Source organism: Kribbella deserti (assembly GCF_042434725.1).
In the GTDB taxonomy this organism is placed as follows: Bacteria; Actinomycetota; Actinomycetes; order Propionibacteriales; family Kribbellaceae; genus Kribbella; species Kribbella deserti.
Genome location: NZ_JBHLTC010000005.1, coordinates 115,343 through 172,427, shown reverse-complemented (window position 1 = coordinate 172,427; position 57,085 = coordinate 115,343). Strand labels below are relative to the sequence as shown.

Annotated in this window: 49 protein-coding genes and 1 pseudogene (2 of these 50 cut by a window edge); 21 read left to right on the top strand and 29 right to left on the bottom strand. The window is 67.4% G+C overall.

The window, feature by feature from the left end:
• On the top strand, positions 1-1,475 hold the 3' end of the coding sequence (locus tag ACFFGN_RS04865) for an RHS repeat-associated core domain-containing protein (RefSeq protein WP_380044079.1). Its footprint begins 4,129 nt before the window's first position; 1,475 of the gene's 5,604 nt are visible here — the last part of the coding sequence; its start codon lies beyond the left edge, outside the window; it ends in the stop codon at positions 1,473-1,475.
• 4 nt (positions 1,476-1,479) lie between these two features.
• Here the strand turns inward: ACFFGN_RS04865 and ACFFGN_RS04860 are convergent, their stop codons facing one another.
• Entirely contained in the window at positions 1,480-4,269 is a 2,790-nt protein-coding gene (locus tag ACFFGN_RS04860; protein WP_380044078.1) for an AfsR/SARP family transcriptional regulator, read from the bottom strand.
• Between the two features lie 83 nt (positions 4,270-4,352).
• On the bottom strand, positions 4,353-4,751 hold the full coding sequence (locus ACFFGN_RS04855; protein WP_380044077.1) for a nuclear transport factor 2 family protein: 399 nt from the start codon (positions 4,749-4,751) through the stop codon (positions 4,353-4,355).
• Between the two features lie 90 nt (positions 4,752-4,841).
• Here ACFFGN_RS04855 and ACFFGN_RS04850 point away from each other — a divergent pair, with 90 nt between their 5' ends.
• Positions 4,842-5,450, top strand: a complete 609-nt coding sequence (locus ACFFGN_RS04850; RefSeq protein WP_380044076.1) for a TetR family transcriptional regulator — start codon at positions 4,842-4,844, stop codon at positions 5,448-5,450.
• Positions 5,451-5,572: 122 nt separating this feature from the next.
• Complete coding sequence (locus ACFFGN_RS04845; protein WP_380044196.1) at positions 5,573-5,896, top strand: YciI family protein; 324 nt, start codon at positions 5,573-5,575, stop codon at positions 5,894-5,896.
• A gap of 98 nt (positions 5,897-5,994) precedes the next feature.
• On the opposite strand, the gene ACFFGN_RS04840 is transcribed toward ACFFGN_RS04845, so the two are convergent.
• The gene (locus tag ACFFGN_RS04840; RefSeq protein WP_380044075.1) at positions 5,995-6,867 is read right to left on the bottom strand and encodes a LysR family transcriptional regulator; all 873 of its coding nucleotides are present in this window, start codon (positions 6,865-6,867) and stop codon (positions 5,995-5,997) included.
• Positions 6,868-6,949: 82 nt separating this feature from the next.
• On the opposite strand from ACFFGN_RS04840, the gene ACFFGN_RS04835 reads away from it, so the two are divergent.
• Positions 6,950-8,173 carry a nuclear transport factor 2 family protein gene (locus ACFFGN_RS04835; RefSeq protein ID WP_380044074.1) on the top strand — a complete coding sequence of 408 codons (1,224 nt, stop codon included), beginning with the start codon at positions 6,950-6,952 and terminating at the stop codon, positions 8,171-8,173.
• Between the two features lie 254 nt (positions 8,174-8,427).
• On the opposite strand, the gene ACFFGN_RS04830 is transcribed toward ACFFGN_RS04835, so the two are convergent.
• Positions 8,428-11,196 (bottom strand): hypothetical protein, encoded by a 2,769-nt coding sequence (locus ACFFGN_RS04830; protein ID WP_380044073.1) that lies wholly within the window; start codon positions 11,194-11,196, stop codon positions 8,428-8,430.
• Between the two features lie 388 nt (positions 11,197-11,584).
• Here ACFFGN_RS04830 and ACFFGN_RS04825 point away from each other — a divergent pair, with 388 nt between their 5' ends.
• Positions 11,585-13,711 (top strand): hypothetical protein, encoded by a 2,127-nt coding sequence (locus tag ACFFGN_RS04825; protein ID WP_380044072.1) that lies wholly within the window; start codon positions 11,585-11,587, stop codon positions 13,709-13,711.
• 77 nt (positions 13,712-13,788) lie between these two features.
• Here the strand turns inward: ACFFGN_RS04825 and ACFFGN_RS04820 are convergent.
• The 3 genes and pseudogenes from ACFFGN_RS04820 to ACFFGN_RS04810 form a co-directional block, all read right to left on the bottom strand.
• A pseudogene (locus ACFFGN_RS04820) lies at positions 13,789-13,896 on the bottom strand (GNAT family N-acetyltransferase); the annotation flags it as partial.
• Positions 13,847-13,996, bottom strand: coding sequence for a hypothetical protein (locus ACFFGN_RS04815; RefSeq protein ID WP_380044071.1), 150 nt, complete (start codon positions 13,994-13,996; stop codon positions 13,847-13,849). The pseudogene ACFFGN_RS04820 and the gene ACFFGN_RS04815, both read right to left, overlap by 50 nt.
• 82 nt (positions 13,997-14,078) lie before the next feature.
• Positions 14,079-14,417, bottom strand: coding sequence for a hypothetical protein (locus tag ACFFGN_RS04810; RefSeq protein WP_380044070.1), 339 nt, complete (start codon positions 14,415-14,417; stop codon positions 14,079-14,081).
• A 61-nt stretch (positions 14,418-14,478) separates the two neighbouring features.
• On the opposite strand from ACFFGN_RS04810, the gene ACFFGN_RS04805 reads away from it, so the two are divergent.
• Positions 14,479-17,916 carry an error-prone DNA polymerase gene (locus ACFFGN_RS04805; protein WP_380044069.1) on the top strand — a complete coding sequence of 1,146 codons (3,438 nt, stop codon included), beginning with the start codon at positions 14,479-14,481 and terminating at the stop codon, positions 17,914-17,916.
• 129 nt (positions 17,917-18,045) lie between these two features.
• Here ACFFGN_RS04805 and ACFFGN_RS04800 read toward each other — a convergent pair whose 3' ends face one another.
• Together ACFFGN_RS04800 and xynC are read right to left on the bottom strand one after the other, a co-directional pair.
• Positions 18,046-18,504 (bottom strand): hypothetical protein, encoded by a 459-nt coding sequence (locus tag ACFFGN_RS04800; protein WP_380044195.1) that lies wholly within the window; start codon positions 18,502-18,504, stop codon positions 18,046-18,048.
• 102 nt (positions 18,505-18,606) lie between these two features.
• Complete coding sequence (gene xynC / locus ACFFGN_RS04795; RefSeq protein ID WP_380044068.1) at positions 18,607-19,863, bottom strand: glucuronoarabinoxylan endo-1,4-beta-xylanase XynC; 1,257 nt, start codon at positions 19,861-19,863, stop codon at positions 18,607-18,609.
• Positions 19,864-20,444: 581 nt separating this feature from the next.
• Here xynC and ACFFGN_RS04790 point away from each other — a divergent pair.
• The gene (locus tag ACFFGN_RS04790) at positions 20,445-20,789 is read left to right on the top strand and encodes a hypothetical protein (RefSeq protein ID WP_380044067.1); all 345 of its coding nucleotides are present in this window, start codon (positions 20,445-20,447) and stop codon (positions 20,787-20,789) included.
• A 304-nt stretch (positions 20,790-21,093) separates the two neighbouring features.
• Here ACFFGN_RS04790 and ACFFGN_RS04785 read toward each other — a convergent pair whose 3' ends face one another.
• Both ACFFGN_RS04785 and ACFFGN_RS04780 read right to left on the bottom strand, forming a co-directional pair.
• Positions 21,094-22,485, bottom strand: a complete 1,392-nt coding sequence (locus ACFFGN_RS04785; RefSeq protein ID WP_380044066.1) for an MFS transporter — start codon at positions 22,483-22,485, stop codon at positions 21,094-21,096.
• An 82-nt stretch (positions 22,486-22,567) separates the two neighbouring features.
• Positions 22,568-23,227, bottom strand: a complete 660-nt coding sequence (locus tag ACFFGN_RS04780; protein ID WP_380044064.1) for a DUF899 domain-containing protein — start codon at positions 23,225-23,227, stop codon at positions 22,568-22,570.
• A gap of 111 nt (positions 23,228-23,338) precedes the next feature.
• Here ACFFGN_RS04780 and ACFFGN_RS04775 point away from each other — a divergent pair, with 111 nt between their 5' ends.
• Positions 23,339-24,001, top strand: a complete 663-nt coding sequence (locus ACFFGN_RS04775) for a winged helix-turn-helix transcriptional regulator (protein WP_380044063.1) — start codon at positions 23,339-23,341, stop codon at positions 23,999-24,001.
• A gap of 167 nt (positions 24,002-24,168) precedes the next feature.
• Here the strand turns inward: ACFFGN_RS04775 and ACFFGN_RS04770 are convergent, their stop codons facing one another.
• From ACFFGN_RS04770 to ACFFGN_RS04750, 5 genes are all read right to left on the bottom strand, one after another.
• On the bottom strand, positions 24,169-24,705 hold the full coding sequence (locus tag ACFFGN_RS04770) for a dihydrofolate reductase family protein (RefSeq protein WP_380044062.1): 537 nt from the start codon (positions 24,703-24,705) through the stop codon (positions 24,169-24,171).
• 175 nt (positions 24,706-24,880) lie between these two features.
• On the bottom strand, positions 24,881-25,570 hold the full coding sequence (locus tag ACFFGN_RS04765) for an alpha/beta fold hydrolase (protein ID WP_380044061.1): 690 nt from the start codon (positions 25,568-25,570) through the stop codon (positions 24,881-24,883).
• A 61-nt stretch (positions 25,571-25,631) separates the two neighbouring features.
• The gene (locus ACFFGN_RS04760; protein WP_380044060.1) at positions 25,632-26,279 is read right to left on the bottom strand and encodes a DUF899 domain-containing protein; all 648 of its coding nucleotides are present in this window, start codon (positions 26,277-26,279) and stop codon (positions 25,632-25,634) included.
• An 83-nt stretch (positions 26,280-26,362) separates the two neighbouring features.
• The gene (locus tag ACFFGN_RS04755) at positions 26,363-27,940 is read right to left on the bottom strand and encodes an MFS transporter (RefSeq protein ID WP_380044059.1); all 1,578 of its coding nucleotides are present in this window, start codon (positions 27,938-27,940) and stop codon (positions 26,363-26,365) included.
• Between the two features lie 120 nt (positions 27,941-28,060).
• A complete protein-coding gene (locus ACFFGN_RS04750; RefSeq protein ID WP_380044194.1) occupies positions 28,061-29,077 on the bottom strand; it encodes a sigma-70 family RNA polymerase sigma factor in 1,017 nt (338 codons plus the stop codon).
• Positions 29,078-29,298: 221 nt separating this feature from the next.
• Between ACFFGN_RS04750 and ACFFGN_RS04745 the strand changes: the two genes are divergently transcribed.
• A complete protein-coding gene (locus tag ACFFGN_RS04745; protein ID WP_380044058.1) occupies positions 29,299-29,625 on the top strand; it encodes a hypothetical protein in 327 nt (108 codons plus the stop codon).
• Positions 29,626-29,711: 86 nt separating this feature from the next.
• On the opposite strand, the gene ACFFGN_RS04740 is transcribed toward ACFFGN_RS04745, so the two are convergent.
• Together ACFFGN_RS04740 and ACFFGN_RS04735 are read right to left on the bottom strand one after the other, a co-directional pair.
• A complete protein-coding gene (locus ACFFGN_RS04740; RefSeq protein WP_380044057.1) occupies positions 29,712-30,074 on the bottom strand; it encodes a hypothetical protein in 363 nt (120 codons plus the stop codon).
• Positions 30,075-30,129: 55 nt separating this feature from the next.
• The gene (locus tag ACFFGN_RS04735; protein WP_380044056.1) at positions 30,130-32,328 is read right to left on the bottom strand and encodes an RICIN domain-containing protein; all 2,199 of its coding nucleotides are present in this window, start codon (positions 32,326-32,328) and stop codon (positions 30,130-30,132) included.
• 190 nt (positions 32,329-32,518) lie between these two features.
• Here ACFFGN_RS04735 and ACFFGN_RS04730 point away from each other — a divergent pair, with 190 nt between their 5' ends.
• Complete coding sequence (locus ACFFGN_RS04730) at positions 32,519-33,514, top strand: LacI family DNA-binding transcriptional regulator (protein ID WP_380044192.1); 996 nt, start codon at positions 32,519-32,521, stop codon at positions 33,512-33,514.
• An 86-nt stretch (positions 33,515-33,600) separates the two neighbouring features.
• On the opposite strand, the gene ACFFGN_RS04725 is transcribed toward ACFFGN_RS04730, so the two are convergent.
• From ACFFGN_RS04725 to ACFFGN_RS04690, 8 genes are all read right to left on the bottom strand, one after another.
• On the bottom strand, positions 33,601-34,407 hold the full coding sequence (locus ACFFGN_RS04725) for a hypothetical protein (protein WP_380044055.1): 807 nt from the start codon (positions 34,405-34,407) through the stop codon (positions 33,601-33,603).
• Between the two features lie 5 nt (positions 34,408-34,412).
• The gene (locus ACFFGN_RS04720) at positions 34,413-34,934 is read right to left on the bottom strand and encodes a SigE family RNA polymerase sigma factor (RefSeq protein WP_380044054.1); all 522 of its coding nucleotides are present in this window, start codon (positions 34,932-34,934) and stop codon (positions 34,413-34,415) included.
• Between the two features lie 113 nt (positions 34,935-35,047).
• Complete coding sequence (locus ACFFGN_RS04715) at positions 35,048-38,395, bottom strand: S8 family serine peptidase (RefSeq protein WP_380044053.1); 3,348 nt, start codon at positions 38,393-38,395, stop codon at positions 35,048-35,050.
• 464 nt (positions 38,396-38,859) lie between these two features.
• Entirely contained in the window at positions 38,860-39,987 is a 1,128-nt protein-coding gene (locus ACFFGN_RS04710; RefSeq protein ID WP_380044052.1) for an ArsO family NAD(P)H-dependent flavin-containing monooxygenase, read from the bottom strand.
• A 2-nt stretch (positions 39,988-39,989) separates the two neighbouring features.
• The gene (locus ACFFGN_RS04705; RefSeq protein ID WP_380044051.1) at positions 39,990-40,412 is read right to left on the bottom strand and encodes an arsenate reductase ArsC; all 423 of its coding nucleotides are present in this window, start codon (positions 40,410-40,412) and stop codon (positions 39,990-39,992) included.
• Positions 40,413-40,439: 27 nt separating this feature from the next.
• The gene (arsB, locus tag ACFFGN_RS04700; RefSeq protein ID WP_380044050.1) at positions 40,440-41,519 is read right to left on the bottom strand and encodes an ACR3 family arsenite efflux transporter; all 1,080 of its coding nucleotides are present in this window, start codon (positions 41,517-41,519) and stop codon (positions 40,440-40,442) included.
• The gene (locus tag ACFFGN_RS04695) at positions 41,516-42,178 is read right to left on the bottom strand and encodes an arsenate reductase/protein-tyrosine-phosphatase family protein (protein WP_380044049.1); all 663 of its coding nucleotides are present in this window, start codon (positions 42,176-42,178) and stop codon (positions 41,516-41,518) included. The genes arsB and ACFFGN_RS04695 overlap by 4 nt, the downstream gene beginning before the upstream one ends.
• Positions 42,179-42,229: 51 nt before the next feature.
• Complete coding sequence (locus tag ACFFGN_RS04690; protein WP_380044048.1) at positions 42,230-42,595, bottom strand: ArsR/SmtB family transcription factor; 366 nt, start codon at positions 42,593-42,595, stop codon at positions 42,230-42,232.
• A gap of 155 nt (positions 42,596-42,750) precedes the next feature.
• Here ACFFGN_RS04690 and ACFFGN_RS04685 point away from each other — a divergent pair, with 155 nt between their 5' ends.
• Genes ACFFGN_RS04685 through ACFFGN_RS04670 form a run of 4 tightly spaced genes read left to right on the top strand, consistent with a single transcriptional unit; the run spans position 42,751 to position 46,914 of the window.
• A complete protein-coding gene (locus ACFFGN_RS04685; RefSeq protein ID WP_380044047.1) occupies positions 42,751-42,990 on the top strand; it encodes a hypothetical protein in 240 nt (79 codons plus the stop codon).
• Positions 42,987-44,261 (top strand): M28 family metallopeptidase, encoded by a 1,275-nt coding sequence (locus tag ACFFGN_RS04680; protein ID WP_380044046.1) that lies wholly within the window; start codon positions 42,987-42,989, stop codon positions 44,259-44,261. Before ACFFGN_RS04685 ends, ACFFGN_RS04680 begins: the two co-directional genes overlap by 4 nt.
• On the top strand, positions 44,258-45,670 hold the full coding sequence (locus ACFFGN_RS04675; protein WP_380044045.1) for an FAD-dependent oxidoreductase: 1,413 nt from the start codon (positions 44,258-44,260) through the stop codon (positions 45,668-45,670). The genes ACFFGN_RS04680 and ACFFGN_RS04675 overlap by 4 nt, the downstream gene beginning before the upstream one ends.
• Complete coding sequence (locus tag ACFFGN_RS04670) at positions 45,670-46,914, top strand: MFS transporter (RefSeq protein WP_380044044.1); 1,245 nt, start codon at positions 45,670-45,672, stop codon at positions 46,912-46,914. Before ACFFGN_RS04675 ends, ACFFGN_RS04670 begins: the two co-directional genes overlap by 1 nt.
• Here the strand turns inward: ACFFGN_RS04670 and ACFFGN_RS04665 are convergent.
• The gene (locus ACFFGN_RS04665; protein WP_380044043.1) at positions 46,885-47,949 is read right to left on the bottom strand and encodes a flavin-containing monooxygenase; all 1,065 of its coding nucleotides are present in this window, start codon (positions 47,947-47,949) and stop codon (positions 46,885-46,887) included. The two genes, ACFFGN_RS04670 and ACFFGN_RS04665, sit on opposite strands and share 30 nt — an antisense overlap.
• Positions 47,950-48,027: 78 nt before the next feature.
• Here ACFFGN_RS04665 and ACFFGN_RS04660 point away from each other — a divergent pair, with 78 nt between their 5' ends.
• Positions 48,028-48,369, top strand: coding sequence for an ArsR/SmtB family transcription factor (locus ACFFGN_RS04660; RefSeq protein ID WP_380044042.1), 342 nt, complete (start codon positions 48,028-48,030; stop codon positions 48,367-48,369).
• Between the two features lie 67 nt (positions 48,370-48,436).
• Positions 48,437-48,589: a hypothetical protein gene (locus tag ACFFGN_RS04655; protein ID WP_380044041.1), complete on the top strand. Its 153-nt coding sequence runs from the start codon at positions 48,437-48,439 to the stop codon at positions 48,587-48,589.
• Between the two features lie 51 nt (positions 48,590-48,640).
• Here ACFFGN_RS04655 and ACFFGN_RS04650 read toward each other — a convergent pair whose 3' ends face one another.
• Together ACFFGN_RS04650 and ACFFGN_RS04645 are read right to left on the bottom strand one after the other, a co-directional pair.
• A complete protein-coding gene (locus ACFFGN_RS04650) occupies positions 48,641-49,441 on the bottom strand; it encodes a CPBP family intramembrane glutamic endopeptidase (RefSeq protein ID WP_380044040.1) in 801 nt (266 codons plus the stop codon).
• Positions 49,442-49,593: 152 nt separating this feature from the next.
• Complete coding sequence (locus ACFFGN_RS04645; RefSeq protein WP_380044039.1) at positions 49,594-50,175, bottom strand: 4'-phosphopantetheinyl transferase family protein; 582 nt, start codon at positions 50,173-50,175, stop codon at positions 49,594-49,596.
• A gap of 24 nt (positions 50,176-50,199) precedes the next feature.
• Between ACFFGN_RS04645 and ACFFGN_RS04640 the strand changes: the two genes are divergently transcribed.
• From ACFFGN_RS04640 to ACFFGN_RS04620, 5 genes are all read left to right on the top strand, one after another.
• The gene (locus ACFFGN_RS04640) at positions 50,200-52,860 is read left to right on the top strand and encodes an AMP-binding protein (RefSeq protein ID WP_380044038.1); all 2,661 of its coding nucleotides are present in this window, start codon (positions 50,200-50,202) and stop codon (positions 52,858-52,860) included.
• Between the two features lie 2 nt (positions 52,861-52,862).
• Entirely contained in the window at positions 52,863-53,888 is a 1,026-nt protein-coding gene (locus tag ACFFGN_RS04635; RefSeq protein WP_380044037.1) for an iron ABC transporter substrate-binding protein, read from the top strand.
• On the top strand, positions 53,872-55,473 hold the full coding sequence (locus ACFFGN_RS04630; protein WP_380044036.1) for an ABC transporter permease: 1,602 nt from the start codon (positions 53,872-53,874) through the stop codon (positions 55,471-55,473). Before ACFFGN_RS04635 ends, ACFFGN_RS04630 begins: the two co-directional genes overlap by 17 nt.
• Positions 55,470-56,513, top strand: coding sequence for an ABC transporter ATP-binding protein (locus ACFFGN_RS04625; RefSeq protein WP_380044035.1), 1,044 nt, complete (start codon positions 55,470-55,472; stop codon positions 56,511-56,513). Before ACFFGN_RS04630 ends, ACFFGN_RS04625 begins: the two co-directional genes overlap by 4 nt.
• 116 nt (positions 56,514-56,629) lie before the next feature.
• A protein-coding gene (locus tag ACFFGN_RS04620; RefSeq protein WP_380044034.1) for an SMP-30/gluconolactonase/LRE family protein crosses the window boundary here: on the top strand, positions 56,630-57,085 show its 5' portion. 381 nt of this gene lie beyond the right edge of the window; the window shows 456 of its 837 coding nt (coding positions 1-456); its start codon is at positions 56,630-56,632; the stop codon falls past the right edge of the window.

The window sequence follows — 57,085 nt, the reverse complement described above, 5'->3', positions numbered from 1 at the left end:
AGACCGGCAACCGGCTCAGCTCGATGATCGACGGCGTCACCAGCACGTACACCTATCCCGAGCCAGGTACGGCGCGGCCGCACGCGGTGACCGCGGTCGCGACCGCGGGAACTACGGACACCTATTCGTACGACGCGGCCGGTAACACGATCGCACGTCCCGGGCAGCAGTTGGAGTGGGACGGCGAAGGGCGTGTCAGCAAGATCAGTACGGCCGAAGGCGACTCGACGTTCGTGTACGACGCGGACGGCAACCGGCTCATCCGTCGTACGCCGCAAGCCACCACGGTCTACCTGGGTGGGCAGGAGTTGACGCTGAACCGCGGCAGCGGTGCCTTGTCGCCAACGCGGTACTACACCCACGGGGACAAGGCGATCGCCGTACGGACCAGCAGCGGGCTCAGCTGGTTGGCCAGCGATCACCAAGGGACGGCCCAGTTCTCGATCGACGCGACGCGGATGACGGTGAGCCGGCTACGCCAGACACCGTTCGGTACCAAGCGCGGTGCGGCCGCCGATCTGCCGGGGGAGCGGGGCTTCGTTGGCGGTGTGGAGGATGCCGCGACGGAGTTGGTGCACATCGGTGCGCGGCAGTACGACCCGGAGCTGGGCCGCTTCTTGTCCGTGGACCCGGTGATGGGCGGCGAACCGCAGTTGATGAACGCGTACGCCTACAGCAACAACAGCCCGGTCACCTTCAGCGATCCGACTGGTCTGTACTGCGACAGCTGCGACTTCTACAACCACAAGTACGGCGAGGCCAGCGCGTGGAGCAAGCAGACCAAGCGCAAGTCGTTCTGCGACAGCTGCGAGTACTTCTCCCGCAAGAACAAGACCAAGAGCGCCTGGAACCAGCGCTGGTACGGCGACAAGAAGTACGAGCCGTCGATCTACAAGAAGAGCAGGGAGATCAATGAACGCCGAGCGAAGGAGCAGAAGGCCCGCCGGGAAGCCGAGGAATGCGCCCGCAGCTTCTGGTGCAAGGTAGGCAACGGCATCAAGGCCGTCGGTAACTACGTCGTCAACCGGGTCAAAGAGATCTCCGACAGTGCCGTCTGGAAATGGACCGGGGTGGGCCTCGGCGTGCTTGGCATGTTCGGATGCGTGGCCTGCGCGGCCATCAGCGTCGGCATGTCCATGGTCGCGACAGGGGCGAACTGCGCTCTCGACCCAGGCGGGACGAGTTGCAAGGTCGGCGCCGCCTCGCTTGCCCTTGGTGCAGTGGCTGGGGCTGCGTCCGGCGTTGCCGGCAACCTGTGGCGCCACGGTGCTGGACAAATCGCTTCGCGTGTCTCGGTGTCGGTGGGCCAGGCTGTCCGCCATCCCTGGAAGTCGTTCGGCGCCGCTGTGTGGCCGGTCATGAAAGGTCACGGCAACCAGTTGCTGGCGCGCGCCACCGGCATTGCCGCGACGGTCCCCGCTTCAGGTTCACTCGGCCTCGATACCGCCAGCGCCGCCGGTGGCTTCGGTCCCTGAGTGCTTAGTTCGGTTCGGCCTCGACCAAGCTCGGTCGGGGCCGGACCGGCAGCTTGGCGCGGACGGTGGTGGCTTCGGGGTGCTGGAGGTCGTCGAAGATGGTCAAGGCCTGTTGCCAGGCTTCGGTTGCGGCCACCTGCTTGCCGATGGCGTGATAGCTGTCGCCGAGGTGGTCGAGCGTGATCGCCTGGTCGAACCGCTTGCCGAACTCGGTTTGCACGTCCAGTGCGCGGAGGTAACAGCCGATCGCGAAGTGGGCATGGCCGAGCTGGTGCAGGATGTAACCGAGGCTGTCCCAGGTCGAGGACTGTCCACTGCGATCAGCGACTCGTCCGTACAGCTGATGGGCGCGTCGGGTCGCGGTCAGCGCTTCCCGGACTCTGCCTTGCATCACCAGGTACCAGCCCATGTTGTTGAGCGTCGCGGCCTGGCCTTGCTCGTGACCGGCGACCTGGAACAGCTGGTGAGCCAGTCGCGCGTGCCGAAGCGCGTCGGCGTACTTGTGCTGGGAGGACAGGACCCGGCAGAGGGTGCTGCGGATATGTGCGGCGCCAACCGGATCGTCGAGACCGTCGTGCAGACGCAGAGCCGCCTGGAGCTCGCTGTCGGCCTCGTCCCGGTGGCCAAGTCCGCTGAGCGCGAGGGCAAGGCCGCGGTGGGCGTGGGCCTGCTCGCCCCGGTCACCCATGTGAACCGCTGCCGCCAGGCCCGCCCGCGAAGCTGCGGCCAGGTCCGGCCAATGCCCTTGCCGTTCGAGGAAGACGGCGACTGCTCGCGCGATAGCGAAGACAGAAACGTGCAGCCCTGCGGTGCTCATGTGGGCGATCACTCCCGGCAAGGCAGACCGTTCGGTCGTCAGCCACGCTAGCGCCGCCGTACCTTCGGTGAAGGGTTCGGTGATGACCCCGTCAACAGCGGGCGGAACCTCGGGCAGCCGGCGCTGCGGGCTGATCAGGAGAGCAGCCTCAAGCGCACTGTGGAGGTACCAGTCGAGGACCCGGTGGCGCGCCGCGGCGCGCTCGTCGTCGGTGTCGTGCTGGCGGGCGAGGTCAGCGGCGTAAACGCGAAGCAGATCGTGAAAGCCGTACCGGCCTGGACTCTCCTCGACAACCAGGTGGGCGCGGGTCAGTTCGGTGAGTACGGCCTTGATCTGCCGAAGGGGCACCGCCGCCAAACTGGCCGCGGCAGAGGCCGAGATGCCCTGGCCCGGATGCAGGCTGAGCAACCGGAACAACCGCGCGGCTTCCGGACTGAGCGTTTCGTAGGACCAGGAGAAGACAGCGCGTACGTCGGTGGTCGGGTCGTCACCGGCCAGGGCGTCCAGGCGCCGGTGGCTCTCGCACAACTCCCTCGCCAGGGCATCGAGGCGGAGGTCGCGACGTGTGACCGCACGGGCCGCGACGATGACCAGGGCAAGCGGCAGGCGCGCGCAGCTGTGGACGATCTGGTCGGTCGCCTCGGGTTCGGCGGCGATGCGTTCGGCGCCGACCCGGGCCGCGAGCAGCTGACGCGCCTCCGCGAGGCCGAGCAGGTCGACGGAGATCAGCGAGGCGCCCTCCGACGCGACCAGTCCGAAGAGCTGGTTTCGGCTGGTGATGAGCGTCAGGCAGCCGGGTGACCCCGGCAGCAGCGGACGAACCTGCTGGACGTCGCGGACGTTGTCCAGCAGCACCAGAAGCCGTTTCCCGGCCAGCACGGTCCGATACAGGCCTGCTCGCGACTCGGCATCAACAGGGATGCGCTCCGCTGGTACGCCAAGTGCGTCGAGCAGCGCTCGCAAGGCGTCGGCCGACTCGGTCACCTGTCCGGTCGGGTCGAAGCCGCGCAGGTTGACGTACAGCTGTCCGTCGGGGAAGCGATCCGAGACGCGATGTGCCCAATGCAGCGCCAGCGTGGTCTTGCCGACACCGGCCGCGCCACCGATCGCCGAGATAACGGCCACGCCGTCGGCCGGTAGGAGCGCGTCGAGCCGCGCCAGCTCGTCGGCACGCCCGACAAATCCGTTGACGGGCCGCGGAAGCTGCCGCGGAGCCAGCCGGCCCGGCGCTTTCGACGTACGACGGCCGGCCGGGCCGATCGCCGTACGCCTGAGCAGTTGGGCGTGGACGTCTTGCAACTCGGGACCAGGATCGGCGCCGAGTTCCTCGGCAAGTTCGGCGCGCAGGACGTCGTACCGGCGGAGAGCCTCGGCGGTCCGCCCCATCTGGTCGAGGGCGAGCAATAGGCGAGCCAGCAGCGGCTCGCGCAATGGGTACTGGGTGGCGAGCTGGTCGAGCCGCGGCAGCTGGTCGGCTGCGGTATCGGACGCGAGCGCGAGATCGGCGCGGCGCTCGACCGTTGCCAGGTACCGTTCGACCAGAGGGGGCCGCTCGTAGCGATCGAGCCACGGCGAACCGATATCAACGAACGGAACGCCCCGCCACAACGCGAGCGCCTCTTCGAGCAGCGGCGCGTCGGCCGCCGGCAAGTCGTGGGAGAGGCGCAGGAACCGCAGCACGTCGACATCGTCCGGATCGACCGCCAGCCGGTACGCCGCGGCCTGGGTCTCGATGAACTCCGGTCCAATGCTCGTCCGGACCCTGGACACCAGCGTGTGCAAACTGCCGCGCGGGTCGCGTGGCGGGTTCACGTCCTCCCAGACCGCTCCGGCCAGCCGCTCTACCGACACCGGCTGCCGCGCGGACAAAGCCAGGATCGCTAGCACGATCCGGGACCGACGGCTCGTCAGCAACAGCGGCTGCCCACTCCGCTCGAGCTGCAACGGCCCGAGGCAACTCACCATCAACCCACCCACGCCGACAGTCTGCCAGCCGGTCCAGTCCACCGCTCGAGCTTTGTGAACCCATCCCGGACCGCATTTCAGCCGTCTTTACCTGGCTATGCACTGGTCGTCGTGGCGAGCGGCACGGCTTCGGCGGCCGGGGTCTTGCTGTAGCCGAGCGCCTCGACGATAACGCCGTCGGCAACGCGCATCAGGTTGACGCCGCGAACGTAGTCGGTCTCTGCCGCGCCATAGCGGTATCGCCAGCGGATGGTCGCGCGTTCCCCGGCGATATCGACCTGTTCTGGCTCGAACTGGGTGGCGTCGTCCCCGGCGAGCGCCTGCCAGAACGCCAGACATGCATCCTCGCCCTCGATTCGCTCGCCCTCGGGTGCCGGCTGGATCGCTTCCATCACACAGTCGGTGCCGATCAAGCCGACGAGCAGGTCCGGATCGTGGTCCACAAAGGCCTTGTTGAACTGGTGGATGACCTCGGCAGGAGTGCGGTTCGGCATGGCGGGCGCCTTTCTCTCTTGGTAGACCGAGTGGTCTATGCAGACGGTAGACCGGTTGATCTACTCGCGCAAGTGCGGCATCCTGGGCGGGTGATCAGACCCGCGCAGCGAGGCCCCAGGGAACGCCTCGTCGAAGCCGCCGAGCGCCTCACCTATCGCGAGGGGGCGGGTGTGGGGATCGCCGCGCTGCTGAAGGAGGCGAACGTCGCCCGGCGTTCTCTCTACGAGCACTTCGGGGGTAAGGACGAGCTCCTCGCGGAAGTGCTGCGTGGCGCCGCGGCGAAGGATCTCGACGCATATCGTGCAGCGATGTCTGCAGCCGGGCCAGACGCTGCTCGAAGGATCCTGGCGATCTTCGATCATCTCGAGGCCGCAGTGACGGCCGAGGGTTTTCGTGGTTGCCGTTACCTCGGCGCCGACTTGGCTCTACAGGATCCCGAGCATCCCGCCCATGCCGTCGCCCGCGAGTACCGTGCCGAGCTGCATCGGTTGATTCAGCACGAGCTGGATCGGCTTGGGCATGCCGAGTCGGCCGACGAAGCCGAGCGCATCATGTTCCTGATCGAGGGCACGCTGGCGAGCGCCGTCACGCGTCCTGACGCAAGGCCGGCGCGGATCGCGGCGGATCTGGCCGCTCACATTCTGCGGCTGGGTCCCGCCGATGCTTCGAAGCGGGGCCGTGCGACCTCCGCACCATGATCAACGGATTCTGAGCCTGCCGTAATCGGGCGGTGTCGGATCGGGGCGGTGCTGTTCGTCTCAGAGGTGAAGGCGCCCACACCGGGACGACGTTTCCCGACACCAGAGGAGATGAACTCGAGATGCAGTATTTGATTTCCGTGATCGATGACAAGGCCAATCCGGGCAGCACGGACCGGCAGCCTGCCATCAGCGCTTTCAACGAACGGCTGATCGCCGACGGCTACTGGGTTTTTGCCGGCGGACTCGCGGACACCGGCGCCGCCACGGTCATCGACAACCGCGGCGAGCGACCGGTGTTCAGCGATGGGCCCTTCGTGGAATCCAAGGAGTACCTCGCCGGCGTGTGGGTGTGGGAGGTTCCGGATCTGGAGGTGGCGCTCCAGCTCGCCACCGAGGCATCGAAGATCTGCGACCGCAAGGTCGAGGTGCGGCCGTTCCTGTGAACGGCGTCGAGGGAGGCGGCCGCCGGAGCTTTCGTCACCGCCGTCGAGCGATGGCCGGTCGATGGCGTCGCCGGCGGCCGTGCAGCTGCTCGAGGAGGTCAGGCCGGCCGGCTAGTGAGGAGTGCGGTTCGAAGGGTGTCGAGGGATCTGTCCTCGCGTCGGGTAAGCAGATAGATGCCTCGGTATGCAGGTTGTTCCAGCCGGAGCAGGGCGAGGTCGCTGCGCAATGACGGGACAAGGAGTTGCGGAATCAGTGCCACGCCCAGGGACGCAGCTACGAGGCCGGTCTTGGTGGGCAGATCCTGGGCGCTGCGATGCAGTCGTGGTTCGAAGCCGGCGCGTACGGCGAGCTGCCGGAGCAGGCTCTCCGATCCGGCGTTGTCCTCGATCCAGATCTCCCCAGCCAGATCGGCCATGTTCACCAGGGATCTGTTTCCCAGGCGGTGCTCGAGTGGTGCAACGATCACCATCTCGTCGTCGAACAAGTGGGTGGCTACCAGTTCCTTGGTGGCGGGAAAGCCTGGCGGTGCGTCGGTGACGACAGCGGCATCGATCTCTTGGCTGAGCACCATCTCGACCAACCGCGGGGTGAGTCCCGAGACGATCGTCCACTCCAGATTCGGCTCGCTCATCATCATCGACTGGATCGCCCGCGGCACGAGAGACGCTGCTGCAGAAGGAACTGCGCCCAGTACCAGTCGCGGCTGACCTTCTCGTGCCTGGCGAGCCGCATCAGCGCCTCGCCTGGCCTCGTTGACGACCAGCCGTGCATGTGGCAGTAACGCCTCTCCGGCCGGAGTGGGAGAGACTCCTCGCGAGTTTCGCACGAACAAGCTGACGCCGAGATCGCGCTCCAAGGCTGCTACCTGGCGAGACAACGCAGGCTGAGTGAAACCGGTGACCTCGGCTGCGGCTCGGAAGGTACCGGCGCGGCACACCTCAACGAACGCGGTCCACTGGGTGAGGGACATAAGGGTCAGTATTCCATTTGGGTATGGGACCGATGCCAAGGTTGCAATTGTCGCATTGCCCGCTGATCCAGATCATGGGCTCATGATGAAAAGCCTCAATGTCGCCGTCCTTGGTCTGGGCCGATTGGGCTCGGCCGTGGCCACGCGCGCCGGCATGTTCCACCACGTTCGCACCTGGAACCGCACCTCGATGCCATCGAGCCCCGGCTGGACCACTACTCCCGCAGACGCAGTCACCGACGCCGATGTCGTACTTGTCTGTCTTTATGACGCCACTGCCTGCCGAAGTGTCCTCGAGAGTTGTCTGGACTCCATCCCCGAAACAGCAACGGTTGTCAACAACAGCACCGTCAGTCCTGCCGAGGCCGAGCAACTCGCGCAGTTGGTCTCCCAGCACGGACGCGGCTACCTGCACGCACCGGTGATCGGATCTGTGGCGGCAGTAGAGTCCGGCCGTCTGACCATCCTCACTGGCGGCAAACCCATCGAGCCAGCGAGAAAGGTCCTTGAATCCCTCGGCGAGATCCTGGTCGCGGAAACGTCAGGTGAGGCCGCAGCCCTGAAACTCGTTGCGAATGGCGTCCTCGGCGACACTCTGCTCGCTCTGAGGCGGGCATTGCACAGAGGAGAAGCGCTCAGCCTGCCACGTGCCACGGTGCTCGACATGCTTGAGCGAACAGCTCTGTCCGGGACAGTGAGCAAGAAGCGCGACCTGCTCACGAAGGCACCCAGCCAGAATTCCCTCAGCGCGTTCACCGTCGCTGCCCTCGGCAAGGATCTGCGGCTGCTGGCCGACAGCCTCGCGGCCACCACGGATGCCTCTGCCGTCCTCGGGATCCTGCTGTCTAACGGCGCGCTGGACTCTACCGACGACGTCGCTCGCCTCAGCGCGGTAACGCAAGACTGGGATCATCTCGCCGACGCCCGACTGACGATCTCCCCGGATGTCACCGCAGACCCCGCCGTACTCGATCCGCTCTACGCCTACGCCCGGGGTCACGCCACCGGCGACCCAGAACACTTCCGCCGCGCCTTCCTTCCGACCGCACACATCGAGGGACGCCGTGATGGGGCATTCACGTCCTGGGGCCTCCAGGAATATTGCGGCCTCTTCAACGGTCCAGCCCTCGATGAGCAGGACCGGCGTCGCACCCTCGACCACCTCACCGTGAGGGGCACAATCGCCACCGCCACCATGACCCTTCGCCACGGGTCATCGAAGTTCGTCGACATGTTCGTGTTGATCACGGACGCTGCCGGCAACTGGCGCATCGCCAACAAGGTGTATGAACGCCAACCCGGATGACCCGCCGGCGCTTGGGTCCGATTGGGGTGAGGGCGTTCGTCATAGGGATGAGAGGCCGCCAGGAGAGGCGCCCAAGGACCAAAGGTCGTTCGTCATGACCAGCTTGGCCGAGCCGAGCACAGTCACCACACGCCGGATGTGGGCGATCCTCGGGCTTGGCGTTGCTCTCGGCGACGCCAAGCCCGAGGAACCCAGCCGCGGATACGCCCTGTTAACGGCCTGGCTGGGCGATATCAGGGCGTATCCGTCGGTGGTCAGGGTTTGTCGTGAATGGTCCCGGTCAGCGTGAGCGGTGTGGCGAGGGGCTTGCCGCTCACCTCGGTGACCTTCCAGATGAACTTCTCATCGGGCTCGGTCTCGGTGTCGGTCAGTGCCGGGACTTCGGCCCAGCCTTCGGTCTGGTCCTGGTCGATCGTGCCGAACTGCGTCGTCACCGGATCTGGGCCGCCCGGGTCCTGTGAGCTGCGGAAGTCCTTGCCCAGGATCGCCGTACCACTGGCGAGCTCGCCACTGAGGTAGAAGAACTTGTCGGTGGGCGCGGACAGCTTGATCGGGAAGCGGACCAGCCCGTCCTCGGTTCCCTCGCCATCGCCGACCGTGAACGTCGGTTCCGGGTCATCGTCCAGCACGGTCGTCTGGCCGAACGAGCGTGCCAGGATCGCGCCGGTAGGTGCCGACAGCACGAGGCTCAGTCGCTGGTCATAGCCGTCCCGGGTATTACCGCTGACCGGCACGGACACCTGCTGAGTGGTCTGTCCCGGCTTGAAGACGAGCTTCCGGACGAGCGGCGTGGCTCCCGCTCTCGCGCTCGGCTGAACGTCTTGGGTGTTGCTCTCGGCGTTGACCGTGACCGGTACCGTGCTCGGTCGCGACAGTTTGACCGTGTACGTCAGGGTCTGCGTGCCACTGTCGCCTTCCTTGATCGTGCCGAGGTCGTTCACCGACAACTGCGGCAGTTTCGACGGTTCCGAAATGCTCAGCGACGGTTTCGAGAAGGCGAGATTCGAGATGTACGCCGAACCTGCGGCGGCCTTGTCCGTACGGAACTCGACGGCCCGGACGTCGGTGAGATCGAGGCCCTTCAAAGCCGCGAGCGGGATCCGGACCGAGCGCAGCATCGTCTTCGGGAGCAGGTCGTCGCCCGTCGCGCCCGGCAGCTGCGCCAGCGCGTCGCTCAACGCGGATACCGGCAGGTCGACCGACTTGTTCTTGCCGTCGACCACCCGAACGGTGAAGTCCGTCTGCTGCTTGACGTCGAGCCCGGGTGCCGCCCGGAAGCTCAGCGCGGCGAACCGCCGTACGTCCCGGAGTTCGGCTGGAAGGGCGAAGCGCACGACGCCGTCCGTCCCGGTCCACTTCAGCAAGATGGCCGATGTTGTCGGTGCCTCCGGACTGAACGCAGCAGGCGTCCAGTGCGGGAAGCGGCCGAAGTTCCGGTCCGCCGCGCACGGTCCGGCCGACGCGGTCGGCGTCTTGAGAGCCGCGTTCGCCGCGAAGACCCAGCCGGTGCACTCCGTGGCCGTCGCCTGACCGCTGACCGAACCGGGCGGCAGCGGCCGGTCGAGTCGCGACACGTCATAGCGGCTGGTGGCCGGCGCCTGCGCGACAACGCGCGTGATCGCCCGGCCTGCAGACGCCGCGCGCGCGTTCGATCCATCCAGGAGCGGCAGCAACGCGGTCTCGCGACCAAGCTCGAGCCGGAAAAAGCCGGCGATGTAGGCCCGGCCCACGGCCAGCTGCTCGGCGGGTGTGAGCCGCATCTTGGCCTTGGCGCCACATGGCTCAGCTGTCTCGTCGCCCCACCAGTCATCGCCTGACGGCGCTTCGGACGTGCCCGGCGTCCACTCGGTGTTGAAGTAGTTGTGGTTGGCACCCATCACCAGCACGGTCGAGCGCGCGGCTTTGTCCCCACTTGCGGCGTACATCGTGTCGTCGTGGAAGTGCTGCCCCTGCAGATCGGATACGTCGCCGTCGCAGTACGGCAGGATGACGCTCATCGCCGTTCCCGGCAGGTTCGCGCGAGCGAAGTCGACCGGCGCCAACGGGAGAACCGCGCGAATGCCGTACTTCCCCCCGCGTTCGGCGTTCAACAGAGCAGCCCGTACGACGCCCTCACCGCCGCGCGAGTGGCCCATCAACCCGATCTTGGTCAGGTCGACCTTGCCGACGTAGGCCTTGCCGAACGGAGCGCCGCCGATCGTGGACCACTTCTTCCACAGCTCGAGGTGGGCGAGGATCAGCTCGGCGCGAGCGAGTGCGCCCGCGTCGAACGCGTCGTTGTCGTGGGCGTTGATCGCGTTGGAGCTGATCGAGATGACCTGGTAGCCGTGCGACGCGAGGGCGTTGGCGGGAGCGTCGTACCCGCGATAGCTCGGGACGGGCTTCGTGCCGGTCGGGCAGGGCCAGGTCTTGGCGGGCGCGGGAGCGGGCCAGGTGCCGTGGCAATAGCCGTGGCGGCCGTGCAGCAGCACGACCAGTGGCCGCCTCCCGGTCGCGCCGGCCGGGGTGTAGACCTTGGCGCGGAGCTCGGATTTCGCCTTGATTCCGGACAGATAGATGACCTCGTCACCGAGGTTGTACTCCGAGATGCCGACCTTGTACTTGCCGGTTGAGCCGGGATCGGTCGCCAGCGCCTTGCCCTGCGGCGCCTTGGACCAATCGGCGCCGGTGTCGAGCGAGCGGCGCGCGGACTTGTCCTGGCCGAGTTCGGTCGACCAGACCAGCTCGACCTTCTTGGCGGTGAGCGCGGCCGGGTCGCTCGTGTCGAGGGTCAGCGTTTTGCCGTCGCCGGACTGGCGGGCCACACCGAGCGGACGGCCGTCGACCGCGAGCATCGGCAGCGCCGCGCGCAGCGCAACCGCCGCCGGCAATCGCAGCGTGATCCGCAAACCGTTGCCGGTGGCATCGATCGACCAGTCGTCACCGGTCCGGATCGCCGGACCGGTACCGCCGCCCGGTTCGGGCCCGGCCTGGACCGGCGCGGAGAGCGTGGTACTGAGCAGCGCGGCGACGGTGATCGCCACCCCGCCGGCTGATCTGCCGAAAACACCCACAGGTACGTCTCACTTTCAGCTGTCACGTCGGTAGCCCCCGCACCGGCATTCGACCGGTCCTAAAAAGGACTCCAAGCCTGACGTGAAGGTTGACACCCAACATCTCAACCACCCGTCAACTTCCACACGGCGCCGTCACCGCCACCAGCGCACCACCCCACAGCCGCGCTCGCCCGTCAACCTCGTCGGCACCCGTCGAATCTCTGGTACCGCGCCTGGCGGCTGATGCGGTTCACGGGTTGGGAGTATTCGAGCGCGGTCGCATTGGTGGTTTCGAAGCGGCGGCCGTGCTCGACTTCTCGGTGCCAGCAGACAGGTGCGCCGAACACCTCACGGCCAGACCGGACGAAGAGCTGTCATGAACGACGATCCGATCGCGACAGTCCGACCGGGGATCGACCGCCGTGGATTGCTGAAGCTGGCTGCCGCAGCTGGTGTACTGCCTTTTCTGCCCGGAACCACGGTGTCCGTGCAAGCTGCGAAGGCAATCGGAACGGCGGTTGCTGGGTGCACGCCGCTGCCGGTGCTGTCGGGGCCGGAGTTCCCGGTCGTGGCGTTCTGGCCGCCGTCGATGCAGTCGAGGTTCAACACCCTGGCGCGGTTCCAGGAGATGAAGAACGCCGGGTTCACCGCTACCTTCGTCGGCGCCAGAGACGCGGACGACGTGGAATATGTCCACACCACGCTGTCGTACACCGATCAGACTGGGCTGAAGGCGATAGTCGTCAACTGGCCCGAGCGGGCCCTGCAGTTACGCGAGGAATATGTCCGGCACCCGTCGTTCGCCGGCTTCCGGCTGGACGATGAGCCAAGCGCACCAGCCTTTCCCCGCCTCGGCACCGGTTCGGCTGCATTACGTGCGGCGGCTCCGGGCCTGCTGCAGAACATCAACCTGCTTCCCGATGTCGGACAGGGTTGGCGAGGCTATATCCAGGAATTCATCAGCGTCGTTCGTCCCCAGGTGCTGTCGTACGACCGCTATCCGTTGTATGCCGACGGCACCGACCACAGCGCCTACTTCGCCGAGTGGCTGGAGTTCCGCGCGGCCGGCCTCGGTACCGGGCTTCCGACCTGGATCTACATCCTGTCCGTCATCCACTGGCACTACCGGATGCCGACTGCCGCGGAGCTCGCGTGGCAGGTCAACATCAGCTTGGCGTACGGCTGTAAGGGCATCCAGTACTTCTGCTACTGGTCGCCCGAGCCGCCGCCAAGCTACGGCCCGGCGCTGATCGACTACGAGGGCAACCGGTCTCCGGTGTACGACGCGGCCACGACACTGAACACCACCTGGCTTGCTCCCGTCGGCGCGGAACTCAAACCGCTGGTGTCCGAGTGGGTGACACACGCGAACGGCTCCCGCCCGCCCGGCACGATCCCGTTCACCCCGGACACGTACCTGACCGCGACATCGGGTAGCCCGATCGTTGTCAGCCGTTTCCGCGGCAAGGATCGAAAACCCCGCACCCGTTGGCTCCTGCTGGCGAACCCCAAGCACTCCGCGACGACCCAGGCCACCTTGAACGTGAACACCGCAACGGTGACTGCCGTTTCGCGGTTCGATCCGGCCACCAGGACTTACCAGGCCCAGTCGAGTCCGGCGACGATCTCAGTCACGCTCGCCCCTGGCGCGGCCGCGCTCTACCGGCTGGACGCGCCAGGTGCCTACCTCGACCCACAGATGCAACTCGTCGCGGTAGCGAGCGGCTCGGCCCACCACGCCATCCAGCAGGTCGGCGACAGCTGGGACGGGCCGAACGGGCTCGGAGGGCCGAGCCGGCTGGTGGCGGCGTCCGAGTACAACGGCACGCTGAACGTGGTGGAGATGGCCGGTGACGTGATCTATCACCGGGTGCGGTCGGTGGACGGCAGCTGGGGGAGCCGGAACGAGTTCAGCCACCTGGGCGGCGTCTCGTCGGTCGCGGCCGCGGTGGTGGTCGGATGCCTGCAGCTGGCTTTCGCGGCGGGTGGAGTGGTCTATCACGCCATGCAGTTCCCGGACGGCCGCTGGGACGGGCCGAACCGGCTCGGCGACGCCTCGGACCTGGTAGCCGCAACCGAGCATCACGCCTGCTTCCACATGATCCAGGTCGCGGGCTCGCGGATCTATCACCGCGTGCGGCATCCCAACGGCACGTGGAGCTCGCGGAACTTGTTCGTCACGATGGCCGGCATCACCTCGGTGGCCGTGACCGTGGTCGGTGAGGAGATGATGGTGGTGCTCGCAGCGGCCGGGCAGCTGTACTACGCGGTTCAGCACACCGATGGCAGTTGGCAATGGCCCACCTTGACCGGCGACCAGGCCGACCAGGTCGCCGCCTGCTCGGTCGGCGGCGAACTGCAGATCACCGCGACCTCCGGCGGTAAGGCCTTCATCCGCAGCCGCCGCGCGGACGGCACCCTGAGCCCTCGTGTCGACGTCCCGACCCTGACCGACGTGACCGCCTTGGCAACCAGCGGCCGCTCACCCGAGCCCTGCCCCTGATGAGCCCGGCCAGCGTGCGTCATGCCGATCCGCTCCATCATTCGCTGAGAAGGCCTGTTCGTCGTCGTGGTGAACGACATCACGTCGTCCAGTCCAGCCGGACCGAACGCGTACGCCAGCGAGGCCCGTGCCGCCTCAGTCGCATAACCGTTGCCCCAGGCATCCTTTGCAAGTCGCCATCCGATCTCGACACCAGGCCGGGTCGGCGTTCATCGCCGCGAACGGTTCGTAGTCGTCGGCCTTCCACTGCCTCATCAGCAGCCGTTCGGTAGTCAGCTCGGTCATCTCACTCCTGATCCAGTCGGTGCTTCCCTTAGCCTACGAACCGCCCCGCCTGGACAGGCGTCATACCGATTCTCGGTAGCGTCTAGCTGGTCGAAGGGTCGCCGGCGCGGAGTTGGTCGGCAGGTATCCAGGTGGCGCGGCCGGTGGTGTCGCGGACGAGGCCGAACCACTGGCCTTTGTCGCGCAGCCAGGTGTCGAGGTGGCTGTCGCCGCGCCAGACGGGTTGGGGTGATTCGAGGCGCCGTACGTCGCTGGCGGGGCGTGGGCCGTGGGCGTCGAACTGGATGTCCAGGTCGACCACGAGTTGGTGGGCTTCTGCCTCGGTACGGGCGTTCGCACGCCATCCGTTGACGGCGCCGTCCCAGACGCCGAACCTTCCCGGCTCGGAGTTGTCGGGTCTGACTGTGAAACGCCCTGGCATACTCACACCATAACTCCCACTCGAACACATGTTCTAGTCTGGGGGTAGGGAGGTGCCTCGGATGGCGTACAACAACCCGCCGATGCGGTGGGCGGAGCTGGAGCGGAAGCTGTCGGGCCGGACCCGGCCGGACAGTCATGGGGACCGCCCTGCCGTTGCTGATGGTGGTGATTCGCCCGCGTGGAGTCAGCACCGGGGGCCGTACGTGCCGCCTGTGGAGGAGTCACCCGCGCGACCGGTCGGCCCGGTCACGCCGTACGCGGAGTTGCATTGCCATTCGAACTTCTCCTTTCTCGACGGGGCCTCGCCGCCGGAGGATCTGGTCGAGGAGGCGGTTCGCTTGGGGTTGTCGGCGCTGGCGATCACCGACCATGACGGGTTTTACGGCGCGGCCCGGTTTGCCGAGTCCGCCGCGGCGTACGAGCTGCCCACCGTGTTCGGTGCGGAGTTGTCCCTGCACCTGACCGGACCTCAAAACGGGATACCGGACCCGGAGGGCAGTCATTTGCTGGTGCTGGCCGACGGCAAGGAGGGGTATCACCGGCTGGCCGGCGCGATTACCGAGGCGCATCTGGCGGGTGGGGAGAAGGGTCGCCCGGTGTACGACCTGGAGCAGTTGGCGGAGGCCGGTCGCGATCACTGGGTGATTTTGACCGGCTGCCGCAAGGGCCTGGTCCGCCAAGCGCTGCGTCCGCCCGGCGCGAACCGGGGTGACGCTGAGGCGGCCGGGGGAGAGCTGGACCGGCTGGTCGCGTTGTTCGGGCGGGATCGGGTGGTGGTGGAGTTGATCGATCAGCTGCAGCCGACGCATGCCGAGGACAACGACGTGTTGGCGGAGTTGGCTGCCGGGATGGGGTTGGCGACGGTGGCGACGAACAACGTGCATTACGCGAAGCCGCGCGATCACCGTCTGGCGTCGGCTGTTGCTGCGGTACGGGCGCGTCGTTCGCTGGACGATATTGATGGTTGGTTGCCGCCGAGTGGGATGGCGTATCTGCCGACGGGGGCGGAGATGGCGCGACGCTTCCACCGGTATCCCGGGGCGGTGGCGCGATCGGTGGAGATCGCGGAGCAGGTGGGGTTCAACCTGCGCCGGGCCAAGCCGGAGTTGCCGCTGCGCGACGTACCGGAGGGTTATACGCCGATGTCGTGGTTGCGGCACCTCACCTACAAGGGGACGAAGCTGCGGTACGGGACCAAGGCCGAGCGCCCGGATGCGTGGGACCGGATCGAGCGTGAGCTGGCGGTGATCGAGGAACGCAACTTCCCGGGCTACTTCCTGATCGTTCACGACATCGTCGACTTCGCCCACTCGAAGGGGATTCTCTGTCAGGGCAGGGGATCGGCGGCCAACTCTGCCGTGGTGTATGCGCTGGGGATCACGGCGGTGGACTCGATTTTGTACGGGTTGCCGTTCGAGCGGTTCCTGGCTTCGACGCGGACCGAGGAGCCCGATATCGACGTGGACTTCGATTCCGATCGGCGCGAGGAGGTGATTCAGCACGTCTACGAGAAGTACGGCCGCCGTAACGCCGCGCAGGTCGCGAACGTGATCTCGTACCGGCCGAAGTCCGCGATCCGCGATATCGCCAAGGCCCTCGGTCACGCACCCGGTCAGCAAGACGCGTGGTCGAAGCAGATCGACGGATGGGGTTCGGATATCGCCACCGACAACGACATCCCCGAGCCGGTGATCGAGCTGGCCACCGAGCTGCTGAAGTTCCCGCGCCATCTGGGGATTCACTCCGGCGGGATGGTGCTGACCGAGCGGCCGGTGGGGGAGGTGGTCCCGATCGAGCATGCCCGCAAGGAGAAGCGGACGGTGTTGCAGTGGGACAAGGACGACTGCGCGTGGATGGGGCTGGTCAAGTTCGATCTGCTCGGTCTGGGGATGTTGGCGGCGTTGCAGTACTGCATCGACCTCGTGCGCGATCGGGTGGGGGAGTCGTGGGAGTTGCACACCATCCCGAAGGAAGAGGCCGGGGTTTATGACCAGTTGTGCCGGGCGGATTCGGTCGGGGTGTTCCAGGTGGAGTCGCGTGCGCAGATGGCGACACTGCCGCGGTTGCTGCCGCGCAAGTTCTACGACCTGGTGTGCGAGATCGCGCTGATCCGGCCGGGCCCGATTCAAGGCGGTGCGGTGCATCCGTACATCCGCCGCCGGACAGGGAAGGACACGGTCACCTATCCGCATCCGAAGCTGGAGCCGGTGCTCGAGCGGACGCTGGGGGTGCCGTTGTTCCAGGAGCAGTTGATGCAGATGGCGATGGCGATCGGCGGGATCGATGGTGATGAGGCGGATCTGCTGCGCCGGGCGATGGGCTCCAAACGCGGTATCGAGCGGATCTCGTCGCTGAAGTCCAAGCTGTACGAGGGGATGGCGGCCAACGGCATCACCGGCGAGACCGCCGACGACCTGTACGCGCGGATCGAGGCGTTCGCGAACTTCGGGTTCGCCGAGTCGCACTCGATCAGTTTCGGGCTGCTCGTGTACTCCTCGACGTGGTTCCGGCTGCATTACCCGGCCGCGTTCCTGGCGGCGCTGTTGCGGGCGCAGCCGATGGGGTTCTACTCGCCGCAGTCGTTGACCGCGGACGCTCGCCGGCACGGTGTCGAGGTACGGCGCCCGGACCTGCAGGTCTCCGGTGTGCACGCGCTGCTCGAAGACCTGGTAGACGGTCGAACCCCGGCTGGTCCGACGGGGGATCCGGGGTGTCTGGTGGACCCGCAGCCGATGGTCGGGCCTTTCGATGCCGACGCGCCGTTCGATACCGCGACGCATCGCCGCGACGGGCACTTCGCCGTACGGCTTGGGCTGGCCGAGGTCCGTACGATCGGGGAGAAGGTCGCCGAGCAGATCGTTGCCGAGCGCAACCGCGGCGGCCCGTACGTCGATATGGGCGACCTGGTTCGCCGTACCGGTCTGAAGAAGCCGCAGATGGAGGCACTCGCGACCGCAGGCGCTTTCGATTGCTTCGGGCTGGATCGTCGCGAGGCCATCTGGAACGCCGGACCGGCCGCTGAGGAACGTCCCGGCCAGCTCGCCGGTGTCACCGCGGCCGGGCCGCCGCCGATGCTGCCCGGAATGACCGAGGTCGAGGAGACCATGGCTGACCTTTGGTCGACCAGCATCACCACCACCTCACACCCGATGGCCCACGTGCGCGCCGCTCTTACCGCCGAAGGCATCTTGTCCACCGCCGAACTGCGCGAGGCCAAGGACGGCACCCGGGTACGAGTCGCCGGCGTCGTCACGCATCGCCAGCGGCCCGCGACCGCGTCCGGAATCACCTTCGTCAACCTCGAAGACGAAACCGGCTTCGCCAACATCGTCGTACGGGTCGGCACCTGGAAGCGCTACAAGGAAGTGGCCCGCACCGCCGCCGCCATGATCATCCGCGGCAAAGTCGAACGCACCGGCAACGTCACCAACCTCGTCGCCGAAAAACTCGAACGCCTCCCGATAGCAGGCAAAACCACCTCCCGAGACTTCCGCTAGCCCCCGACCCGCTGGTCAACCCGCGACGAAGCTCGCCAGCCTGGATCAGCTGGCCGGATGTGGCCGCGGGGCAGCCGGATCACCGGGTAGCTATTGGTGATCATCGTGGCTTTTGTGCCCTGGTCGAGGTCAGGACTCCAGCAGCCCGTGGCTACCAGACGCATGCCGTTCACGGTCCAGTGCTGCTTGCTGTTCGGCGGTGGGTGGCGGGGGAGGTGTGTCTTGTCCGGCGTCCATACCCCAGGCGCAATAGCGAACGCGGTAGTCGATCTGTTGCAGGTCCAGCGGCCAGTATCCCGAACCGCCCCACCCGGCCAGGGCCGTATCTGGCCCTGGCCGGAATGAGGCTTCGACGATGTCTTCCCAGGTCTCGTCCACCGGCGGAGTCTGGTCGTGCAGTTCGACGGCGAAGTCGACCTTGCCTGTATGCAAACCGGTGAACAGGAACAGTGCACCGGTGATGGTGGCGCCGCACAGACCGTTGGTCTGCCCGCCGAAGCTTTGGGGTAGTTCGGGTATCCGGTCGCCGCTTTGCACATAGATCTGCCCGTACGCCACCCACGCGGGTCCAGTCATCAAGGTTCGCATCGCCACACCGAGCACCGTACAGGCGATTGCAAGTCCGCTGTTGGCCTCCGAGGCGGCCTTCAACGTCTTGTCGTTGCCCTGGGCCTCGTCACGATCTGCGGGTTAACCGGCGATGAAGGTTTTGATGCTGTATGCGGGTAGCTGGGTGGTGAAGGAGCCGCTCGACATGGTGATGGTGGCGTCTGCGGCCAGCGTCCGGTTCGCGGTGGTCACCCAGGTCGAGACCGTCCTGGCCGTGGTGCCCCGGATGGTGAACGGCTGGTTCACCGCCCACGAGTTCTTGTTGACGGCAACGATGACGGTCCGGGACCCGTTCTTGAACGCGGTGATGAAGACGTTCGCCTCGGGTTTTGCGGTCGCGGTGATGCGGAAGTAGCCGGGCCGAACCCACTTCGAGAAGTGGGCCATGTTGGCGCCGCGCTTGCTGATCCGCCCGTCCTCGCGCATCGGGCCGTACGAGCGGCGGATGTACCACCACACGTACGTCTGGAACCGGCCGTCCACCAACGCGCGGTGCATGTGCTCACCCACGTCGAGTGCCTGCGGCCAGAGGTCGCCCGAGTCGCTGCTGTTCGGGTGGTAGACCTCGGTCATCCACAGCTCCTTGCCGGCGCCCTTCTCGCGGAAGAGCGGGTAGGGGAGGTCAGCGGACCTGGTGCCGTAAAGGTGAGCGCCGAGAATGTCCACGTTCGCCAGTGCCGCGGGGTCATTGAGGATCGGGTCAGACGCGCTCTTGCGGTATTGGAACGACTCGGGCGCGATCACCCTGGTGTTGATGGCGCCGGCGTTCTGCCGCAGGAATCTGACCATCTCGGCCGGCGTCCACGCCGTCCAGTCGTGGGCGTAGTCCGGCTCGTTCTGCACCGAGATCCCGTACAGGGGCGTTCCGTTGTCGCGCATGAAGGTGACGAAGTCGTTCAGGTGCTGCGCATAGGCGCCGTACGAGTCGTAGCGCAGCCGCTTTCCTCCCGAGAAGGTCTCGGTCATCGACGCCGGCGGGTTCCACGGCGAGGCGAAGACCTTGGCTCCGAGCTCGGTGGCACGCCGGGCGGTGGCGACCTGCCGGCTCCAGTCAGCGCGGTTCTCCGGGACGGGAATGCGCAGGATGGTGAAGCCCAACTGCCCCGTGCCCGTGCCGAAGGCCGTCTCCCGTTGCTCGGCGGTGAGATCAGGGATCCAGTTGGGATGATTCATACCGCCGAAGCCCTGGATCTTCTGCTGCACGATCGACGGTTCGACGACCACGCGGGTCTGCGCTGCCGCCGGAGGTGCCGTCGCTGCCAGCACGGGCAACGCGGCGCCCGCGGCCAGCAACGACCGTCGGCGCAACAGAGGCGAGTTCGAGTCTTTCGGGTCCATGGCTTCTCCACAAGGTCGGTCTGGGCGGCGGCCGATTCGTCGAAGCGGTTCGACGGAGACCATGATGACCTGCGGAACCGCTGTTGAGAAGGCCAGAACCGTTGTGGAATTCGCGCCGGGCTTCGCTCATGCGTCGCCAACTAGGTGATGCGGCAGGGGCTTCCACCGAGCAGTCCGCTAGGTGCGCGGCGACGTGATGAAGCAAGCAGTACGTCAATAGCGCCCGGGGACCCGGGGCCTTGGCATGTCCGGTGTACGGGAGCGGCCTGCGGGTCTGCGTGTACATCAACGACATCGGCAACCAACGCTGCTCCAGCAGCGCAGGCCGAGACAACCCGTACACCTGAGTCTCCCGCCAAACCCGACCCTCGCGGGAAGTCGATCGTCCGCACTGACCCAGTCGACCGTCGTCTTCGTGCTTGGGTGCTTCCTTCTCGGCATCGGGACTGCGTGCCAGCCAACCAGACCGGTCCAAGTGTCCGCATATCCCATCGGAACCAGCTGGAAAACCCGTGTCGCTGCTGATCTTGCGGGAATAGGGTCGCGCGTATGAGCGGCGGCGGCTGGAGGCGGGCAGGGTCGTGTCCGGGCCGCAGGGCGAATCGCACGACGACGGAGCGGTGGTGCGCGGCAACGTCGTCACCGACACCCGCACCCCGTACAACTTCGCCCTCTACACCGACTACGGCGCGGCGTGGGTGACCGTGGCCGACAACGTGGTGCGGCGCGCCGACAACACCGCCGTACTGCACGTCCACCCGCCGCTGGACAACGTGGTCTACCGCGGCAACGTGTGGGACGCCGACCCGGTCGGCAGCGACGCCGTCCCGGATTCGGTCACCTACGAAAACAACGCGACCATCACCGACGCGGCCGACCTGGACGCCGCCGAGGCTCGCGCGCAAGCCGGACCGCGCCGCCGCTGATCGCACCGGCCCGCAGTCCCCCCGCGGGCCTCCTGATCGGGACGAGGCGTTCCATGCGTACTTCGTTGCACGGTCGGACGCCATGCGCGTCACGGCGTACCTGCGGTGTGGCGACTGGCATCGTGCGGAGGACCTGGTCCAGCAGACGTTCACGAAGATCTATCTGGCGCGTGGCGACGGCTCCACTTGAAGCGCTTCGGCCGGATCGGCCGGGCGCAGGAAGAGGGACTGTACGGCGAGAGCGTCCGCGGTCTCGCCGTACAGTCCCTTTGGTCTGGTAGATCGTGTGTTCGGCAGGACGGGATTACGCAGACGTTCTCGTGTCCGCTTGGGATTTGCCTGGTGCGAACACAGCGGCGAGCATGCCGACCAGCGAGGCGATCGCACCCACCAGGAGTGCTGCCTGGAAGCCGTCCATGGCTGCTCCCTGATCGCCGTAGTGGCCCCGGGCAGCGAACGCGGCGCCTAGGAACACGACTCCGAACACCCCGCCGATCTCTCGGACCGCGCTGTTCACACCGGAGGCGACACCGACGTCGTCAGCTGGCACGGAGGCGAACACCAGGTTGATCGTGGTGGGAAGGCACATCGCGATGCCAACACCTCCGAGCACCAGTGGTAGGAACAAGGAGCTGAAGCCGACATCGGGTCTGGCGACCGCCGCGATCCACGCGAGGCCCACTCCTTGAAGCAGTAGACCCACGATCATGAATGGCCGATTGCCGAGCCGGTCGGCGAACCCGCCGGCGATTGGTGCCACCAGCAACGGCATCACCGTCCAAGCCAGCAGACGTAGGCCGGTTCCCACGGGGTCGTGACCAAATCCCTCCTGGAACATCTGCGCCAGCATGAACAGCGAGCCGATGAGGGCGAGGTGCTGAAAGAAGGCCGAGACGTTGGCGACAGCGAAGCCGCGGTTCCGGAAGTAGGACATCGGCAGCATGGGGTGCTCTGTGTGCTTCTCCCAGCGTACGAACGCCACGAGCAGCAGTAGCCCACCGAGCGCCGACAAGACAATCTCCGGGTCGTTCCACTCCAGTAGGGGCATTCGTATCGCGGCCCATACCAAGCCGAACAGACCGATCGACACCAAGGCCAAGCCGACCAGATCCAGTGTGGGGCGGGGACCATAGCTTTCCCGGAGGAGCTTGGCGGACAGAACGGTCGCGGCCACGCCAACTGGCACGTTCAGCCAGAAGATCCAATGCCAGGACAGACCTTGGGTGATCAGACCGCCGACCACCGGGCCGACCGCCACCGCCAGGCCCGAGACGCTGCCCCAGATCCCCATTGCCATGCCGCGCTTGTGAGGCGGGTAGGCGCTCGACAGCAGGGTCAGACTCACCGGGATCGCCACGCCGGCCGCTATCCCTTGCAGTGCGCGGGCGACGATAAGGACGCCGATCGTAGGGGCAAGCGCCGCCAAAGCCGAGGCGGCGGTGAACATCGCCAGCCCCAGCACGTACATCTTCAGTCGGCCGAAGCGGTCGCCCAGCGCCGCACCGATCAGCATCAAACAGCCGAAGGCCAGGTTGTAAGCGTTGATGGTCCATTCGAGATCCGCCAGTTCGGCGTCGAGATCCTGGCGGATGGTCGGGATAGCCGTCACCACGACCATCACGTCCAGTGAAGTGAGGAACGCGCAGACCGAGACCAGCGCCAGCGTCCAGCCGGAACGGACCGGCAGTTCGGTCATTGTGCTCTGGTCTCTCATCGTCCACCCGCGCCGTGCTCGGTTGCACTACCCGTCATTGCGACTCCGTTCTCGGTCGCGGCGCTCAGTCGCCGTACCGGTCGTGCAGCCGCCACCACTGGTAGGCCGGTGTCTGCGGCCAGCCCTCGGGTGAGTCCTCCCACGTCTCCTGCCGCCCATAGGGCGTGAGGTCCAGGAGTGCCAGGTCGTTGCGTAGCTGGTCGACTCCCCGGGAGGCGGTGAAGTAGCTGCGGAATACGCGGTCGTCGTCGGAGCGGATGAACACGCTGATTCCGAAACCGCCGCCCACGCCACAGTCGGCTTCGAAGTCGCTGCCGGTGGTCGAGTACCAGGGAATGTCCCAGCCCATCCGGAGGCGGAAAGGCTCGAGCTGGGACAGCGGCGCCGGCGAGGTCAGCACGTAGGTGGTGTCGCGGGCGTGCAAGTGCGCCAGATGCGGTGTGCTGTCCGCGACCGCCGAGCAGCCGGGGCACCGGTGGTCCGAGCCGGCCTCCATCATGAAGTGGTAAACGATGAGCTGGCGACGTCCGTCGAACAGACCAGCAAGGCTCTTGGCGCCGCCGGTGCCCTCGAACCGGTACTCCTTGCCGAACTCCACAACCGGCAGCCGGCGTCGGCGCGCCGCAAGGGCGTCGAGGGCACGGGTCATCCGCTTTTCGTCGGCTAACAGCTCCTCTCGGGCGGTCGCCCACTCGTCGGTCGAAACGATTGGTGGCAGCTTCATGAGCACTCCCGATGTCAGGTCGCAGGTGTAGTTACTTCGAGAAATGTAGCATCAACTACATATGATGAAGTAGCTACTTCAGATAACGCAACTCGGAGTTAGACTTGGGGAGTGCCGAATAAACGCAGCTACGGAGATCCCTGTGGAGTCGCGCACGCCCTGGACCTGGTTGGCGAACGCTGGGCGCTGCTGATCGTGCGGGACCTGCTGCTGGGGCCCAAGCGATTCACCGATCTGCAGGTCGGTCTCGCCGGTGTGCCGCCCAACGTGCTCACGTCTCGCCTCAAGGACCTGCAGGACGCTGGTGTGGTGCACAAGCGGACCCTGCCGCCGCCGGGAGCGACCCGGGTCTACGAGTTGACCGAATGGGGCGCCCAACTGAAACCGATCGTCTTGGCGCTCGGGCTATGGGGTGCTCAGTCTCCGGTGACGCGTCCTGACGGTCAGCTGGGCACAGACTCGCTGATGCTGTCCCTGCAGGCCACACTGGACCCCGCTGCGTTCGCCTCGGCCGAGGGCTCCTTCGAGTTCCACCTGGGCCGGGATGGTTTCGTCGTCTCGATCGGCGACAACGTGGACGTCGTACGTGGCCACGCCCCTGGCTCGCCGCGCGCGGTTATCGGCACCGATGCCGGCACCCTGGCTGCGCTGATGGCGGGGGAGGAGGACGTGGACGCCGCCCTCGCCGCCGGGCGGGTTCGCCTGGACGGCGACGGCGACGCGGGCCGAATCCTCCTTGAGGCCTTGTGGCGCAGCGATATTTCCGCTGCCTGACAGGTCACCCGGCACGCGGCACTCGCGCCCAGACCGCCGAACCCGGCGTACGCCGGTGCCTGGTACCGCTCGCGTTCTTGGTCCGAATCCGAACCCGTAAGCAGCCTTGGCCAAGCGCCGATGCTGCCAGCGGTTGGCCAAGGTCGCCCCGGCTGAGCAGGTGTGACTCAGGACCGCAGCACCTCGTACGTCAGCACCACCACGCCGGACCAGCGGGGGTGTGCGGTCTGAAGGTTCAGTTTCGTCTTGCCGATTGCCGGTTGCGCCGTGGCGCGCCCGACAACCACAGGGTGTACGGCCATCCGCAGTACGTCGGTGAGACCGGCGTCCATCAGAGTACGGCTGAGTTGACCGTGGCCGAAGTACACCAGATTCTTCACGCTCTCGTCCTTCAGCCGCTCAACCTCTTTCACGACGTCACCCCGCAGGATCTCGGTGTTGTTCCAGTCCGCCGTGGCAAGCGTCGAGGAGAAGACGTACTTGCGGATGCCGTTGATGGCGTCGGCGAACGGGCCGGTCTGGCCTGGCCACCGCCAGGACAGGTCGTCGTACGTTCCTCGCCCCAAGAGCATCGCGTCGCACCCGTTGAGCAACTCGGTTGCCTCGTGCACGAACTCCTCGTTGAAGTATTCCAATGCCCACTCGCCTGGATCGTCCACGACACCGTCGGCCGAGATCAGGGTGGACTCGATCAGCTTGGTCATTTAGTGCTCCTCTACAGTCGCGGCGCTTCCCCGCGAGTTCACGAATACAGACCGGCTTCGAGCGGCAGAGGAATCGCGAGGCCTTGGCTGTCCAGCTCGTCACCTCGCTGTCGCACTGAGCCCGATGAAACTTTGCTGTCGCACGGAGCCCGATGAACGAAAGCCGTGCGGGCCGTCAACGCAGCGCCAAGCGGTACTCCTCCAAGCGGTCCGCCAGTTCCTTCGAGTGCCGGAGCATCGGGCAGTGGTCGCCAGGCATCACGTCGGGCTCGATGCCCAGGCGGTTGAGGGAGGTCCGGCGCATGAACTCCAGTGGGAAGAAGCGGTCGTCGCGCGATAACAGCACCCGGGTAGGCACGTCAGGCCACTTCGCGAGCGGCCATGGCTTCTCGAAAGGTGTGCCGGACTGATCGCGTTGCCTGCGAATGAACTCGGCGGCGAGGTCGTCGGGGGTGTCGTGCACCACGAGTTCCAATGGGTCGTCCGGCGCACCCGGCTCACGACCGTCTCGCTCGTCCTGTTGCTGTCTGGCCTCGCTGTAGCCGGTGTTGTCCCACCACGCGCCCGGCGATTCTCCCGGCAGCGGGATCTGGGCCTGAAGCATGACGAGCAGGTCGGCGGGAAGCCGGTCGGCCACCAGTGGCGCGGTGAAGCCGCCGAACGAGTGAGCCACCAAGACCAGGCCCTGCCGGTCACCGACCGCATCGACCACCGTGTCGGCGTACTGAGCGAGCCCGGCTGAGTCGTCGTCGCAGGGCAGGTCGACCGCCACCACGTCGTGACCGCGCTCGCGTAGGTCGGCCTCCAGTAGATGCCAGTACCACGCATCGGTAGCCGCGCCGTGGATCAGAACGTAGGTGGCCATGATCTGAGGAACCTCCAAGGGATCGGGTGGTGTTTGCTGTTGCGAAGCAGGTGGGCCGGGTTCAGGAGTCGTGCCGATCGTGATGTCGCCACCATTGCTGGGGATAGTCCAGCTCGTCCTCCTGCCTGCCCAGCGGAGTCAGGTCGAGGTAGTTGTAGGTGTTGAGCAGGATGTCGCCGCCACGGGAGAACGACGAGTAGGTGTGGAAGATCCGGCTGCCGTCACGCAGCAGCACGCTGAGCCCGGAGGTCTCGCTGTCGTCCTTGGTCACGCCGAAGTCTTCGTTGAACCGGCTGCGGAACGACGAGTACCACGGGGTTGTCCACCCCATTCGCTGCTGGAACGGCTGGATCTTGGCCAGCGGTGCGCGGGAAACCAGCACCAGGGTGGTGTCGCGAGCGTTCAGGTGCGACGGATGGCCGAGGTTGTCGACCTGGAACGAGCAGCCGACACAGCCCTCGTCCCAGTCCGGGTGGAACATGAAGTGGCGCACGATCAGTTGCCGGCGGCCCTCGAACAGTTCAAGCAGGGTGGCCGGGCCGCTCGGGCCGTCGAACTCGTAGCTCTGCTCGATCGCCACCATCGGCAGTTCGCGACGCAGCGCGCTCACCTCGTCCCGCGCACGGGTGAGCTCTTTTTCCTTCACCAGAAGCTTGTCGCGGGCGGCGAGCCATTCGCCGCGGGTAGCCACAGTGGGCAGGGTCGTCATGTGGTCTCCTAGGCTGATTCAGTCGTGGGTCATCGGTGGCGGCCGGTGTGAGAGGGACCGCCGCCGTCGGGCGCCGTACGGCGTCATCCCGCGTGGTTGGCCGCGTCGGCGTGATCGGTGCTTTCCTCAACTTCGACCGCGTCGGTGGGCGGGACGTGCCGGAGCGTGGCTAGCGCGAGGATCCCCACAGCGACGAGCAGGGCGGCGCTGACGATCGCGACCGCGTTCAGTCCGGAGGTGAACGCTTCTCGGGCGGATGCCAGGAGTTGGCCGCCCTGTTCGGCGGGCAGTCTGGCAGCGACCTCCGCCGCGCCGACGACGCCCTTGCCTGCGGCACCGACCTCGGCGGTCGGAACGCCCGGCAGGTTGGCGCCGAGCAGCTGCGCGCCGTACACGGCGGTGGCGATGCTGCCCATGAAGGCGGCACCGAGCGCCATACCAAGCTCACCGCTGGTCTCCGACAGCGACGCGGCGGAACCCGCCTTTTCCGGTGGGGTGGAGCCGAGCACGAGGTTGGTGCTCAGCGCCGCCTGCGGCCCGGATCCCGCGCTGGCAATTGTCACGCCGACGACGGTGATCAGCAGCCCGTGTGTGGTCGAGACCTGGGCAAGCAGCAGGTAGCCCGCCGCCGCGACGAAGAGTCCGGCCGCGATGACCGTCGCGGGCCGGAAGCGCCGGGCGAGCGCGGGCGCGGACATCGCTGCGGCGACCATCGCGAGCCCGGACGGCACCATCCACAGCCCTGCCTGCAGCGGCGACAAGCCCGCGACCGACTGGAGATAGAGGTTGACGACCAGGATCGTGCCGCCGCCGATCGCCGCGCCGAGCAGCATGATGATCAGCGCGGTCGCGAACGACCGGCTGGCGAACAGCCGTACGTCCATCAACGGCTGGTCTAGGCCGCGTTGCCTCCGCACGAACACCACGGCCAGCGCCAGGCCGAACAGGATGCTCAGTACGGACACCACGCCGATGCCGTCCTTGGCGATCTCCTTGACGCCGAAGACGATCGGCAGGATCCCGCCCAGCGACAACCCCACGCTGAGCGGGTCGAGCTTGCCCGCATCCGGGGTTTTGTATTCGGGTAGTAGCACCGGTCCCAGGACGAGCAGCAACAGCATCACCGGCACGGCCAGCAGGAACACCGAGCCCCACCAGAAGAACTCCAGCATCGCGCCGCCGACGATCGGGCCGAGGGCCATGCCGCCCATGAAACAGCTCACCCAGACCCCGATGGCGGTGCCCAGCTGGCGCGGGTCGCGGAACATGTTGCTGATGAGGGCCAGCGTCGACGGGCTGAGGGTGGCTCCCGCGATACCCATCAGCGCGCGGGACGCGATCAGGGTTTCTGTGCTGGGGGAGAAGGCCGCCACGATCGACGCGATCGCGAACAGGGTGCCGCCGATCAGCAGCAGCTTGCGCCGTCCGATGCGGTCACCGAGCGTTCCCATCGTGATGAGGAACCCGGCGATCATGAAGCCGTAGATGTCGATGATCCAGAGCTGTTCGACAGTGCTCGCGCCGAGGTCGGCACTCAACTGCGGCAGCGCCAGATTGAGTACGCTCAGATCGATCGATAACAGCAAGGTCGGCAAGGCCAGCACCGCCAGGCCGGTCCACTCCTTCCGGCCTGCGAGTGGTGGTGCGTCGGCAGAAGTCACGTTCTCGGTCCTCTCGTCGTCGCCCGGCCGGCTCCGGCCGGGCACCCCTGTTATGACGAAAGATCGCCCGAGAACTCATCGATGCCGGCGCGAGTCGGTGCGACCCGGAGGCGCCGTACGTCAGAGGGTCGACGGCAGACCGAGCGCGGGGAACAGCCGAGGACTGAACGCGGTTACCTCCACCACCTGGTTGCCCTCGATCCGCAGCACATCGAGGCCCAGCGGCACGTGTGTGTCCGTGCCGGGCCAACGCACGTACGCCGCGACGGCCGGCTGCCGGTTGGCCCTGGTGATCAGGTGCTTGAAGTCGGTCAGCGCGTTGGGACCGACCAGCGTCGGCGCCCAGGCCGCGATGACCGCGTCCCGGCCGTCGCACCAGACGGGTTCCGGTGGCATGGTGAACCGCGCGTCCGCGCGCAACAGGGCAGCCAGGCCGCTGAGGTCGGCTCGTTCGGTGGCGTCGATGTAGCGGCGCAGCACCGCGCGCTCCTGCTCGGTCGGATCGCTGGCGGGCGCCCATTCGACCCGGCGTTCCGGCAGGTGCTGCTTGAGCGTGGCCCTGGCCCGCTGGAGAGCGCTGTTGGCCGCCGCGACGCTGACCTCCAGCAGGGCGGACGTCTCACTCGCGGGCCAGCCGAGTACGTCGCGCAGGATCAGCACGGCGCGCTGCCGCGGTGGCAGGTGCTGGATCGCCGCCAGGTACGCCAGTTCGATGGTCTCCCTGGCGACCACCGCGGCATCCGGCTCCGCTTCGGTGGCAATCGGTTCCAGCAACCGGTCCGGGTAAGGCTGAAGCCAGGAGACCTCGGCCTGGGGCATCACCCGGCCACCCGACGTCGCCGACTGGCCGGTGTCCGTCGGCTTGCGGGGGTTCCGCTCGAGGAAGTCCAGGCACGCGTTGGTCGCGATCCGGTACAGCCACGCACGGATCGTGGAGCGCCCTTCGAAGCTCGCCCGCTTGCGCCATGCCCGCAGGAACGTCTCCTGCACCAAATCCTCGGAGTCCTCCAGAGAACCGAGCATCCGGTAACAGTGCACCTGCAATTCCCGGCGGTGACTCTCAACCAGCCGGGTGAACTCCGCTGTATCACCCGCCGCCGCGTTCTCAACAGACTGTTCTGTGCCGGTGTTGCTCATACGCACCGTGTGATCCTCCGCCCGATCTGTCAATCACTCTCGACAGTAAGACTCCCAACAAGCCGAAAACTCATCGGTTCCCGGCGCCGCGGTGGCACCAGGTCAGTACGCCGCCCGGAGTAGGTGCGTGCCGTAGAGGGCGCTGAGGCTGAGGGATTGGATTGCCTTGTTACGCTGGGTGATTCCCTCCTAGCCAACAATGACTGAAGGGTTCTCCCCTCATGGGCATCTTCGACTCCCTCAAGGACAAAGCCACCGAGCTCCTCTCGGGCGCCACCGACAAGGTCACCGAGGCCACTGGCCTCGATCTGTCCGGCGCCACCGACAAAATCGCCGAAACCACGGGTGTCGACGTCAGCGGCGTCACCGACCAGGCCACCCAGGCCACCGAGGGTCTGGCCGGTCAGGCTCAAGGCCATGCCGAGGCGGCCCAGGACCAGGCCAACGCCTTCGGCGACCAGGTCACCGGTGCCACCGGTATCGACCTTCCCACCGAAGGCCTGACCGACCAGGCCGGCGACAAGCTCGGTGAAGCCACCGGCCGCTGACCGCAGCCGTTCCCGTCGCTGTGCCTGCGCTGCGCGGGCGCGTCATTCGTCGCGGCCTCGGCTACGTCGGACCAGGTGGTGCACGCTCATCGCCGGATGCACCGGGTCGAACTCCAACCCCGCGTGCGAGGCGAACAAGTGGAACTCCAGCCCCGGTCGCCGCCAGACCGCCAGGTATCCGACTTGGCGCGCGCGTCCCCTTCTGGCGCATATCCGCGTCCCCGGAGACGGCCCTCGGAACTCCACCCGGTGGCGGTCCGCACCCGCTCGCGCAACGCAGCCAACGCCGTAGGCCCACCACCCGGTGCCAGACTGCCGCCCGTCGCCGGACTGCCGCCGGCTGTGGATTCCTCGATCGAGGATCCCCAGACCGCGCGCCAGTCCGGCACGTCCGCGATGTCCGCAAGTGCGGCCTCGAAGTCGTCGAGCGGCTCGTCCTTGATCTTCACCAGCGCAGCATCACACCCGCCGGTCCCATCGCCCCGTGTGCAGGTAATCGCGCGCCTAGTTGATCGACCATTGCTGGAGGGCGGAGTTGGTGTTGGGCTGCTGGGTGACCTTGGCGCCGTCCGTGGTCGCGGCGGTGGTCAGGAGCAGGCCGCTGCTGACGGCAGCGAGGGTGTAGGTGCCGTTCGCGAGCTTGGTCGCGGTCCAGCGCTGGTTAGGCCCGTTGGTGCAGGTCCACTGAATGATCGCCGTACCGGCGGTCGTGGCGCCACCGCTGACGTCGGCGCAGAGACCGGACGAGTTGTTCTTCAGCGTGTACGAGCCATCGGCCAGCTGGGTGAACGTCCACTGCTGGTTGAGGCCGCCGTGGTTGGTCCAAGTGATCAGCTGAGTGCCGTTCACGGTGCTTCGGTCAGGATTGTCCAGCGCCTTCCCGCCCGTGGACACGGTGTGTACGCCGTTGAGGTTCTGTGGCGCCGTCCCGACCGGGGTCACCGTGAGGGTCTGCTCGGCCCCGCTGCGATTACCGCCCACGGTGTTGCCGGTCGTGTTGGTCCAGTCGCGGGTGGGGGTGGTCTCGGCGAGACGCCCCGAGTCGGCGGAGAGGCCGAGCACGAGACCGCTGTACCGGTTGACGAATCGGAACGTTCCGCCGGCGTTCTTGATCAGCCACCATTGCCGCCCAACCGTTCCGCCGGTACCCACGGTCGGCTTGGTACCCCAGGCGCGAGTGGTCGTCGTACCGGAGTCGAGCCCGAGCGCCTGACCGGAGGACGAGTTGAGGATCTGGAAGGAACCGTCGCCGTTGGCAACGAAATACCAGGACTCGAGCGTGCTGCCCGAGGAGGTGCCGACCGAAGTGGTGGCCGTCGAACCCGACTGCTGGGCGAGGATCCGGCCGCCGCTGCTGGCGATCCGGTAGGACTTGGTGAGGTCGAACGGCGTGGCGGCGGGGGAGGTCGAGTCGATCGTGAGGTTGACGTACTCGCCGGATGCACCGCCGGAGCAGCCGAACGAGCAGTACGAGCGGAAGCTCTTGCCGATGATGCTGGAGCTGGTCTTGTTCGCGCTGTCGAGGAACCACCGGTACCACGAGGCGGTGGTGTAGTTGCCGGTGTTCCCGATCTCGTACCACTTCTGGCTGGTCAGATCGTCGGTGACGTAGAAGTGCTGCGGCTCCTTGCCGTCTTGCCGCACCGCCTGCGGCTCGCCGATGTACAGCCCGAGATAGGCGTTGTAGGCGATGTCCATCACGAAGAGCGGTGACGTCGGGGACAAGGTGCCCGCGGCAACTTGCTGGTCGGCCGTACCAGAGTTGGCGGGGTTGTACTCCTTGGCCAGCGGGGTGTACCCGTTCGGGTTGCTCGCGTCGACCGGCACGAGGTTGCTCTCGCGGCCGCCGACGCCGGGCTGCGACCACGCCCCGTCGTACCACTTCTGCCACGACCCCGGCGCCATCTTCGCCGACATCTTGGCCCGCGCGACGTGCGAGCGGAAGTTCTTCCAGCTGCCGGCCTTGTCGACGATCCGCGAGCCGTAATACACGTAGAAGTAGCCCGAGGCGGTGTCAACGAAGAGCCGCTGGTCGCCGTCGCCGTAGTGGTAGGTCTGGTTCGGGAAGGCCGCGGTGTCGTTGCGTTTGGTGCTGTACGGCGAGGTGATGACGTGGCTCTTGATCGTCCACGTTCGGCCCTGGTCGGTGGAGACCGCGTAGTCGATCGCATCGTAGTGCAGGCCGTCGCCGAAGGGCTGCGGCGTGAACTCGTTGTGCACCAGGCCGTACCAATGGCCGGTGTCCGGGTCGACCCACACCCCGGCCAGGTCGCAGTAGTTCCGCTGTGAATAGCCCGAGCCGCTCGGTGCGAAGGTCGACTCCAGGCCGGTCGGGCTGTTGTTGCACCGCCAGGTGGTGTCGTTGTTCTTGTCGTTCGCGTTGGCCGGGTTGACGGCGGAACTGATCGCGGTCGACTTGGTCGCGGTGTCGAAGTTGGTGCCGGTGTAGAAGTCCCACTTGCGGGGATCGGTAGCGCCGTACAGTGCGGCGGACTGCTGGAAGTAGAACGTGCCGTCCTTGTCGATGTACGTGCCGGCCGGGGTGTCGGTCGGCGTGGTCCAGCTGCCCTTGCTCCCGACGGTGATCGTGTACGACGCGTTCGGCGGCGCCGTGGTCGTCGCCGTGGCGGCCGACCCGAGGCCGCCGACCGCGAGCCCGAGGCCAAGTAGACCCACCACCAGTGTTTTCCGAGATCGAGACATAGCAGCTCCTTGGGTTCGGCCCCGCGTGATAGCCGGAACAGTAAGATTCATTTGACCGGTAAACAAGAGCAGTGTGGATAGAAAAACGAGCTTCATAAGGCGCTCCGGCGTTGACGCCGTTCGCTGCGGCGGTCGATACTGGCCGAGTTGAGTTGACCGGTCCAACGGATGAGGTTCGCCTGTGGTGACGATGCAGGACGTGGCCACGCTGGCGGGCGTCACCAAGCAGACCGTCTCGAACGTGGTCACCGGCCGGGTCGCGGTACGCCCGGACACCGCCACCCGCGTCCGGGCCGCGATCGCCGAGCTGGGCTACAAACCGAACCTGGTCGCACGCTCGCTGGCAACCGGTACGACGATGACGGTCGGCCTGATCGTGCCGACCGTCGCCAGCCCGTTCTACTCCGAGATCGTCGAAGAGGTTGAGAACGTGCTCGACGAGCACGGCTACCACCTTGTGCTGGGTACGACGAGAGCAGACGGCGACCGCGCCAAGCGGCAGCTCGCCGGCCTGTCCAGCCGCCTGGTCGACGCGCTGCTGATCGCGGGCGACCGGGATCTGGCCGATCCGCTCGCGCTGCTCCCGGACCCGCGCTTCCCGATCGCCTTGTGCGCCTGGGAGACCCAGATCCCCGACTCGCTGCCAGTGGTGACGATCGACTACGAGCACGCCGGATTCCTGGCCGGTGAACATCTCCGCGGCCTGGGACACCAGCGGGTGGCGGCAGTGGTCGAGTTGCCGACCCACGAGCGGCGGCTGTCCGGTCTGCGGTCGGCGTTCGCGCGGCACCGGCTGCGGATCGGCGACGACATGGTGTTCGCGCCCACGGAAGCCACGCCGGCCGGCGGTTTCGCCGCGGCCCAAGCAGCATTGGCCGCCGATCCTTCGCTCACCGCGATCTTCGCCTCACACGACTTGCTGGCGCTGGGCGTGCTCGAGGCGGTGAAGGAGTCTGGCCGATCGGTGCCCGGCGACGTCTCCGTGATCGGTTTCGACGACACCGCGCCCGTCGGCCTGACCCATCCCGCACTCACCGCCGTGGCGATCCCAAGCCGGGAGATGGCACAACAGGCGACCAACCTCCTCCTGCGAGCCCTCGCCGAAGGGACACTCCCGGTCAACTCGGCCCAACTCCTCCGAACCTCCCTGGTCATCCGCGACAGCACCGGCCCGGCCCGCCACTGAAGATCACCAACTCCCGGGTCACCCGACGGCACTGGTCCTCTTCCTCGCGCAGCGGAAGAGGACCAGGACTCTGCGGCCTCGTACGGCTAGTACCAGGTGCGACTGGTGACGGCGTCAACTAGTTGTGTGAGAGCAAACGGGGGTTTGGGGGCGAGCACGGGTCCTCGCAGGCGGCCCGCGTTGTAGGACTGGATGAAGATCTCGTAGCCGTGATTGGTGAACAAGGTGACCGCTTGGCTGGTTACCCCGCCGTCTATGGCTGGAGCGGTTTGGCGCGCCTCAACCAGGATCGACCCGTCGGGCCGCTTCGAGCAGTTCACCGGCGGGAGGCCCGATTGACTGGCGTCTTGCTGAACTGCCCGGCACCGTTGCTCGGGAGTGCCGGAGTAGGCCACGAAGCCGACAGTGGTGACGAACCCGTTCCACCGGAAGTGGGCAATTTGGCCAGCTTTGCCGTTGTCGATGATGCGTCCGCTCCCAGCCTCGGCAGACGTGATCTGGCCGGGGTAGAGCTTGGCGAACAGTCGCGGCAGGTCGGCGGCCTCTACCGGGATATCGGCTTTCGGGATCTTGGGCGGCTGATGGGGCTTGGAGGTTGGCAGAGTCATCGTGGGTTGGGCCGTCGTCGTAGGCGCCGCCAGCCTGGTCGACGAAGGCGCGCCGACGACACCCGGTTCACCGCCAGTAGAACCAGGATCGGACATCACGCTGGTTGCTAGCGCTACAACGCCGACGGCGGCAGCTGCGGCGAGTACGGCGCCCCGGCGGCGCCGCGCCCGGCCGCGGTCGATTCCGCCCTGGATCAGCGCGCGGACATCGGGCTCGGCCAGTGCCGTCGAGTGGTGGAAAAGTGCCGAGATGCGAGCATCATCGGCGCTGTTGTCGTCGCCCATGGTGGTCAGTCCTTCCCTGTGGTCATCGAGTCGTTAACCAGGCCGCGGATCCGTTTGAGCGCGCGCATACTGCGATTCCGTACGGCGCCGGGGGAGAGCCCCGTGCGTGCGGCCACCTCATCGACGCTGAGGTCCTCGAGGTAGCGCAGTACCAGCACCGCCCGGTCCGGCGCGGGCAATTCCATCAGCACTTCCATCAGGGCGAGCCGAACGTCGGTTCCCGCTGTGGCATCAGGCACCGCCTGGTCGGGCACTTCGGCGTACGAATGCTCGTCCTTGCTTCGCCGGCGTCGCCCACTCAGGAACGTGCGGGTCAAGGTCGTCTGGGCATAAGCCGCGGGATTGTCGATCCGCCGGAACGGCCGATGCCACCGGGCGTAGATCTTGGCCAGCGTCTCCTGAACCAGGTCCTCCGCCTGGTAGTGACTGCCACAGAGCAACCACGCCGAGCGATAAAGCTGTGCGGCCCGCGCCTGAGCGAACTCCTCGAACTCCTGCTCGCGGCGCGATGCACCGTTTTCGGACATGTTGCTCCTTGGTTGGCTTCACCTACTTCGACGCCGAACACCACCCGCGCGTCACACCCGGCCGGTCGCGAGTCCCGCCGGGCCCGTCGTACGACCGGACCCGGCGGGCATCATCAGCGGAGACGGTAGGCGGAGATCACCGTAAGTTCGGCCTTGTTCCCGCTGGAATCGGCAGCCGTGGCCCGTAGGGACACGAATGCGGCTTGGCGGGGATGCTCGACCAATGCGGTCTGTCCCACCATTTTCGCCGGTCGCCACGTCACTCCGCCGTCGTAGGAGGCGTCGACCTTCAGCGAGGTGAGCGTGCCGCGGGCGGCACCGTTCTGGACGTGAATCGTGACGGGCACGGCGTACGGCCCACCGGCCGGAGCCTGATTCAAGTCATCCAGCTTCGGCGCGAACCGCATGATCATCAGCGGCAACGGCGTCGCCTCGGTGGTCGTTCCCGACCGGAAGGTCCAGGCGGCGGATTGCCGCGAGGTGAACGGCGAGTTGGTACGCGCCGCCTTAGTTTCCAGCCGGTACGTCGCCTGCCCGGCCGGTACCTCGGCGGCCAAGAACCCGGCCGAGGACGACGAGGCGACCTCCACGCCATCGCGCAACAGTCTGGCGCCCTCCGAAGTGGCGGTCGAATCACCCACGTGGTCGAGGTTCTGGCCGGAGTACGGCTTCAGACTGACCGTCAGTTCATCGCCTGCCCGGCACGAGCAGTTGTCCGGGTCCTGCCGGGGCACGAACGGCCCAACGTTCCATCGCTCGATTCCCACCGGACCCGCGTTCGCGAACACCCGGGGAGCGATGGCCACCTGGCTCGAGACCACCGCGTCGTTCTCCTTGTCGGACCACTGGGTGACGTTGGCGGGCCAGAACTCGAAGCCCGGCGAATACCGCTCAACGATCGTTCCAGGTGTCGCGGTGGCCGCGATCCAGTCCTTCTCGGCGACGCCGCCCGGCACCTGCGCGGCGATCCTGGTCCGCAGCTCGGCGAGATCGCCGTCACTGAACCGGCGATTCAGCGTCGCCGGCACCTTCCCGTCCTCGGACCACTTCAAGTGGTACTGGTACGGGCTGCCGGTGTAGCCGCCCTTCCCGTCCAATCTGGCGAGAAGGCCCGCCAAGTCGAAGTGGTACCGGCCCGGCGCCGACGTGCGCGACGGCCGGATCCGGATGTCCTCCAGGATCGGAAACAGCTCGGTGCCGCCGGCAACGAAGCCGACGGAGTCGTCTCCCGCGTATGGCGTGTCGCGCCAACTGGCGATCTCGTGTCCACCCAGTGCTGCTTCCCGGTGTTCGGTGCGGAAGCCGATCGGTACCGCGTCCCGGGCGTCCAGACTCAGCGTCTGGTTGCTCGATACAACGATCTCCGGTTCGATGAAATACGCCGCGCTGTAGCTGAAAGGCGCTTCGCTATTGATCCGGTAGAGGAACGAATCGTAGTAGTACCGGCCGGCCGGCAACCGCACGACGGCTGTGTCCTCCGGGTAATTCAGCAAGGAAAAGCCAGGCCTCTCCACGTTGACGATGAGGAAGTAGTCCGGCCGGGAAGGCCGACCGTTCCAGTCCACCGTTTTCACAGTCACGTCATAGCTTTCGACCTCACGGTGGAGAGCGATGATCGTACGGACACGAGTGGTTCCGGCCGTGGCGACGACCGCGCCTTTGTAATTCCCATCGGGGCCATCGATCGCGGGCTTCGCGGTCAGTTCGGTCGAGGCTGATCCATGCGCCGGAACGATCAAAGTGCGAGCCGAGATCGTGAACATCCCCGCGGGAGCTGGAACGCCCAGAGGACCCTGGACGTCGGTCGACAACGTCAAGGTGATCGGTTCATCGCCATCATTGCGATAGGTGACCGTGCGTGTCACCGGTTGATCATCGTGATGTGGCCAAAGCGCCGTACCTAGGTCCAGGCTGCCGGCCTCCGGATGAACTTGCTGTCTCGTGGCCCGCGCGACATCGACCCGCCCCGCCCCTTGCTGGTAGACCGTGAGGCCGGGAGTCGGCTCGGCACTGCCCATCAGCGCGGCCTTCAGTTGTCCGGGGGTCCAGTCGGGATGCTGCCCGGCCAGGATCGCGGCGGCGCCCGCGACGTGCGGCGCGGCCATCGACGTACCGCTCAACCGTGAGTAGCCGGTGCCGACCGGATCGCCGATCGTCGCATGCTGAGCCCGGGCCGCCACGATCCCGACGCCCGGCGCGGTGAGGTCGGGCTTGATCGCTCCATCGCCGCGGCGCGGACCGCGAGACGAGAACGGCGCCAGCTGGTCCGACCGGTCGACCGCCCCGACCGCCAGCGCTGAATCGGCGGATGCCGGGCTGCCGATCGTCTGGCTGCCCGGGCCTTCGTTGCCCGCAGCAACGACGAACAGCGCGCCGGTCTCGGCCGTGAGCCGGTCGACCGCTTGTTCCAGTGGGGTCGACCCGTTGCCGGGGTCGCTCGAGCTGAGGCTCATGTTCACCACGTCCGCGCCGTGCGCGACGGCCCATTCCATGCCGGCCAGTACGGCGGACTCGGAGCCGGATCCGTCGTCGCCCAGCACCTTGCCGTTGAGCAACTCGGTGCCGGGCGCGACGCCCTGGTGGCTGCCACCGCGGCCGGTGATGGTGGACGCGACATGCGTCCCGTGGCCCGAGCGGTCGTCCGCGCCGTACTCGCTGCCGGTGAAATCCTGCTGCTGGACGACGGCATCCGAAAGGTCGGCGTGGGTGGTGTCGATACCTGTATCGAGAACGGCCACCTTCGTGCCGGCACCGGTGTGCCCGCCCTGCCAAGCGGCCGGTGCCCCGATCTGTGGGACGCTCTGGTCGAGTGTGGCTCGTACCTTGCCGTCGAGCCAGACTTTGTTCACCCCGGCCGCCAGCGCGCTCTTCCCGTCGCCGCGAACGAGCTTCCAGAAGGCCGCCGCCTCGACCTTCGGTTTGCGAAGCGCGACTGCTCCTGCGCTCTTGAGCTCGCGCGCCTTCCCGTCGGCTTGCAACGCCCGGACCTTCTCGGTGCCCCCGGCAACGATCAGCGGGATGTCCGCGCGCGAGCGGTCGTCGTACCCGAACTCGGCCAGCTTGGTCACGTTGAACAGCCGCCGGTCGACCCGGCCTGCGGCAACCAGGGCCGCCGCGTCGTACGGCAGCACAAAGGTGTCACCGCCGACCTTGGAGATGTGGAACCCCATGCCGGCGCGTCCCGGCCCCGCTTGCGCGACGGGCGTCTTCGCCCCGCGCAGTGCGACTCGATCGCCCGAGATCAACGTGATCGTCTGGTCCAATCGGCTCGCACCCACCACCCCCGGGCCCCCGCCCCGCGGCGCATCCTGGCCTGCGCCTCGCGTCGCACCCTGGTCAGCGGGCCGTACCGCGTCCGGCTGCGCTGAGCTCGCCGCCGTACCGGTCAGCCCGGTCAGCGCCGCCGCCACCGTGGCGAACGCGAGCGCACCCTGCCCCAGCCTTCGTAGCCTCGTTCTCACGAATTCTCCTCATCATCGGGTTTCGCGTCCCCCGTCACCCTCAATGACTCCGGGCGCACCGCCCGCGTCACACCCATACCTGACCCGTCAGCGTCGCGCCTTCGTCGTTGAGAGGGTGGGGAAAATGGTGTGGTCGGTGCGTCGTACTCGATGCTTGTCGCAGGTCGCCGGTCACGGCGTTGATGCGGACGGCGGAACGCGCCCGTTGGCGTGGCATGACGGCGAGGTGACGGTGCTCGCTGCTCCGGGCGGTGCGGACGCGGTCGCGCAGGACGTGAACAGCGACGGTGGCCGGATTCGACGCCGAGCTCGGTCCGGTGATGTGGGTTGGAGATCAGGTGCAAACGCTGCCCGCGCTGACCGCCGGAGACCCGTTCTCCACCAGTGCGACGGTCGTCACCAACAACCACACCGCCGCGGGCAACAGCGCAGACGCACCGGGACGTTCCCGTCCCGTGACGGGGTCATGCGCCGCGTGATTCTCGGCGGATCGGGAACTGTGCGCTGGATTGTGTGAGGGCGGTGGCTAGGTCGCGCGCGGTGCGACCGACGCCGATCAGGGTTGCCGAGGCCGGGCCGGTCCAGTCGCCGTAGCCGACCAAATGCAGCCGAGGCTCTTGCACGGCTTGGGTTCCGTGGGTGGGGATGAGGCCAGCCGGGCCCCGCAATCTGAGGGGCGCGAGGTGGTGAAGGGCCGGCCGGAAGCCGGTGCACCAGATGATCACGTCGAGCTCGACGTGATCACCATTGGTCCACCGGACCCCGGATCGGGTGAGCCGTTCGAACGGGTCGCGGGCGTGCAGAACGCCCCGGTCGCGGGCGTCGCGAACGCTGTCGACCATGACGATGTCGCCGAGGCCGGCAACTCCGCCGGTGTCTGGATGTCCGGAGTCGTGGGCGCGGCGGCGGTTGGTGGCGAGCTGGAACAGCGCGTGTCCGTCGACGTCGTCGGGCAGGAAGCGTGGCGGGCGAGGGGTGACCCAGGTGGTGTCGGCGACGCGCGAGACCTCGGCAAGGATCTGTGCGGCGGAGTTGCCGCCACCGACCACCAGGACCCGCCGGCCGCTGAAGTCGGCCGCCTGGCGGTACTGGGCGGTGTGCAATTGCTGACCGGCGAATTGGCCCGGATAGGTGGGTATGAAAGGCCGTGACCAGGTCCCGGTCGCGGAGACGACTTGATCGGCCAGCCAGTTTCCGTGGTCGGTGCGAACCAGTAGGCCTTGGTCTGCTCTGCTCACGCCGGCCACCCGGACAGGACGGCGTACGGCGAGCTCGTACCGCCGTTCGTAAGCGCTGAGGTAGTCCGCGACGTGCGCGGCCAGCGGATAGCCGGAGTCCTCGGTCCAGGTCGGCATCATCCAGCCCGGTAGTGAGGAGTACCGGGTGGGCGAGAAGGTGCGAAGGCTCGGCCACATCTGAGCCCAGGCGCCGCCAGGTTGCTCTGCCGCGTCGAGGATGACGAAGTCGACGCCGGGAACGAGGCCCGCGCGTCGCAGGTAGAAGCCGGTGGCCAATCCGGCCTGGCCACCGCCGATGACGCAGACCCTGACGTGGCTGGCGTCAGGGTCAGCGACCGGGTGCGGGTCGGACAAGGTCAGTCGCTTGCCTTGTCGCCGGGCAGCAGCTCGGCGAGCAGCGCGCGAACGCGGGCGTCGATCTCGTCGCGGATCGGCCGTACGGCGTCGATGCCCTGCCCGGCCGGGTCTTCGAGTTTCCAGTCGAGGTACTGCTTGCCCGGGAAGTACGGGCACTCGTCGCCGCAGCCCATGGTGATGACCACGTCGGAGGCCTTGACGGCGTCCTCGGTCAGCGGCTTGGGGAACTCCTTGGAGATGTCGATCCCGATCTCGGCCATCGCCTCGACCACAGCCGGGTTGAGCTGATCGGCCGGCTGAGATCCGGCGGACCGTACGACGACGCGACCGGCGGCGTGGTGGTCGAGCAGTCCGGCGGCCATCTGGGAACGACCTGCGTTGTGGACGCAGACGAACAGAACTTCAGGGGTGGACTCAGGCATATCGATGCTCCTCGCAGGGGTTGATGCTCAGCTGATGGTGTCGGGATAGAAGCGGCGCTTGGCCCACAGTGAGGCGTAGACCAGAGCGACGAGCACGGGGACCTCGATGAGAGGGCCGACGACGCCGGCGAGGGCCTGGCCGGAAGTGACGCCGAAGGTGCCGATCGCGACGGCGATGGCGAGCTCGAAGTTGTTGCCCGCGGCGGTGAACGCCAGGGTCGCGGTCTTGGCATAGCCCAGGCGCAACTGGTAGCCCAGGGCAAACGATCCGCCGAACATGATGATGAAGTACGCCAGCAGGGGCAGGGCGATCCTGACCACGTCCAGTGGCTGGCTGGTGATCGCGTCGCCTTGCAGGGCGAACAGCATGACGATGGTGAACAGCAGTCCGTACAGCGCGACCGGGCCGATCTTCGGCAGGAGCGAGCTTTCGTACCAATCGCGGCCGCGTGTCTTCTCCCCGATGGTGCGAGTGAGGTATCCGGCGACCAGCGGGATGCCGAGGAACACCAGCACGCTGATGGCGATCGCCCCGATGGAGAACTCCGCACTGGTCGTCGCAAGACCAAGCCAGCCCGGCAGCAGTTGCAGGTAGAACCAGCCGAGTGCGGCGAAGGCCACGATCTGAAAGACGGAGTTGATCGCGACCAGAACTGCGGCAGCTTCACGGTCACCACAGGACAGGTCGTTCCAGATCAGCACCATGGCGATACACCGTGCGAGGCCGACGATGATCAGGCCGGTGCGGTACTCGGGCAGATCCGGGAGCAGCAGCCAGGCGAGGGCGAACATCAGTGCCGGCCCGAGTACCCAGTTCAGGACCAGTGAGGCGATCAGGAGTTTGCGGTCGCCGGTGACACGGCTGGTCTCGGTATAGCGGACCTTGGCCAGCACCGGGTACATCATCAGTAGCAGCCCGATCGCGATCGGCAGGCTCACCGACCCGACTTTGACCGAGTCGAGTGCGTCGTCCAGACTCGGGATGAGTCGTCCGAGGACCAGACCGAGTGCCATGGCGGCGATGATCCAGACGGCCAGGAACCGGTCGAGGAACGACAGCTTCGCGACGACGGCCACGTCGCCCGGTGTGGTGGTGGTGTCGTTCACGCGATGGCTCCTGCGTGCTGGTCGACGAGTTCGGCGAGTAGAGCGCGAACGCGAGTGTCGATGTCGTCGCGGATCCGGCGGACCTCTGCGGGGCTCCGCCCGGCGGGGTCGTCGATCGCCCAGTCGTGGTACCGCTTGCCGGGCAAGACCGGGCAGGCGTCACCGCATCCCATCGTGACCACCACGTCGGCTGCGCGAACGACGTCATCGGTCAGTGGTTTCGGATAGGCCTGATTCAGGTCGAGGCCGAGCTCGGCCATCGCGGCGGCGACCGGTGTCTCCACGTCGGCGGCCGGGTGGGATCCGGCCGAGCGGACCGCGACCGTGCCGGCGGCGTGGTGCGCCAGGAGAGCCGCGGCCATTTGGGAGCGGCCTGCGTTTGCGACGCACAGGAACAGCACCTGCGGGACAGGGCTGACGATCGCGCCTTTGGCATGGGCCAGCGCGGCCAATCGGTCACCGGCGAAGTGTTCGGCCAGAGCGGGAAGGTGCCGCTGGATGCTGGCGGTCCGGTACAGCGCCACGTAGGACTCGTGCACGACGCGTTCGATCGTTTCAGCGTTGAAGACGCCGGTGTACTTGCCGGCCAGCCGTTCGGCGGCACGACCGAGCACGGTGTCGGTATCGAGCAACGAGAGCTCTTCGGCGGTTGGGGGCATGACGATATCTCCCTGATCGGGCGGTGATGAAGCGTGCGGTGGGCTTGGGTGTCAGTGCGCGAGTACGACGTCCTCGGGCACCGACAGCAGAGCCGAGATCCAGCGCAAGCGGTCAGGGACGGGCCAGTAGTAGACCCAGGTGCCACGGCGTTCGCAGTCGACCAGCCCGGCCTCGCGCAGGACGCGGAGGTGGTGGGAGATGGTCGGACCGGACACGTTGAAGTGTGGCGTGATGTCGCAGACGCAGACCTCCGCGCCGGCCGAGGCGATGATGGACATCAGCCGGAGGCGGATCGGGTCCGACAGCGCCTTGAACACGGCCGCGCCAACGCCGGCTTCGGCCTCGTCGAGGGCCGCGACCGAGATCGGCGTACAGCAGCCACCGCCACGTGTCAGATGGACGTCTTGTTTCGACATGCGTCTATCTTGACTTCTGTCTAACCAAGATGCAAGGTGGGGATCGCTGTTTAGATGAACGTCAACTTAGTGCCGGCCGTTCGAATTCGACGGCAGGCGGGGGAGAACCCCGTATCCGCACTGATCCGCTGCTCGCCCGACCCGAAGGATCGACCATGAGTACTGAAATCACGACCAGCACCGGCGGCTTCGCCGGCGACCCGGCGGCCGCGTTCACCCCGCCGGCGGCGGGCAGCTGTTGCGGCAGCACGCCGAGCAGCCAGGCTGGTAGCGAGGCCCCGCAAGCGTCCGGTTGCTGCGGAACCGACACGGCGGTTGCTGCGAGTTCGTGCTGCGGTGAAGCTCCGGTCGGCCAGGCCGTCGAGCCTGCCGCTGCCGGTGGGTGCTGCGGATGAGCACCGCGTCGCCCGGGCCGATCACGGCTCAGGCCGTATCGACCCGCAGCGGCGCTTCGGTCGACTCGACCCGCAGCGGCGCTTCGGTCGACTCGACCCGCAGCGGCGCTTCGGTCGACGAACTGCTGCAGACCGTTCGAGAGCTTGCGTCGGAGCGGTATCAGGGCCGCCGGGTCGGTACCCCCGGCGGCAGGGCCGCTGCACAGTGGCTGGCCACGCGTCTCAGCCTGCTGGGAGCGACGGCGCGGCTCGACGGGTTCGAGGTGGACGGCGTCAAGGAGTTGCTGTCCACCCCGGTCCTGACCATCGGGCAGCGCAACTTGACGCATCGCCGGGATTTCGCGGAGCAGCTCAGCTCCGCCGAAATCACCACAGCGCGCCGGGGACGTCTTGTGGCCGCTGATGCCGATACGTGGCGCGATGGCTGGATCGTGGTCGCAGCGGCCGATCAGCAGGCGGTGGCGCGAGCGCTCGCCGAGGATGCCGCTGGTCTGCTGGTGCCGCGAGGCGTCGATGAAGCGGGCTGGATGCCGAAGATGATCGCCGGCCCTCCGATGGGTCAGGTCGCGATCGTGTCAGTACGCGGCGACCTGCACGCCGAACTGGCCGACCACGCCGGGGAGACGCTGACGGCCTTCGTTCCAATGAGGACCATCAGCACGACTGGGATCAACGTGTACGGCGTACTGAGCGAACCGGCGCCGGGCTGTCCGTCGGTGCTGCTGACGGCGCATTTCGATGGTGTCGGCGATGACCCGGAGGTGCGGTTCCCCGCGGCTGCTGACAACGCGTCCGGCGTCGCCGTCGTACTCGAAGCGGCGCGGTTGCTGTCCAGCGCTATGCCGACTGGTGCCGGCCTCGCCGTCGCGTTGCTCGACGGCGAAGAAGCCGGGGCACGCGGCTCGGCCCACCACGCCCCTCAACTCACGGCCGGAACGCTCGTGATCAATGTCGACGGTGCCGCACAGCTCGGCGACGCGGCTGCGGTCGAGGCCGGCGGACCCGCCGAAGCGCTGCTGGCCGCGCTCGACCAGGCCGGACGACGTGCCGGCGTACCGCTTCGGGCCGGCGCGATGGCATCGGACAACCGGCGCTACGCCGCCACGGGACTGCCCGCGATTGGTATCGGCATGGGCATGCCCGGCTATCAAACACCCGCCGAAACCGTCGATCGGGTGGATCCCGCGACGCTACTGGCCGCCGTCGACCTTGTCGTCGCAACGGTCATCCAACTTATCAAAAACCCTGCACAGCTTGGAGAAATCGCATGACCTCCACCTCATCCGACCTGCCGGTCGCGGTCATCGGCGCCGGTCCCATCGGTCTGGCCGCCGCCGCGCACCTGGCTGAGCGCGGCAGCAACTTCGTCGTACTCGAGTCCGGTTCGATGGTCGCCGCGGCGATCGACGAATGGCGCCACGTCAAGCTGTTCAGCCCGTGGCGCTACGACATCGACACCGCTGCCCGGCGCTTGCTCGACCAGGCCGGCGGCTGGACCGAGCCGGATCTCGATGTGCTGCCCACCGGTGGGGACCTGATCGATTCCTACCTGGCGCCGCTGGCGAAAACCCCGCAGCTGAGCGGCAAGATCCGGTACGACGCCGCCGTGGTGGCGATCACCCGGGTCGGCTTTGACCGGATTCGTACGGCGGGTCGCGAGGATGCGCCGTTCCTGATCCGGCTGTCCGACGGTTCCGAGCTGCTTGCTTCGGCGGTCGTCGACGCGGCCGGGACCTGGCGTCGCCCGAACGTGCTCGGTGGATCCGGCATCCCCGCGCGGGGCGAGACCGAAGCCGCGCAGCACATCTCGCGCGCGCTGCCCGACGTGCTGGGTCGTGACCGGGAGCGCTTCGCCGGCCGCCGTACCGCCGTGGTCGGGGCGGGCCACTCGGCCGCCACGACGCTGCTCGACCTCGGAGACCTGGCCGAACAGGTACCCGGTACCGAGGTCGTGTGGGTGGTCCGGGGTGCCGACCAGGCTCGTACGTACGGCGGCGGCGACGCGGACGAGCTCCCTGCCCGCGGTGCGCTCGGCTCCCGCCTCAAGCACCTCGTGCAGAGCGGCCGGATCGAACTGGTCAGCAGCTTCCGGATCGAAGCGATCCAGCCGAGCGACGGCAACCGGATCGAGTTGCTCGCGGGGGAGCGACGTGTGGTCGCCGACACCGTGGTGAACTCCACCGGCTTCCGGCCCGATCTGGACATCGCCGGCGAACTGCGCCTCGACCTGGACCCGATCTTGGGCTCCACGCGTGCACTCGCGCCGTTGATCGATCCGAACCAGCACTCCTGCGGAACTGTGCCTCCGCACGGCGCGGACGAGCTCGCGCATCCCGAGCCGGGCTACTACGCGATCGGCGCGAAGTCGTACGGCCGGGCGCCGACGTTCCTGCTGGCGACCGGCTACGAGCAGGCGCGATCCGTGGTGGCCGCGTTGGCCGGCGACTGGGAGGCTGCCCGCGACGTCCAGCTCGATCTGCCCGAGACCGGGGTGTGCTCCTCCAACCTCGCCGACAACAGCACTGCCGACGAACCTGCGGGTGGTTGCTGTGGCCCGGCCCCGCAAGCGGTTGAGCTTTCCGCACCGTCCGGACGAGGCCTTGCCACCGGCATCAGCGGCGGCCTGCTCACCGTCGTCGACGACAAGCCCGCCGCCACTCAGTCGGGCTGCTGCAACTGATGGATAGACCGACGATCACCGCTCCTGCGGCCGGACCGGCCCGGGGCGGTGATCGTCGCGGCGCGCCCCGGCGCCTGGTCGCGGCGCTGGCCATCACCCAGACCGCCGGCTACGGAGTGCTCTACTACGCCTTCAGCGCACTCCTTGGTTCGATGAGCCGTGACCTCGGCATCTCCACCGCCACCGCCGCCGGGGCTCTGACTACTGCCGTGCTGGTCACGGCTGCGATGTCGGTGCCGGTGGGACGCTGGCTCGACGCCCGCGGCGGTCACGCGCTGATGACGACCGGATCGGTGCTCGGGGTGATCGCAGTGCTGGCCTGGTCCCAGGTCCAGACCACTGCCGAGCTGTACGGCACGTTCGTCTTGATCGGCGTCGCGTCCGCGATGGTGCTGTACGAACCGGCCTTCGCCGTGATCGTCGCGGTGACGGCTCCGGCAAGCCGGGCCAACGCTCTGCTCGGGATCACGCTGGTGGCCGGATTCGCCAGCTCGATCTTCATCCCCCTCACCGGCCAACTGGTCGTCGCGTTCGGCTGGCGGGACGCGCTGCTCATCCTGGCTGTAGTACTGGCCGTTACGACGATTCCCCTGCACGCGATTGCGCTGCGCCGTACTGCGCCCCGCCGCCAGGTCGCCGGCGTGCGCAGGGCCGGCGCATCGCGGCGGGTATTGCGGGATCCGGGCTTCTGGCTCTTGGCCGCCGCGTTCGTGCTGCACGGCGCGGCCTTGGCGACCATCGCCGTTCACCTTGTCCTGTACCTGACCAGCCTGGGCCATTCGCCCGCGCTGGCCGCCACGATGGCCGGGCTGCTCGGCCTGTTGTCCGTGACTGGCCGCGTGGTCACGACGTTATCGCTGCGACTGTTGCCGATGGCCACCATCGCCGCCGGGATCTTCGTTGTGCAAGGTGCCGCGATCGCGGTGCTGCCGTTCGCAGGACAGGATGCCGGGGGAGCGGTGGTCTGTTTGGTGCTGTTCGGACTCGGGTTCGGTGTGGCTTCGATCGCCACGCCGGCGATCCTCCTGGACCGCTACGGGGCGACCGGCTACGCGACGATCGCCGGGACACTTGCCACTCCGGCGATCGTCGCCAAGGCGACCGCCCCGTTGGGTGGTGCGCTCCTCGCGATGTCTGTCGGCTACCGCCCGGTCATCCTCACCGTCGCCGGCGCATGCCTCGCGGCCGGCGTCTGCCTTGCGCTCACCCGGCGCCTACCGGCCCCGGCGAAGCTGCCTGGCTAGTGCCTTCACCACGAACTTCGCGTCCCGATGCACACCCCGCAGCGTGTTCGAGGAGAAAGACCGCTGGAACTCCAGGCCCAGGAAACCCAGTCCGGGCTGGGTTGTGGACAAGCCCCGGCGATGCAACGGCAGGCCGTCCTCGGTCAACGCACCGAGACCGGCTAGATACGGCAGATTGGGGCGGTATCCGGTAGCGAACACGACGACGTCCACGCGCTGGCGCTCACCGTCAGGCCACACCACCTGATCCTCGGTGAATGCGGTGAAGACCGGCCGTTGACCAAAGCGCCCGGCAGCCAAAGCCTCGGCGTACCTGCCTGCGTCGAGCACCGGCTTACCGCTGAACAGGCGCGCCAACACCGATGGAGGCAGCAGGTCCACGCGCAGCGCATGCAGCCAGAAGTGCAGGTCCTTACCGCCTCGAACCTGCGGTACGAACTGCACTGGCGCCCGCACCGCCAGCGTGACCGCCGCGTGCTCAGCCAGCTCGTAAGCCACCTGAACCGCAGAGTTTCCAGCGCCCACAACAACGACCTGCTTGCCCGCATACGCCTTCGGATCGCGATATCCGGCCACATGCAGGACTTCGCCGGTGAAGCTTTCCGCCCCGGGAATCGCCGGGACAAAGGGATTGGTGAACGAACCCGATGCGGCGATCACCGCACCCGCGCGGATCGAGTCACCTGCCTCGGTGCGTACCAGCAAGCCATCACCTTCGGTCGCGACCGAAACGGCCCGGGTCTTGGTCCGGATCTCCACGCCAAGGCCATCGGCGTACCGCTCCAGATAGGCGACAACCTCGTCCCGAGACGGATACCGGTCCGGGGCGCCCGGGAACGGCGTACCTGGAAAGGCGCTGTAACGCGCGGGGGAGAACAGCGTCAATGAGTCGTAGTACGACGGCCATGAGCCCACCGGGCGATCGCCTGCCTCCAACACGATCGGCGTCAAACCCGCATCACGCGCCGCTTGAGCACCCGCCAAGCCCGACTGGCCGCCGCCGATGATCACCACAGAGTCGGTTCGAAGAGTCATGGCTGAAACATATCATCAATCAATAATATGATGATATTGCGATATGGGCTACGCTGAGGCCGACGAGAGGAGTGGGCAATGGCGCGGGAGGTCTCGGCCGGTGGGGCGCAGTGCTCAGCGCCGGCGTGCGGTCAGGTTGGACTCGCTCCTGCCACGCACGAGTTTCTCAAGGCGCTGGCCAGTCCCACCCGACAGCGGATCATGCTGCTCTTTGCCGACGGTGCCGAATTGTCGGTCAATGAGGTCGCCGAGAAGGCCGGCGTTGGTCAATCCGCAGCCTCGCAGCAGTTAGACCTCCTGCGCCGCGGAGGGATCGTCACCTCCCGTCGTGACGGAAAATCGGTCATCTATCGCGCCGACAAGGGGCGAAGCGCGGCAGCGCTCGCGGACCTTCAGTCGTACCTGCAGAACTGCTGCTGACGCCTCGGCATGCCCGCTGGGCTACCTTTCGCATGTCTCGTGGGGATACGACTCACGGAAGAAGTCAGTGGCTGGGCAGGGAGCGTGGAAGGCCGAACCACGGAAGGACGCTGTTGTCGAAACGGGTCACGGCGGAGATCCGGTCGCCGGCAAGGGTGAGGACGACAAGCCCGATCCCGTGCCGGATGCCGTTGGTGGGCGCGCGGTGACGACGTGGTGAATGCTCCACGAGCGTGGCGCTCGAGCCGTAATGGCCGGTGAGGCTGGGGGATCAGATGAGGTTGAGTGCCAGCGCGATGATGCCGCCGACCATCGAGATCAAGGTCGTTCCGACGTGCATTCCGATCGACAGCCGGATGTCCTTCTTCTTCCAGACGAACCATGGCCCGGGGAAGAAGAAGATCAGCTTCGACAGGAAGGTCCAAGGGGCCCAGAAGTGGTACAGCGAGAACAAGACCGTGCTGAGTACCGGCGCCCCTTTGCCCAGGTGTGCGATGCGGGGCAGGAGGAATCCGCGGAAGTAGAACTCCTCGATGAGCGGAAGCGAGATTCCGGTCAGCGGCAGGCAGATCGCCAACGTGGTGAGCATGACCGATCGGCCGTACCCGTCGATGTAGGTGGTGGCGCTGCCGCCCGCATCGGCGTACGGGAGCCAGGTGAAGAAGTGGTCGAAGACGAAGCCGTCCAGCGGTATCAGCGCGGTCGACACCACCATCATCCACAAGAACAGGGGGACGGTCATGGCGACGAGCTTCCCCCTCGGCAACGGCTTCTCGGTGTAGTGCAGCACACCGCGCAACGAGAACCGGCCGTTGCGAATACGCCCCAGCCAGTACAAGCCCGCCATCAGCGGCCCGAGGACCAGACACAAGGCGATCGCCCAGCCCAGGAACACCGGATAGCCGACCGCCAGCACGAACGGTTCGGCGACCAGCAGATACACCGCCACAATCAGCGCACCGGGCACCAGGTGCAAAGCGATGGACAGCGGCAACGAGTGCCGATCGGCCAGCAGCCGCCTTGTTACTGCGTGTGATGGACGGGCTTTTGTGGGCCTCTGCGTGTTCTCCATGCCGCCAACCGTGGCCGGTTCACCCGACACCGCCCTGACACAACGCTGACATGTTCACCGCGCGCTCATAGTGATCGGCCGGCGCCCGGGCGCCGGCATCTGCGACCGTCTGCGAGGGCTGAATCCCGGGCGGTACGGCACGGGGAGGGGTGCTACGGAGTTGGCCCCTTGGTCGGGTGCAGCCAAGGGGTGAGCAGTGGGGTGCCGTCGACCACCTCGAGTACGGCGTCGGGCTGGTCGGTGGCCACGGTCAGAACGTGCCCGGGTGCTGGTGGAGGGAGTTCGTGGACCGATAGGCCGGTCCCGCCACCGGCCTTGAATCGGGCTTCGGCGATTGTCCAGGCAACGACGTCGTGCACCGGCCGGTCGGCTACCCGCTCGACATCCACGCCGACCCGGCCGCCACCGGTGAGGATGGCCACTGTCACCACCTTGCCACTGTGTGACACCGATACGTCGAGGCCGGTACCTGGCAGGGTCGGCCGTCCGTGCCAGCCGCCGCAGTCGGCACAGATGCGGTCCACTCGCAACCCTGCGGCTGGAACGCCGAGCTGGGCGCCGGCGGCTGCCCGGAGCAAGGCCGCGCCGAGCATCATCCGGGCGCGATCCGCCTCTGAGGCACTGCGGCCGACGCGCCACCGCTCTCGCTCGTCGAGCAGCTCCAGCAACCCGACGTCTGCCGCGGCCAGGCCCACGGTGAAGACCGTCACGGCCGCAGGTTGTTGAGCAGTCATGAATTCTTAGGTTAGCCTCACCTTGTGTTCCTGCCGCAAGCCCGGCCGACTACCGGCGCTGACCTGGTATCCGATGCCGCCGAATACCACCAGCCCGCCCTGATCGACGCGGCCGGTTCGTTGACCTATGGAGAGCTGACCGAACGGGTCGACGCGCTCGCTGCCGGCCTTCCGGCCCTCCGTACCGGACGCCGACTCGTGCACATTCCGCTCGAGGCGAGCCGCGAGCTGGTGCTCGGCTACCTTGCCGTGCTCAAGGCCGGACACGTTGCGCTGATCACGCCGCCCGAGCATGTGCCGATCACAACTGCTTATCCGCCGGATCTGTGGCTGCGCAACGACGGCACCTTCGCCAGTGCGAGCGACGACGGCACCTTCGCCAGTGCGAGCGACGACGGCACCTTCGCCAGTGCGAGCGGCGGCGACCTTGCCGACGTCGATCCGAAGCACGAGCTTCACCCGGACCTCGCACTGCTGCTGAGCACGTCCGGCAGCACTGGCTCGCCCAAGCTGGTGCGGCTAAGCCGTGCCAACCTGGTCAGCAACGCGGACGGGATAGCGGCCGCGTTGTCGATCAGCCCTGCCGACTGTGCGATCACCTCGCTGCCGCTGCATTACTGTTTCGGCCTGTCGGTGCTGAACGCCCAACTCCGGGCCGGTGCGACCGCCGTACTTTGGCATGGATCGGTGACTGACCCGGCTTTCGCTGCCGAGCTGCGCAGGAACCACGTCAGCTTGCTGCCTGCAACACCGCACCTGGTCGACCTGCTCGACGTACAGGGATGTTTGGACGACCTACCCTCGCTGCGGCTTCTCGCCCAGGCCGGTGGCGCGCTGCCGCCCGCACGGGTCCGCGAGCTGGACGCGCGCGGCCGGCTGGGCGGGTGGGGGCTGGCTGTCATGTACGGACAGACCGAGGCGACCGCGCGGATGGCTGTGCTGCCACCGGAACTCGCCGGTGAGTACCCGGATGCCGTGGGATGGCCGATCGCGGGCTCGGCGTTCCGGTTGGATGTGGCCGGCATCGAGCAGCCCGCCGACGCCGATCCCGCTGACGGGCCGGTCGGTGAACTGGTGTTCACCGGTCCCGGCGTCATGCTCGGGTACGCGGAACACCCCGACGATCTCGCGCTCGGCCGGATGCACTCCGACCTGCGTACCGGCGATCTGGCCACGATCGACGCCGACGGCCTGGTCCGGATCGTCGGGCGGCGCTCCGACCACGTGAAGATCATGGGCATCCGGATCGACCTCGGCCAGGTCGAGCGCGCGCTGCACGGAGCGGGAATCCCGTGCTGCGTCACTGGTACCGACGAACAACTGCAGGTCACCTACCGAACCAGCGACCGGGATCCCGCAGCGATTCGCGCCCAGGCGGCGTCTGCGGCCGGCCTGGGCGCATCCGTGGTGTCGGTGCACGAGGTGGCCGACTTCCCGACGACCCCCAACGGCAAGTACGACCGCCGCGCGTGCGCCGCATTGCACGCCGCCGACGCCGCGATCGCGGCGTCGGCGGTCACCACAGGCGACGCACTGGCCGCGGTCACGCAGGTCCTCGCACCGTTGGTCGGTCACCGTGCGATCGACCCGGACCGGTCGTTCGCCGAGCTCGGCGGAGACTCGTTCAACCACGTCGCGGCCTCCCTCGGGCTGACCCGCCTGCTCGGTCGGCTGCCACCCGACTGGCACCACCGGCCGGTCCGCGACCTCGTCGAGCTCGCCGCCCAGCACCGAGAGCGGCTGCCCGCCCGGCGTGCGCTGACGCAGCGCGTCGAGGCGACCGTGATCCTGCGCGGCGTGGCCGTGGTGACCATCTGTGGCAGTCACGTCGGACTGTTCCGCCTCGCCGGCGGTGCGCACATCCTGCTCGCGGTCGCCGGATTCTTGTTCGCCCGGTACGTTCTGATCGCCCCGGAGACGGCGGATCGGGTACGCCGGACTGCCCGGGCCGCGATCGGAATCGCCGTACCGGCGGTCGTCGTGGCAGCCGTGATGGTCGTCGGCTTCAGGTCCATCCACTGGTCGAATCTGGCGCTTGTGCACTGGCTGGTCCGGCCACGCGACATCAACATCTTCTGGTTCGTGGAAGCGCTGTTGATGATTTCGGTTCTCACCACGGCGCTGCTGGCCTTACCGCGGGTCCGGGATGCGTACTCCGCCGACCCGTGGCGTACGGCGATGGTCGCGCTCGCCGTGCTGCTGGTGCCTCGTTACCTCGTGGTCGCGTTGTCGGACGGGGCGGTGCGGGGCCTGCCGCACACAGTGGCCTGGCTGTTCGTTGCCGGCCTCGCGATGGCTGTCGCGGACACCCGACGACGCCGGCTGATCGCAGCTGGAGTCGCGGTGCTGGCGACGATCGGCTTCTTCCCCTCGTGGGAGCGCAATCTGACCATCCAGATCGGGCTTCTGCTGCTGGCGTTCCTGCCGGCCGTGCCGGTTCCGCGCCTGCTCGTCGGGCCGCTCGGCGTACTGGCGGCTGCTTCGTTGCACATCTACCTGGTGCAGTTCCAGGTGTTCGCGTTCTTCGATACTCCTATGGTTCAGTTTGCCGCTGCACTCGTCGCAGGCCTCGGGTTCTGCGCGCTCAGCACCTACGTGGTGCGCCGTCTGCCGTTGCCGGATCCGACCGGCGGCGCCTTGATCCGTCGTCTCAAGACGGCGAAGCACTCTGTGAGAGAGGTTTGACCATGCGTCGACGCACATTCCTGACCGGCCTCGGGGCCCTCGGCACGATCGGCCTGGTGGGCTGCGGGTCCAAGTCCGACGGGGAGTACGTCGCGGACGCCGACTCGTTGCAGGTGTACTCCGCGCAGCACGAGAACCTCACCAAGGCCTGGGCGGCGGCGTTCACCGAGGCGACCGGCATCAAGGTGCAGGTCCGCAAGGGATCCGACTCCTCGATGGGTCACCAGCTCGTGGCCGAGGGCTCCGCGTCCACAGCTGACGTGTTCCTTACCGAGAACAGTCCCGCGATGACCTTGGTCGAGCGCAGCAAGTTGCTCGCTCCGGTCGAGCCGGCTACTCGCGCGCAGGTGCCGGCCAACCTCACCCCGTCGTCGAAGGCCTGGATTTCCATCGCCGCCCGGTCCACCGTGCTGGTCTACAACCCGTCGAAGCTGCCCAAGGCCGAGCTGCCGAAGTCGCTGATGGACCTGGCCGGACCGGAATGGAAGGACCGGTGGGGTTGTGCGCCCGGCGGCGCGGACTTCCAGGCCATCGTCGCGGGAATGCTCTCGGGTCAGGGAGAGCAGAAGACCACCGAGTGGCTGGCCGGTCTGAAGACCAACGCCCGGGCGCTGCAGAACAACATCGCCACGATGAAGTCCGTCAACGCCGGCGAGATCCCCTGCGGCGTGATCTACCACTACTACTGGTACCGCGACCAGGCCGGTACCAAGGAGGGCAGCGGCAACACCCAGCTGCACTACTTCCGCAACCAGGATCCCGGCGCGTTCGTGTCGCTGTCAGGTGGCGCCGTACTGGCCGGGGCGAAGAAGCCGGCCGAGGCACGCAAGTTCTTGGCCTACATCACCAGCCCGGCGGGCCAGAAGGTGCTCGTCGACTCCCAGTCGATGGAGTACGCCGTCGGCACCGGAGTCGCGTCCGCGCCCGCGCTGCCGGCGCTGAACACCCTGCAAGCACCGCCGGTCGACCCGTTCACCCTGAACTCCGATGCGGTCAGCAGATTGATGACCGATGCCGGCATCCTCTGACCTTTCCACCGACCCGATCGTCGGGGACGGCGACCGCACGGCCGACACGGTCGTCGTCCCGGCCCGGACCGGCCGGACACCCCGGTTCGTACTTCTGGCCGCCCTACTGGTTGCCGTCCTGCTGGTAGCGCCGCTGGTGGTGATATTCGGTCAGGCCACAGCAGCAGGCACTGCTGAGGCATCTAGGCTCCTGTTCCGGCCGAGGACCGCAGAGCTTCTCCGGAACACACTGCTGCTTCTAGCCCTTACAGTTCCTGTCACCGTAGTGCTCGGATGTGGCGCTGCCTGGCTGGTGGAGCGGACCACGCTGCCCGGCGCCGGTGTGTGGCGCATGCTGCTACTGATGCCACTCGCGATCCCCGCGTTCGTGAGCAGCTACGCGTGGACCTCAGTGCTGCCATCGGTCCAGGGACTCAGCGGAGCAGTGTTCGTCACCGCTCTTGCCTACTTCCCTTTCGTCTTCCTCCCGGCAGCCGCCTTGCTCCGCGCGCTCGATCAAGGCCACCTCGACGCCGCCCGCTCGCTCGGCGTCTCCGGAGCGGGAGCAGTTGTCCGGGTAGTGGTACCGCAATTGCGGCCGGCCGTCGCCGGTGGCGCGTTGCTGGTGGCCCTGCATCTGCTCGCCGAGTTCGGGGTGCTGCAGATGATGCGGTACCCGACCTTTACGACGGCGATCCTGCAGCAGTTCGCGGTCGGCTTCAGTAACGCCGCCGGCAGTCTGCTGGCCGCAGTGCTGGTCGTACTGTGCCTGGGCCTGCTCGCCATCGAGGTGCCCCTGCGTGGCCGGAAGCGGATCGCCCGGCTCGGGCCCGGAGTACGGCAGCGGCCGGTCTCACACCGGCTCGGCCCGTGGACCGTGCCGGCCCTCGGCGCCCTCGCCGCACTGGTCGGGCTGGCGGTGATGGTGCCCGCCGCGATCGTGTTGCGCTGGCTGGAGCGCGCGATCGCCGGCAGTGCTGTGGACCTCGGATCGCTGCTGGCGGCAACCGGATCGACCCTGGGTCTCGCTTTGCTGGCCGGGCTGGCCACCACTGTGGCCGCGTTGCCCGCGGCGTGGCTGCTGCACCGCTACCCGTCCCGGCCGGCGGTGATGCTGGAGCGGGTGACCTACGTGGCCAGCGCACTGCCCGGTGTGGTGATAGGCCTGGCGCTGGTCACTCTCGCGGTGCAATGGGCCAGGCCCGTGTACCAGACTGCCGCGCTCGCGGTGGCGGCGTACATGATCCTCTTCCTGCCCCGGGCGATGGTGGCCTGGCGATCCGGCCTGGCGGCAGCGCCGACCGAGCTGATCGAGGCGTCGCGGTCGCTGGGCGTGTCAGGGCCGGGTACGTTTGCGCGCGTGGTGCTGCCGCTGGTCCTGCCATCCGCCCTGACCGGGTTCGTGCTCGTCTTCCTCGCGACGGTCACCGAGCTGACCGCAACCCTCCTGCTCGCCCCGACCGGGACCGAAACGCTGGCGACCGCGTTCTGGTCGGCCAGCGATGAGCTGGATTACGTGGCGAGTGCACCGTACGCCGCGGCGATGATCGCCCTGTCCGTTCCGCTCACAGTGCTGCTCCGCCGGCAGATCATGGACCAGCGATGACAGCCGCCGGCATCACGATCAGCGATCTCACCTTCGGGTACGGCGGCCCGCCGGTGCTCGACCGCGTCAGCCTGCAGGTGCGCCCGGGCGGAACCACCGCCGTACTAGGACCGTCCGGTAGCGGCAAGACCACGTTGCTGCGGGCCCTGGCTGGATTCGTCCGGCCGACGCAGGGCCGGATCGAGATCGGCGGGCGGATTCTCACCGACGCCCAACTGCTGGTCGCGCCGGAACGCCGGGGGATCGGGTACGTCCGCCAGGACGGCGCGTTGTTCCCACATCTGGATGTCACCGGCAATATCTTGTTCGGACTCCCTCGGGCCGAACGTCGCCGCACTTCCCAGGTCGGCGCGCTGCTCGAACTCGTCGGTCTGTCGCCAAGCCTTGCCCGGCGCCGGCCGGACGAGTTGTCCGGCGGCCAGCAACAACGTGTCGCGCTGGCCCGGGCGCTCGCCCGGGAGCCGGCCGTCGTACTGCTCGACGAGCCCTTCTCGTCCTTGGACACCGCGCTGCGCGCCGCGACCCGCGAGGCCACCTTGAACGCGCTTGCCGAGCGCGGTGCCACCACCGTGCTGGTCACCCACGACCAGGTCGAGGCGCTCTCGTTCGCCGACCAGGTGGCGGTCATGTTCGACGGCCGGTTCGCACAGATCGGCAGCCCTTCCGAGGTGTACGACGCCCCGGCCACGCCCCAGGTGGGAGCGTTCCTCGGCGATACGATGCTGTTGCCGGGACTCGCGTACGGTCGCGTCGCCGACTGTGACCTGGGCAAACTCGACCTCGCCGAACCGGCGACCGGGTCTGTGCTCGTCATGATCCGGCCAGAGCAGGTCGTGCTGGAAGCTCCGTCAGGCCTGACCGCCCGAGTCGTCTCAGTCGCCTACCACGGCCCGGACGCGATGGTCCGGCTCGACCTCACCGGAACCACCACCCGCTTGGTGGCACGGGTCCCCGGCCGCGACGCACCTCATCCCGGCGATCTGGTCGGCGTCGCCGTACCAAGCCAGGTCCGATCATTCCCCCAACCCCGCACCGCTTAGATCGCGGGCCGTGATCCGCCTGCCCGCAGCTGAGCGCGGCAGGTGGCAGTCGTTGGGCGACCCCTGGTTGTGGAAGGGTGGATGGCCGGGGATCGGCTGCGGCGTGAGGGGTTGGGATGGAGATCTCCGCGTACGTGCTGCCGGGGGAGTGGGTTCGTCCGGAAGGGATTGCGCTCGGGCCCTCCGACGACTTCTTCAGTGGCAGTAGCGCCGACGGCACGATCTACCGGTGCGATCTGGCGGAGCGGGTTGCCGAGGTGTGGTCGGCTCCGGGGGCGGATGGCAGGACTGTTGCCTTAGGCATGGACCTGTACGGCGACTCGCGGCTCGTGGTTTGCGGCGGGAAGACCGGCGCGCTCTTCGTGTACGACGTGGCCGGGCGGACGTTGATCTCGAAGCGTGTGGTTGACGGGTATCTCAATGACGTGCAGGTGGTGGGGGATCACGCGTATGTGACGGATTCGTCGCAGCCGGTTGTCTGGGAGTTCGAGCTGCTGGGGGATGAGCACCCTCGGGCGATCGAGCTGGTTGACGCAGGGCCGGACGCCTACTTGAACGGGATCACGGCCACG

Bases quoted from the DNA above. Each gene is read 5' to 3' on its own strand.
- ACFFGN_RS04855 (WP_380044077.1), bottom strand. From the start codon at position 4,751: ATGCCGAACCGCACTCCTGCCGAGGTCATCCACCAGTTCAACAAGGCC.
- ACFFGN_RS04845 (WP_380044196.1), top strand. From the start codon at position 5,573: ATGCAGTATTTGATTTCCGTGATCGATGACAAGGCCAATCCGGGCAGC.
- ACFFGN_RS04840 (WP_380044075.1), bottom strand. From the start codon at position 6,867: ATGTCCCTCACCCAGTGGACCGCGTTCGTTGAGGTGTGCCGCGCCGGT.
- ACFFGN_RS04835 (WP_380044074.1), top strand. From the start codon at position 6,950: ATGATGAAAAGCCTCAATGTCGCCGTCCTTGGTCTGGGCCGATTGGGC.
- ACFFGN_RS04825 (WP_380044072.1), top strand. From the start codon at position 11,585: ATGAACGACGATCCGATCGCGACAGTCCGACCGGGGATCGACCGCCGT.
- ACFFGN_RS04815 (WP_380044071.1), bottom strand. From the start codon at position 13,996: ATGACCGAGCTGACTACCGAACGGCTGCTGATGAGGCAGTGGAAGGCC.
- ACFFGN_RS04810 (WP_380044070.1), bottom strand. From the start codon at position 14,417: ATGCCAGGGCGTTTCACAGTCAGACCCGACAACTCCGAGCCGGGAAGG.
- ACFFGN_RS04805 (WP_380044069.1), top strand. From the start codon at position 14,479: ATGGCGTACAACAACCCGCCGATGCGGTGGGCGGAGCTGGAGCGGAAG.
- ACFFGN_RS04800 (WP_380044195.1), bottom strand. From the start codon at position 18,504: ATGCGAACCTTGATGACTGGACCCGCGTGGGTGGCGTACGGGCAGATC.
- xynC (WP_380044068.1), bottom strand. From the start codon at position 19,863: ATGGACCCGAAAGACTCGAACTCGCCTCTGTTGCGCCGACGGTCGTTG.
- ACFFGN_RS04785 (WP_380044066.1), bottom strand. From the start codon at position 22,485: ATGACCGAACTGCCGGTCCGTTCCGGCTGGACGCTGGCGCTGGTCTCG.
- ACFFGN_RS04780 (WP_380044064.1), bottom strand. From the start codon at position 23,227: ATGAAGCTGCCACCAATCGTTTCGACCGACGAGTGGGCGACCGCCCGA.
- ACFFGN_RS04770 (WP_380044062.1), bottom strand. From the start codon at position 24,705: ATGACCAAGCTGATCGAGTCCACCCTGATCTCGGCCGACGGTGTCGTG.
- ACFFGN_RS04765 (WP_380044061.1), bottom strand. From the start codon at position 25,570: ATGGCCACCTACGTTCTGATCCACGGCGCGGCTACCGATGCGTGGTAC.
- ACFFGN_RS04760 (WP_380044060.1), bottom strand. From the start codon at position 26,279: ATGACGACCCTGCCCACTGTGGCTACCCGCGGCGAATGGCTCGCCGCC.
- ACFFGN_RS04750 (WP_380044194.1), bottom strand. From the start codon at position 29,077: ATGAGCAACACCGGCACAGAACAGTCTGTTGAGAACGCGGCGGCGGGT.
- ACFFGN_RS04745 (WP_380044058.1), top strand. From the start codon at position 29,299: ATGGGCATCTTCGACTCCCTCAAGGACAAAGCCACCGAGCTCCTCTCG.
- ACFFGN_RS04735 (WP_380044056.1), bottom strand. From the start codon at position 32,328: ATGTCTCGATCTCGGAAAACACTGGTGGTGGGTCTACTTGGCCTCGGG.
- ACFFGN_RS04730 (WP_380044192.1), top strand. From the start codon at position 32,519: ATGCAGGACGTGGCCACGCTGGCGGGCGTCACCAAGCAGACCGTCTCG.
- ACFFGN_RS04725 (WP_380044055.1), bottom strand. From the start codon at position 34,407: ATGGGCGACGACAACAGCGCCGATGATGCTCGCATCTCGGCACTTTTC.
- ACFFGN_RS04720 (WP_380044054.1), bottom strand. From the start codon at position 34,934: ATGTCCGAAAACGGTGCATCGCGCCGCGAGCAGGAGTTCGAGGAGTTC.
- ACFFGN_RS04705 (WP_380044051.1), bottom strand. From the start codon at position 40,412: ATGCCTGAGTCCACCCCTGAAGTTCTGTTCGTCTGCGTCCACAACGCA.
- ACFFGN_RS04695 (WP_380044049.1), bottom strand. From the start codon at position 42,178: ATGCCCCCAACCGCCGAAGAGCTCTCGTTGCTCGATACCGACACCGTG.
- ACFFGN_RS04690 (WP_380044048.1), bottom strand. From the start codon at position 42,595: ATGTCGAAACAAGACGTCCATCTGACACGTGGCGGTGGCTGCTGTACG.
- ACFFGN_RS04685 (WP_380044047.1), top strand. From the start codon at position 42,751: ATGAGTACTGAAATCACGACCAGCACCGGCGGCTTCGCCGGCGACCCG.
- ACFFGN_RS04680 (WP_380044046.1), top strand. From the start codon at position 42,987: ATGAGCACCGCGTCGCCCGGGCCGATCACGGCTCAGGCCGTATCGACC.
- ACFFGN_RS04675 (WP_380044045.1), top strand. From the start codon at position 44,258: ATGACCTCCACCTCATCCGACCTGCCGGTCGCGGTCATCGGCGCCGGT.
- ACFFGN_RS04670 (WP_380044044.1), top strand. From the start codon at position 45,670: ATGGATAGACCGACGATCACCGCTCCTGCGGCCGGACCGGCCCGGGGC.
- ACFFGN_RS04665 (WP_380044043.1), bottom strand. From the start codon at position 47,949: ATGACTCTTCGAACCGACTCTGTGGTGATCATCGGCGGCGGCCAGTCG.
- ACFFGN_RS04660 (WP_380044042.1), top strand. From the start codon at position 48,028: ATGGCGCGGGAGGTCTCGGCCGGTGGGGCGCAGTGCTCAGCGCCGGCG.
- ACFFGN_RS04650 (WP_380044040.1), bottom strand. From the start codon at position 49,441: ATGGAGAACACGCAGAGGCCCACAAAAGCCCGTCCATCACACGCAGTA.
- ACFFGN_RS04645 (WP_380044039.1), bottom strand. From the start codon at position 50,175: ATGACTGCTCAACAACCTGCGGCCGTGACGGTCTTCACCGTGGGCCTG.
- ACFFGN_RS04635 (WP_380044037.1), top strand. From the start codon at position 52,863: ATGCGTCGACGCACATTCCTGACCGGCCTCGGGGCCCTCGGCACGATC.
- ACFFGN_RS04630 (WP_380044036.1), top strand. From the start codon at position 53,872: ATGCCGGCATCCTCTGACCTTTCCACCGACCCGATCGTCGGGGACGGC.
- ACFFGN_RS04625 (WP_380044035.1), top strand. From the start codon at position 55,470: ATGACAGCCGCCGGCATCACGATCAGCGATCTCACCTTCGGGTACGGC.